The sequence below is a fragment of the Actinocrispum sp. NPDC049592 genome, from assembly GCF_040675465.1.
Taxonomy (GTDB): domain Bacteria; phylum Actinomycetota; class Actinomycetes; order Mycobacteriales; family Pseudonocardiaceae; genus Kibdelosporangium.
The window spans coordinates 342,198-398,662 of record NZ_JBFAPA010000007.1; the positions used below are offsets into that span (position 1 = coordinate 342,198).

The window sequence follows — 56,465 nt, forward strand, 5'->3', positions numbered from 1 at the left end:
CCGCGCGATTCCTGGAACTTTGTGCTGCTCAGCACGTCCGTACTCCGAGCCGCAGGAAGACCGTCCTCTGTGCACATATGTCTTCGAGTCGGGAAGGAAATGTGGCGGTGCGATATATGCGAGCGCACTGTCCTTTGTGGCTGACCACTGTGGATTGCAGGCTCAGAGAACACGTTCTATGCGCTGCAGTCAAGACGATGTCCTTGAACTTCAACGACTCTGTTCGGCTCGTTTGACGCTGGCTGATGTGGTCACAGTGGACAACCGCTAGTCGCCCCGTAGTGCACCGGTCCTCATGCTGATCACAGTAGTTGCCAGCCGCATCAACAACACCGACACCACGCTGTTGTCGACTCTCATTGCGGCCGCATACGGTTCACGCAAGCGATGAAAACCGAGCTTCCCAGGAGCATGACGAAGTGGCTGCTGCTTGCCCCTTTTCTGATCGGCCACGGATTCCTGGCCGAGATGCTCACCGCGTGGCTCGTCGCCCCGCGTTCTTCGCCGCGTATCTCGCGGACAGCGAAGCTGCGCCGCGCCGCAAGCGTTCGACCTGACAGTGGCGGCAGGCAAGCTTGTCGGCGACTTGTGGCTGCAGGCCTCGCAGCGACCACCACGATGAGCTGACGAGGACACACACAACCGCCATCTGGAACCGGCGCTGCGAGCTGCCCTCCATGGCGAGAGAGATAAAAACCTTGATCGGCACGAGTGGGTTCAGCGGACGCGGTCCCGCTCCATCCGAAGACCCAGGCCTCCGCGCGGGGTGAGGCAAACTCCGGTTGGGTTCGAAGGTGGTCTCGGCGGTGTGTCCGAGAACCGCGCGACGTAGGGCATAGGACCTGACACTTGCTGCTCACAGTAAACGAGTAGGCACTCTGCGGATACACTTGTGGGTGAACCTGTCGGTCCACGCGATGGTCTCAGCGTGTTCCCAGTAACTTCCCAGGTTTTTCGTCGACGCTGGTCAGGTGGACCAGCGTGGCTCGGAAGCAAGCGTTCTCGTGGTTGATGACGAACCGAACATCCTGGAACTGCTGTCGGCGGCGCTCCGGCTCAGCGGTTTCGTCGTGCACGCGGCGGACTGCGGGGCCGAAGCACTGGCCACAGCGCGCCGTGTCCGGCCGGACATCGTGGTGCTCGACGTGATGCTGCCCGACTGCGACGGCTTCACGCTGGCCCGGAGTCTTCGTGCCACACACGAACGGCTGCCGGTGCTGTTCCTGACCGCCAGGGACGCCGTGGAGGACCGGATCGCGGGCCTGACGGCAGGTGGCGACGACTACGTCACCAAGCCGTTCAGCTTGGAGGAGGTCGTACTGCGGCTGCGTGCCATCCTCCGCCGGACCAACGGCAGCGTCGGGGAACCCGCCCGCGACGACGGCACGTTCCGGTATGCCGACCTCGTCCTCGATGAGGACGCCCATGAGGTCTACCGCGCGGGCCGGCTGATCCAGCTGTCCCCGACCGAGTTCAACCTGCTGCGGTATCTGATGGTCAATGCCGAGCGCGTGGTCAGCAAACCGCAGATTCTCGACCGGGTGTGGAACTACGACTTCGGCGGCGACGGCCGGATCGTCGAGTCGTACATCAGCTACCTGCGCCGCAAGATCGACTCGGTCGAGCCCGCGCTCATCCACACCATCCGCGGTGTTGGGTACTCGCTCCGGTTGCCCCGTGACGAGCGGACCGGCTGATGGTGCCGCCCGCCTCCGCGAAGCGCCGCCGCCCGTGGACGCTGCGGACGCGCATCGTCGTCGCCCTGCTGTTGCTCGCCACCACCGGACTCGCGGTGTTCGGCGTGGCCAGCGTGCTGCTGATCCGGCAGTCGATGATCGCCCGGGTCGACCAGCAACTCGACGAGCAGAGCCGCCGGATCGGTCCACGTATCTTCAGGGGACAGTTGCCGCCACCGCCCCGCCTGGGCGGCCGCAACGGCCAGGACCTGCCGACGGATTTCGCGATCCAGGAATTCTACCCGGACGGCGAACCGAACCCCGATCACAGTGCCAACATCAGCGCCACCGTCGGGCCGATTCTGCCGCCGGTGAACGAGGAGACGTTTTCGCAGCTGCCTCAACACGCCTTCACCGTGGACGACAAGGAAGGCAAAGCGTCGTGGCGCGTGCGGGTGATCCAGCGCCAGTCGTCGCAGGCTGACGGCCAGGTCGTGCTCGTCGCCGTTGCCCAGTCGCTGGAGACGGTCCAGGAGACCGTTTCACGTCTGGTGTGGATTGAGGTGCTGGTCGGTGTCGCGGCGTTGGCGGCGCTCGGTGCCATCGGGTTCTGGGTGGTACGGCTGGGCCTCCGGCCGCTCACCAGGATCGAGCACACCGCGGGAGGGATCGCGAGCGGCCACCTGGACCTGCGGATCGAGGCCGACCCCCGGACCGAGGTGGGCCGGCTCGGCGGCGTCCTGAACACCATGGTCGGCCGTCTTTCCTCGGCGCTGCGGCAACGTCAGCAGTCCGAGGCGCGCCTCCGCCGTTTCGTCGCCGACGCGTCCCACGAGCTGCGTACCCCGTTGACCTCGATTCGCGGTTTCGCTGAACTCCACCGCCGCGGCGGAGCGCCCGAACGGGAGGATGTCGACAAGCTGATGTCCCGCATCGAGGACGAGGCGATCCGGATGGGCCTGCTCGTCGAGGACATGCTCCTGCTGGCGCGCCTGGACCAGGAACGCGCACTGGACCTCGCCGACCTGGACCTGCGGTTGCTCGTCGAGGACGCGGTGCACGACGCCCGTGTCCGCGACCCAGACCGTCCGGTCGAACTGCGAAAACCCGAAACCCAGGTACGCGTGACCGTCGACGAGCACCGGATGCGCCAGGTGATCACCAACCTGATCAACAACGCCATGATCCACACGCCGCCGGACAGCCCCGTCCACGTGGTCGTCGGTGGCCCAGCCCGACTGGACGGACCTCCGGTCGCCGTGGCGGGCGTAATCGACTCCTACGCCCGCGTCGTTCTCGAAGTCATCGACGAAGGCCCAGGCGTGCCCCTGGAGGCCGCACCCAACATCTTCGACCGGTTCTACCGCGTGGACTCGGCCCGATCCCGCCGCCGCGGCGGAACAGGCCTCGGCCTCGCAATTACCGCTGCGATCCTCGAAGCCCACGGCGGTCGCGTTGAACTTCGGACCGAGCCCGGACAAGGCGCCCGTTTCACCGTGTTCCTGCCATGACTGCGGTAAACGCCTGAGGAAACCGAATGTCCGTCCCCCAACCGGACCTTGACCAGCACGGCGTACCCGCCCAGAAAACGCTTCTCGATCCAGCCTGTTGCAGACACAGCTACGCCAGCCTCGGCGCGGATCGTGCCGTCCACAGCCCGTGCTCGACTTGCCCGGCCACCTGTAGGTGGTGGGCGCGCATCAGTGCACGCTGCGGACGTGGTGAGTCGAGTTCACAGTTTCAGCTCGGGCGCGTGGCCATCAGCCCGGCTCGGGCCGCACGACGAACACACTCGCCATGCGGCCCGACCAGTTCGGTCCCGGCCTGAAAGGGCCCGGTCAGGTTCGAACTGGCCCCCGAAGAAGCCCGGGGCTCGTTCAATCCGGCCCGCCACGGCCAACCGCTAACCCCAGATCGTCTCCCCAGATTCACGCCAGTTCACGAACAGTCCGGAACAGCCTGCGGTCCTGCGGATCGGCCGGACATTCAGGTCGCCGGATCAGGCAGGGCTGAAGCGGGCGGCGGCGATCGGCCGTTGCGCGACCGTGTAGGTGTTCGCCGACGAGGAGTTCACACTCCAGCGATAGCGTGAAAAGACCCCAGTGGATGTCGACGCGTAGAACATCATGTGCCCGAATCCGACGCCTTCGCGGTCGTTGACGCCGTCGATCAGCCGGATGTCGGGGTACACGTAGTAGTTGCCGACGCCGAGCACGCCATGCGGATCGGATGTGCAGTCGATGATCTCGATGGCGTACTGGATCTCGCCGGGGAAGTTCAGCGTGGGACTCGGCGCGACGTACGTGCCCTTGATGCGCCGCACCATGACGATGTGCCCGGTCTGCGTTGGCTGGTTGTTCTGGTAGTCGATCGCGATGAGGTCACCGGCCCGCAGATCGGTGACTTTCGTGATCGGCGTCCAATGCGGAACGGCCGGACCGGCGAACACCCGGCGATAGTCGCGCGCGTTCGGACTGACCGAGCCGAAGTACGTTCGGTAGTACTCCTCGGTCGCCACGGCCGGGTAGGTGTGGCGCAGGAGTCCGGTGAGGAACGATGCGCACTGACTCTGGTTGAACCAGGTCGACGGCTGGCCCGGAGTGCCCCACGTAAGGATGTTCGGCGTGCCGTCGTCCTTGTAGTTGTTGTTGGTACGTGGGCATTCCGGCAGGTTCAGGTAATTCGCGAACTGCTCCGCCTCGATCACGTGCGGGGCTGTGGGCAGATACGGATCGGGGCTGAGTTCGTCCGCCGACGCCTCGCCGCCGCTCAACGCGGTGACACCGAATGCGGTGCCCGCGCCGAGCAGCGTCCTGCGGGATAAGGAAAAAGCCATACCCCGATCCAACCAGCCGACGTCAGTGCTTACCCAGGATTCCGTCGCGCCGCCGTGTGATCCCCAACGGGTTGGCGTCCTGCAGCTCCGGTGGCAGCAGGGCGTCCGGCCACGTCTGGTAGGCGACCGGAGCGAGCCAACGGTAGATCCCCGGCACACCGATCGACGTGTGGATCGTGTTCGTGGTCGCCGGCCACGGACCGCCGTGCTGCATCGCCCAGGCCAACGCGATCCCGGTCGGCCAGCCGTTGTAGATCAACCGTCCGGCGATCTTGCGGAGTTCCGCGGCCACTCGCCCGGCGAGCTCGTGCTCGGAATCCGAGGCGTGCACAGTGCCGGTCAACGTTCCAGGCAAACGGTGAAGCAGCGCCAGCAAGGTTTCCGGGTCGTCGTACGTCACGACCAGACCGGCCGGACCGAAGTTCTCCTCGGTCAGCTTTTCCAGATTCGCCACGAAAACGTCCAGCGACACCTTGAACAGGCTCGGTGTCCCCGCCCACGCCTCGTCCGGCGCAGTCCCCGTCGCCACGACCTGTACCAGGTCGCTGTTGGCCATGGCCTCCACAGTGGACCGGTACGAGTGGCACATGCGCTCGTTCAGCATCGCCCCGCCGGTCGAGTCGGCGACGGCGGCGGCCAGTGGCTCGACGATCGACTCCGGCGCGAAGACAAGCCCGGGATTGGTGCAGAACTGCCCGACACCCATGGTCACCGACTGGGCGAAGCCCTTCGCGATCTCCTCCGGCCGGTCCGCCGCGGCGGCCGGCAGGATCACGGTCGGGTTGATGCTGCCGAGTTCGCCGTAGAACGGGATCGGGTCCGGCCGCGAGTTCGCGAGGTCGTACAGCGCCCGCCCGCCACCGACGGAACCGGTGAACCCGGCGGCCTTGACGTGTGGGTGCTGAACGAGCCGGACACCGGACTGCGTGCCGTAGATGACGGAGAACAACCCGTCCGGCGCGCCGCCTTCCTTCAACGCGGCGGTGACGACCCGGCCGGTCTCACGCGAAGTGTTCGGGTGCGCCGAGTGCGCCTTCACCACGACCGCGCATCCCGCGGCGAGCGCGGACGCGGTGTCCGAGCCGACCGTGGACAGCGCGAACGGGAAGTTGCTCGCGGAGTACACCGCGATGACGCCCATCGGCCGCAGCACGCGCCGCAGATCCGGCCGCGGCGGGATGATGTCCGGGTTCGGCGAGTCCAGCATCGCCTCGACGTAGCTGCCCTCACGCAGGACTTCAGCGAAAAGCCGAAGCTGGTTCGTGGTGCGCTTGAGCTCGGTGGTCAGCCGCGGAAGGCCGAGCGCGGTCTCGCTGTCGGCGGTGCTGATGAGCAGTTCGGACTCGTCGTCCAGCCGGTCGGCGACCAGGTCCAGAACGGTCGCGCGGTCGGCCGCGGTCCATTCGGACCAGATCTGAAATGCCCCCGCCGCCGCTTCGCAGAGCCGGTCCACCTCGCCGTCCGAGGTCGCCTCGACCGGTTCGCCGAACGGCTCGCCCGTCCTCGGGTTGTAGCCCTGCACACTCACCGACCTGCCTCCTTCGCTTCCTTGATGGCCGTGTCGAAGTCCGGCCCGACCCAGACGCCACCGAGGTAGCTCTGGGCCAGTGAACTGGGATCGGGTTCGCCGTGCGCGGCGATCACCTCGTCCGCGTAGACCTCCGAGTCGTCCTTCGACTCGTACCCGAGCTTGCGGGCCTCATCCAGGGAGAACCACCGCCGGGTGTTGTCCGAGATTCCCCACACGACGCGGAATCCCGGCGCAGGCGTGGTCAGGCACGCCTCGAACAGCCGGGCGCCGTCGTCGGGGGACAGCCACGTTGAGAGCATCCGCGTGTCCTTGGGCCGTTCGAAGCACGAGCCGATCCGCACACAGATGACGTCCATGCCGTACCGGTCGGCGAACAGGCTGCCCAGCGCCTCGACCGCCACCTTGCTCACGCCGTAGTTCGTGTCCGGCCGCGGGAACAGGTAGTCGCCCGCCTCACCCTCGGCCTTCTGGAAGAACCCGACCGCGTGGTTGGAGCTGGCCAGCACCACGCGTTTGATCCCTTGCCGGCGGGCGGCCTCCAGCACGGTGTACGTGCCGTTGATGTTCACCTCGAGGATCTGCGACCAGACCTGTTCCAGGCTGTGCCCGCCCAGGTGGACCACCGCCGAGACGCCCTCACACGCCTGCTCCATGGCGGCCATGTCGGTGATCGACGTCTGGACGATCTCCACCCGTTCCCCGTCGCCTGCCGCCGGCAACTCGGCGATGTCCAGCAGCCTCAGGATCCGATCGTCGGCGGCCAGCCGCGGCCGCATCAGCGTCCCGACTCCCCCCGCCGCTCCGGTGATCAGGATGCGTTCGGTCACTTTCGTGTTCCCCTTCGGTTCGTGCTCGAGCGGGAATGCTCGTCGGGAGCGGCGGCGCGCCCAACGGCGGTGTTTCTGGCGTTCCGGTGCAGGTCGGACGTGGTTTCGGGCTGAACGTGAACTGGGTGTCAGCGGCCGAACTGCCGGAGCAGCTCGGTGATCGTCTTGGCGCCTTCGAGCAGCGCGGTGACGACCTGGTTCTCGTGGTCGGCGTCGAGCCGGCCCAGCGGGACGGAACAACTGATCGCGTCGATCACCGGGTTGCGGTACGGCAGCGCGACGGCGAAACACCCGAGACCGGGCGTGTTCTCCTCGCGTTCGTTCGCGTAGCCGGCGACCCGGAAGCGGGCCAGCTGTTCGTGCAGCGCGGCCCGGTCGACCACGGTGTTCGGGGTCAACGGGACCAGCTTTTCTGGCAAGATGGACTCGACCTCCGCCGCCGGTCGTTCCGCCAGCAACGCCTTGCCGAGGGAGGTGGAGTGCGCCGGCAGCCTCCTGCCCACGCGGGAGACCACCCGGAGGTGGTGTTCGGACTCCCGGCTGGCCAGGTACACGACGTCAGCCCCATCGAGGCGGGCCAGGTGGACCGTCTCGTTCACCTCGCGGCGGACGTGCTCCATCACCCTGATCGCCACCTGGACCACCGGGTCGTGGTCCAAATAGGACGTACCGACGAGCAGGGCCCGCACACCGATGCCGTACGTGCCGCTGGCCGGCTCGACCTCGACCCAGCCGCGGGCCACGAGCGTCTGCAGCAGCATGTACAGGCTCGACTTCGGATAGCTCAGCGTGTGGTGCAGCTCGGTCAGGGTCAGCCTGCGTTCCGAGGACGCCAACGCCTCCAGCAGTTCCACGGTCCGGTCGGCCGATTTCACGGCCGTGGGCCGGGCTTGTTCCACCGCCACGTGCGTCCTCCTTTGGCAACAACCCCGTCACGCGTCCTTGACAGTAGTCCTGCCGATTCTTACAGTCCGGCTGCAGGTTCACAAGTACGACCCAACTTCGCATATGTGAAATGTTGCCACCACCAGTAGCTGGAGTGGTCCCATGCCGGACACCGCAGTCTCGCGCTTATCTCGCAGGTCAATCACGTCCTTGCTGTCCGTCGCCACGCTCGCCGTGGCCACGTTGACCGGATGTGGAACCTCGACGTCCTCCTCCGCGCCACAGGGCGACCCGAACGCCCCGCTCGAGGTCTGGACCCGCAGCACGGAGGCCTCTGCAAAGGTTTACACCAGGATCTTCGCCGAGTTCACCAAGCAGACCGGGATCAAGATCGACTACAAGCCGGTCTTCAACGACTTCGACAAGCAGATCCAGCAGCGCGCGTCCGCGAAGGACCTGCCCGACGCCGTCGTGACCGATACCGGTTCGCTCGGCGTGTTCACCCAGCAAGGCCTGGTCCCCGAGGTGGACCGCAACTCGCTCGCCGGTGCCGGCGACGTCACCGACCGCGCCTGGGGCAACGCCAAGACCGCGGACGGCAAGTACCACGCCATCCCGTGGTCGACCCAGGCCATGGTCACGCTGATCCGCAAGGACTGGCGGGAGAAGCTGGGCAAGCCCGTGCCGACCACCTGGGAGGAACTGGCCGACCTGGCCAAGGCCTTCACCACCCAGGACCCGGACGGCAACGGCAAGGCCGACACCTACGGCATGCTCGCCCCGGCGACGACCGACCGCGGGTACACGCTGTGGTGGGCGACGAGTTACCTGTGGCAGGGCGGCGGCGACGTCCTGACCGACGCCGGAAACGGCAAGTTCAACGTGGCGATCGACTCGCCGGACAGCGTCTCGTCCGTCGAGTGGCTGCGTGGCCTGTTCTGCGACAGCAAGGTGATGAACCCGAACGCGCTCACGCTGAGCACTAACGACGCACACCCGCTGTTCGAGACCGGCAAGGCCGGCATCTACCTGACCGGCCCGTACCTGTTCAGCCGGTTCGACAAGAACCTGGGCAAGGACAAGTACGAAGTCATTCCGTCTCCCAAGGGCCCCAAGGGCGACACCGTCCTGGGTGAGGGCGACGACCTGTACCTGATGGCCGGCTCGCCGAACCCGGCCGGTCAGAAGAAGCTGGCGGAGTTCATGCTGACCGCGAACGTCCAGAAGATGGGCATGACGGTGCAGTCCGGCGAGACCCCCGTGGTCCGCCTGCCGGTGAACAAGACGGTGAACGTCAAGGACGTCCTCAAGGACGACCGCTGGGAGACCACCGCGAAGGTCTACGAGACCAGCGGCCGGCCGTTCCCGGGCGTGCCGAACTTCCAGCCGTTCCGCCAGAAGACCTCGGAGTCGCTGAGCAAGATCCTCACCTGCGGCACCGACACCAAGACCGAGCTGACCCGGCTGGCTGGTGATCTGAAGAAGGAACTCGGAACTCAGGGCATCGCGCAGTGACAGCTGCCCGTGAAGCCACCGCCGTCCCGGGTGTGACACACACCGCCCGGGATGGCGGTGTGTCAACGGCGGGGCGGCGCAAGCCCCGCCGGTGGACGCGTTCCGCGATCCCATGGCTGTTCCTTGCGCCCGCGCTGTTGTTCTTCCTCTACTTCAAGTTCATCCCGATGGCGGAGGGAATCCGGCTGAGCCTGTACAAGGTGCAGCCGTTCCTCGGCGACTTGTTCGTCGGGATGGACAACTACACATCAGTGCTCGACGACTCGGCGTTCCAGGACGCGGCCGTGCACACGGCGGTCCTGGCGGCGGGGACGACGTTCGGCTCGATGATCGTCGGTTTCTGCCTGGCACTGTTGCTCGAGGGCCAGGCGAAGTCGTTGTGGTTCGTGCGGTCCGCGGTGTTCCTGCCCGTGGTGGCCGCGACCGCCGTGATCGGTGAGATCTGGCGCGTCCTGCTGTTCCCGGCGCCCAACGGTTTCGCCAACGAGGTGCTGTCGTGGATCGGCGTGGGTCCCTCGACGTTCCTGGACCACCCGGACACCGCGCTGTGGTCGGTCATGCTCGTCGGGATCTGGAAACACGCGCCCTACGACATGGTCCTGATCCTCGCGGGCCTGGCCGGAATCGACCGCGAGCAGTACGAGGCGGCCGCGATCGACGGTACGAACGTGTTCCAACGGCTGTGGTACGTGACGCTTCCGGCGCTGCGGCCGGTTGTGACGATCCTGCTGACCCTGGCGGCGATCCGTGGTCTTCGTGTTTTCACCGAAGTCTACGTGCTGACCGGCGGAGGCCCGGCCGGTGCGACCTCCGTGTGGATGACCACGGTGTTCTCGCGAGGCTTCGAGAAGAACGACATTGGCGTGGCCGCGGCCGCTTCGGTCATGCTGTTCCTGGTCACATTCGTGCTGACGGTGATAGTGCAGGTGTGGCGCCGGGCGAGGGAGGCGAGATGAGTCGCGCTGCCAAGGTGTCGACCAGGCTGGACACCGCGCTCGGCTGGTCGACCGACCGCAACGCGTGGCTGAGCCGCGGTGTTCGCATCCTGTTGTGCGTGCTGGCGGTCCTATTGTTCACCGGTCCGCTGATCACCGTGTTCTCGGGCGCCTTCGACGTCAACCGCGACCCAACCCAGTTCTCGGTGATCCCGCACCACCCCACGACGATCAACTTCGAGGAGGGCAGCCACAAGAACATCTGGGGCTACTTCGCCAACTCGCTGTTCATCGCCGGCGGGGCGTTGCTGCTGCAGCTGCTCGTGAGCGTGTTCGCCGCGTATGCGATGGCACGCAAGAAGTTCCGTGGTCAGGCGATCATCCTGCTGCTGATCCTGACCACCATGATGCTCCCGGAAGAGGTCATCGCGATCCCGCTGTCGCTGATCGTCGGCGATCTTCCGGTGGTGCACTGGAACCTCCGGGGGACCCTACTGGGAGTGATCCTTCCTTTGGGCGCCTGGGGTTTCTCCATCTTCGTGATGACCGAGTTCATGCGTGAGATCCCGGTGGAGCTGGAGGAGGCGGCCAAGGTGGACGGTGCTGGGGAGCTGCGCATCTTCGCGCGGATCATCCTGCCGCTCTGCCGACCCGCGCTCGCCGTGATCGCGGTGTTCGGGTTCAACATGATCTGGGACCAGTACCTGCTACCCCGGATCGTGGCCAACGACCCGTCCGACTACACGCTGACCGTCGCTCTGGCGGATCTACGGTCGGATTTCGAGGTGGGGCCGGGCATCGTGCTGGCGGGGGCTTTGCTCGCACTGCTGCCCAGCCTGCTCGTGTACCTGTCACTGCAGAAGTCGTTCCTGCGTGGGATAACCACAGGCGCGGTCAAGGGTTGATCGCCGGTCAAGATTGAGGTCAGGTATGCAACTGGATGGAGTGCTGTTCTTCCCGGTGACTCCCTTCGACTCCGTCGGCGCGGTGGCCGAGGATGTGCTCGCCGAGCACATCAAGCACGGCGTGGCCGCCGGGCCGGGCGGGGTCTTCGTGGCGTGCGGTACCGGAGAGTTCAACGCGCTCGACGTCGACGAGTTCGAGCGCGTCGTCAGGGTGAGCGTCGAGGCGACCGCCGGCCGCGTGCCCGTTTTCGCGGGTGCCGGTGGAGCGCTGCCGGTCACCAAGCGGTTCGCCGAGGCCGCCGAACGCGCCGGTGCCGACGGTCTGCTTCTGCTGCCGCCATATCTGGTCTCCTCACCGGGATCCGGCCTGGTGCGGTTCGTCGAGGAGGTGACCGCGGCGACTGACCTGCCGGTGATCGTCTACCAGCGCAACAACGCGGTGCTCACCCCCGACTCGGCGATCCAGATCGCCCAGCTGCCCAAGGTGATCGGCCTAAAGGACGGCCTGGGCGACATCGACCAGATGCAGCGCATCGTGCTGGCGATCCGGTCCAAAGTGGACAAGCCGTTCCAGTTCTTCAACGGTCTCCCGACCGCGGAGCTGACCGTCCCGGCCTACCGCGGCATCGGCGTCGAACTCTACTCCTCGGCGGTGTTCTGCTTCGCCCCGGACATCTCCCTCGGGTTCTACAACGCGGTGCAGGCCAACGACACGGCACTGGTCAACCGGCTGCTCACGGACTTCTACCTGCCGCTGGTCGAACTGCGCGACAAGGTCCCCGGCTACGCGGTCTCGCTGGTCAAGGCGGCCGTCGTCCGATCCGGCCTCGACGTCGGCGGAGTCCGCCCGCCGCTCATCGACCCAACCCCCGAGCACCTGGCCGAGCTGGACCGGATCATCGCGGCCGGCCGTGCCGCCCTGGAGGCCTGATTGTGAAGACTCCTGGACTGAAGATCATTGACATCGTCCTGACCCCCATCGCCTTCCGCGACCCGCCTCTGCTGAACTCGGCCGGGGTCCACGAACCCTGGGCGCTGCGCACGATCGTCGAGGTGCACACCGAGGACGGCATCTCCGGCCTCGGCGAGACCTACGGCGACATCGGCCACCTCGAACGGTTGCGCAGCGTCGCCCCGGCTCTGATCGGCCTGGACGCCTTTGCCACCGGCCCCATGCATCAGCGCGTGGCGGCAGCCCTCGGTGGCCAATCCGGCGACGACAAGCACGGCCTCACGGGAAAGATCTCCGCACCCGGCACCATCGACCGCGTGTACTCCCCATTCGAGGTCGCCTGCCTTGACATTCAAGGAAAGGCCACCGGCCGTCCTGTGGTCGACCTCCTCGGGGGAGCCGTCCGCGACACCGTGCCCTACAGCGCCTACCTCTTCTACAAGTGGGCCGGCCACCCTGGCGCGGAGCCGGACCAGTGGGGCGAGGCGATCGATCCGGACGGCGTCGTCGCACAGGCACGGATGCTGATCAACGAGTACGGCTTCGGTTCGATCAAGCTCAAGGGGGGTGTTTTCCCGCCCAAGCAAGAGATCGAGGCGATCCGCGCACTCCGCGAAGCCTTCCCCGACACCCCGCTGCGCCTCGACCCCAACGCGGCGTGGACGGTCGAAACGTCCCTTGAGGTCGCCGAGGCCCTCGACGGCATCGTGGAGTACCTGGAGGACCCCACCCCCGAGATCGCCGGGATGTCCCAGGTCGCAGCCAAGGCCCCGATGCCGTTGGCCACCAACATGTGCGTGGTCTCCTTCGAGCACCTCGCCCCGTCGGTCGCGGTGAACGCCGTGCAGGTCATCCTCTCCGACCACCACTACTGGGGTGGTCTCCGAAGGTCAGCCAACCTCGCGGCAATCTGCGAGACCTTCGGCATCGGCCTGTCCATGCACTCCAACTCGCACCTGGGCATCAGCCTCGCTGCGATGACGCATCTGGCCGCTGCCACACCGAACCTCACCTACGCCTGTGACACCCACTACCCCTGGAACGCCGCAGACGACGTCGTGGCGCCTGGCGTCTTGTCCTTCGTGGACGGTTCGATCGCGGTCCCGACCGGACCTGGCCTGGGCATCGAACTCGACCGCGACGTCCTGGCCCGGTTGGCTGAGAACTACCGGACTTGCGGCATCGTTCAGCGCGACGACACCGGCTACATGAAGAAGTTCGACCCGACCTACGAGAGGAAGCGTCCGCGGTGGTGAACACGGTCGCCCACGTCTATCCGTGGGATGTCGTCGGAGATCCGGACGCGGCAGCACGCATCGCAGGACTTGGCGTGGACGCAGTCGCCTTGGCGGCCTCGTACCACACAGTCCGTGCCGCCACGCCTTCTCATCCCGGCCACCGGCTGATCGACGCCCGCCATGCGGCGTTCTACCTTCCCGTCCGCGAAGAAACCTGGCAGGGCAAGCGGTTGCGGCCCGCCGAGCCATCATGGGTCGACGAGTCGTCCTACCTGACCGCCCGTGACGCGCTTCGTGACGCCGGACTCCCGGTGTACGCGTGGACTGTCCTCACTCACTCGAGCCGGTTGGGAGATGAACACCCCGACCTTGCAGTGATGAACGCATTCGGCGACCGCTACCCGTATGCCCTCTGCCCGTCCAATGCGGACGTTGTGGAGTACTGCAAGACGCTCGTCGAGGAGATCGTCGAGCTCGGCCAGCCGGACGGTGTCGTGCTGGAGGCGTGCGGGCCGCTCGGTTTCGTGCATGGCGGGCACCACGAGAAGACTGACGGCAGCGACTGGGATGTGGTCCGCCAGAAACTCCTTTCGCTCTGCTTCTGTGCTGGATGTGTTGGACAGTATCCAGATGCGGCCGAGCTTCGCTCCCGCGTTCGGGCCGCGGTCGACGAGTCGGAGCCAGTCGATGTCGAGTCGGTTCTGGGACCGCTGGCCGATGCGGTTTTCGCAGTGCGCACTGGCATCGCGGGTAACCTGCGCAGGCTGCTGGTCGGCCGGATCCGTGAACTGGCGCCCGAAACCAGGGTGATAGTGCACGCGACCTCCGACCCGTGGGGGACCGGTCCCTTCGCCACGGTGGCACCCGAAGTTGGCGCGGACGTGGACGCGCTGGTTGCTATGTGCTGGCCTGGAGCGGAAGCGAGCACGCCGAACATCCGGGCACTGCGGAAGCTCGCGCCGGAAACCAGGATCGCCGGGTATGTGTTGGCGCTGCCTCCCAAGCCGGTGGACGGTGCGGCCATGCTCGCGGAGATGCGTGCTCTCGCTGAGGAGGGCGTGGAGGAGTTCCACCTCTACCACGCGGGTTTGGCCTCCCCGGCCCGGCTCGAGGCGATTCGCCAAGCAGTAGCAGGCTTGCGCCAGGGCTGATGCGGCTCGGAGCGTCCCCCGTCAATCCTGTATTGGCGGGGGAGAGCCTGCTGGTTGCCGGCTCAGTACGGAGGTACATTGCGCTGCTCCGGAATCGTGGCGAAGGCTGGCGAATCAGTGGCAGCCGAACCGGCCAGGTTTGCCGCGGACGCTTCCGCGCTGATGCCAGAACTTACCGCTTTGTGGAACCGGCATAGCCTCCGTTCTGGGTGAACTGTCCCTGGAGCAATGGCACCACCCGGCGAGGGAAGCCTGGAATCCTCGACAGGAGCAGTGCATCCCGTCAGACGACACCGGCCGTTCGATCCGCCGACGTGGTTCGCCAGGGTGGGGGAGGGATACCGGCGTGGGCTTGTCTCCAGGATCAGTCCAGTGGGGTCGGTGATCACCCTGCGCCAGGTCGCGTTCCTTGCAAGCTCCCGGGCGTGGTCCGCGGTGATCGGGCCATATCCGGAGATCTCACCGGGGTGATCGTTCAACCCCATCAACGTCGTCATCGGCACGGTCACGTGGACCTGAACGTCGACCCGCTCGCTGTCCTGCCCCATGATCAGGTCCATCAGCACGTCCGCGCGGCACTCGGCCATCGTCTTGTCGGGAGTCTTCGCCCGCTGCGCGAGCAAGGTGATGCGCTGATGGGCGGCGGCGCACTCCTCGGCTGTGAGCCGAGCGGTCAGCCGGCTGATGCTGTCGTTGCCCGGAGCCGAGGTCACACCACGGTTCAGGCGTGCTTCCGCACGTCGGCGTTCCGCGCCCTCGGGGTCGGCCTTCAGCACCTGGTACCTGACGGCATCGCGGAACTTGGTGGGGTTGGGCCGTCTGCCGCCGGCCAGGACCCGCTGCTCAACCTCCTGGGCATCCTCATTGGACAACACATCGGTCAGGTCGTTCATGGACATGGCGCGCTTGTAGTCGATTTTTCCGTCGGACAGGGCTGTTATCGTTGCCGGTAGCCTTGTGACGAGGCTGCGGGCCTGAAGGATTTTCGCCGCTGCCGTATGTGGCGAGACGCCGAGTTCCATGGCCACCTCGTCCCTGGCACCCTCGGCGAGTTCCGAACCGCGCTGAGTGGGCTGGCGCAACTCGGCGAACCGGGCCAGCGCCTGCGCTTCTCGAGCGTCGTAGTGGGACTTCACCTCCTGGGCATGGGTGATCACCTCCAGACACTGTGTCGCGGTCATCTCGGGTATGGGAATGGCCGCATGGGGATCGGGCCGATGGGGTTTCGCGGTATCGAACATGAGTTCACTTTATCGATGTTCTGCCTGGTTGGGCAGGTGTTTCACCCGTCCGGGTACCTCTGTTTCGCGCACATCAAGGTCGAGAACTTGTTTTGCCGACGGTGCATGCAACCTCAGGGCGGACTGCTCCCGTCTCTGCTACATGAGACGCCTAGCCGCCCTTGGAGCCGGGGTCCTTCTCGCGTTGAGCGCCGTCGCGTGTGGTGCCACCGCCGATCCCGGCTCGGGATCGAACCCACCGGAAATCTCCACCGCTGACCCGAGTTCGGAGCCGCAGACGCCAGGCGAGGCGCCTGCCGGGGCCAAACTCGTGGCGAAAGTCGATGCTTCTCAGCTTCCCGAGGGGTACCCGCGGAAGGTGTGGACCGAGGGTGATGGCTCCAGAATCGGGCTGGTCGCCCAGGAAGGCGGCTGTAGCAAGGCAAGCGTGGAAATCGCCGAGCAGAACGAGCAGCACGTCGTGCTGAACATGGTCGAGACCAGCCCGGCCAAGGAACAGATGTGCACGATGGACATCCGGTACCCCTCGTTCACGGTGACACTCAATGCGCCGCTTGCCGACCGCCCGGTCGCATTGGTCTACCAGAAACGCACCGTCTAAGAGCGCGCCCGGCCGGTCTGCCCCGCCGGTCGGGCTTCCCACTTCGGCGCAACTGCTTTCTACGTTGAGATTCCGCCTCGGCGTCCACACGTTCGGGTGAAGGACGCGCGACAGTTGCCGACGTTCGGTCGGGCCGGTGCCAAGCTGAACCTGTGAGCAGTCGCTTGTGTCTTCCTTCTGTTGTGCACGAGCCTGGTTGGTGTCTGGACATCGGCGGGGAGGCCTTGGTGGGCGCTGGAAGCGTGGTGCTACCGATCAGGTACGAGACAGAAGGGTGTGGGCGATCGCGGTCTGCTCCGGTGGGAGGGCAGGCTCATGGTCGGTAATGACCCACAAGCAGTTCTGCAGGACTCGTCCGAGTGTCCAGCCGGTTGCTCGTTGCCGGTCCAGGCCGAGGATCTCCGTCATCGCGTCGAATCGGCGAAGGATGCCACGGCGAACGTCGCCGGATGCCACGACGTCGTCCCATCGGTTGACGAGTGCGGGCAGGAGTTCGAACGCTGGGTCGCCTGCTAGAGGCTTCGGGTCGATGGCGAGCCATGGTTCACGGTCGCCCGTGAGAATGTTGTCGTAGTGCAGATCCCAGTGCAGCAACCGATCGCCTGCTTCGGGGAGTAGTTCGCGAACAGCTGCCGCACAGGTGTGAAGAAGGCGGCGATCGTCGGGATCAGGCAGCGCTGATGCAACCCGGGGTGTCCGTTCGACCATGGCTTCGGCGATGTCCGCCAGGCGGCGCATGCCTTCTGGGGCTTGTTGAGTGACGAGTCTGGCCATGAGTTCGGAAAGAATCCGGACCGCGGCTATCTCATCTCGCATCGTCGAAAGTGAACGATCGGCGCGCAGCCGTTCCAACAGCATCGTCCCGGTCTCGGGATCGTGTTCAAGAAGAAGGACGGCGCCGTTGCCGTTCCACTGGCGGAGAGCTACAGGCTCGTCGATTGTCTCGGCCGACACCGGCTGCAGCTTCAGGGCAGCGCGCTGACCGTCCGATTTGGTCACCGGCAGAACAAGCGCCACCACCCCGTGCGCTGGCTCTCCGTCCAACCGGAGATGCCAGCGCTCGAGGTAAGTGTTCGCTAACGTGGGTAACGCTTCGAGCCACGCTGTGCTGATCTCAGGTTCGTACTTGCGCAGAGATGCCGACAGCGCTTCAGGTATCCGGATCAGCTGCGTCTACCTACGGAACGAGATCTGCAAGGTGGGCGCCGATGTCTCGGCGAAGAAGTCGTTGCCCTTGTCGTCGACCACGATGAAAGCGGGGAAGTCCTCGACCTCGATCTTCCACACGGCCTCCATGCCGAGCTCTGGGTACTCCAGAACATCGACCTTCCGGATGCAGTCCTGAGCCAGGCGGGCAGCCGGACCACCGATCGAGCCGAGATAGAAGCCGCCGTGTGTCTGGCAGGCGTCCGTGACCTGGCGGGACCTGTTTCCCTTGGCGAGCATGACAAGTGAGCCGCCGGCGGCCTGGAACTGTTCCACATAGGAGTCCATCCGGCCGGCTGTGGTGGGGCCGAACGAACCGGACGCATATCCCTCCGGCGTCTTGGCGGGGCCTGCGTAGTACACCGGGTGGTCGCGGAGGTACTGGGGCATGGGCTCGCCGGCGTCGAGGCGTTCCTTGATTTTTGCGTGCGCGATGTCCCGGGCGACCACGAGCGGGCCGGTCAGTGACAGGCGGGTTTTCACCGGCAACGCGGAAAGTGTCGAACGGATCTCGGCCATCGGGCGGGTCAGGTCGATCCGGACGACCTCTTCGGACAGATCCTCACCCTGCACATCAGGCAGGAAGTGCGCGGGGTCGCGTTCCAGCTGCTCGATGAAGACACCGTCCGCGGTGATCTTGGCTTTGGCCTGGCGGTCGGCTGAGCAAGACACAGCGACACCGACTGGGCAGGAGGCGCCGTGGCGTGGCAGGCGAATGACCCGGACGTCGTGGCAGAAGTACTTTCCACCGAACTGGGCACCGATGCCGAACTGACGGGTCATCTCCAGAACCTGCTGCTCGAGGTCGACATCCCGGAAGCCATGTCCGAGCGCGGATCCCTCCAGCGGCAAGTGGTCCAGGTAGCGGGCCGAGGCGAGCTTGGCGACCTTGAGGTTGTGTTCGGCAGACAGGCCACCGACGACGATCGCGAGGTGATAGGGCGGGCAGGCAGCGGTGCCGAGGCTGCGCAGCTTCTCGTCGAGGAACTTGGCCAGGCGGCTGGGGTTCAGGACCGCTTTGGTCTCCTGGTACAGGAAGGTCTTGTTGGCGCTGCCGCCGCCCTTGGCCATGAAAAGGAAGTCGTAGCGAGGGTCTGTGCCCGGCGCGTTGTAGAGTTCGATCTGCGCGGGCAGGTTTGTACCCGTGTTGCGTTCGTCCCAGAACGTCACGGGCGCCATCTGCGAGTAGCGCAGGTTGAGCTGCTGGTACGCCTCGAAGATGCCGAGTGACAGGGCTTCCTCGTCCGTGCCGCCGGTCAGCACGCCCTCGGTGCGCTTGCCGATCACAATGGCGGTTCCGGTGTCCTGGCACATCGGCAATACGCCACCGGCCGAGATGCACGCGTTGCGCAGGAGGTCCATCGCGACGAACCGGTCGTTCGCGGAAGCCTCCGGGTCGTCGACGATCGCTCGCAACTGGGCCAGGTGCGACGGCCGGAGCAGGTGCTGGATGTCCTTGATCGCCTCCCGGGCGAGCAGGGTCAGCACTGCCGGGTCGACTTCGAGGAACCGGCGGCCGGCTGCCTCGATCACGCGCGTGCCGTCCGGAGTGACCAACCGGTACTCGGTCTGGTTGTCCGGGGCGAGGGGGAGCACGTCGGTGTGCTGGAAAGCGGTGGTGGTCACGCGGGCTCCTTTGCGCGCGGTCGGGAACATCCGTGACGTTACCGAACACGCTGGGAACCGTCAGATGCGGCGCCGCGTTGAGTGGGTCACAGGAGCGATTCAGGGCGCCGCTGTCTGCAGACCTCACTGGCGTCCTGTGAGCGCGAAGGGGCGTCGAACAGTGGTTCGTACGGACGTCGCGGGCTGTGGTTGCGCGGTTGAAGACCTGGGTGCATAAGCAGTCTGAAGATGGGCTGGTCTGGTGTTGCCGCAGGGCATTGTTTGTCGCTTGCGCCGACCAAAGAACCTGATGGCTCAGGTCGAATTCGTGATGAACGTGAAGGCCGCTAGCGGGAGATGTGCGTCGGACGAAAGACCGCGCCAAGCGAGTTCAGTCGCAATGCGAACAACGTTCTCGAGGCTCACACGCGGGTGTGTGAGCCGACGCGTAGCTGGGAAGACATCCGCATGCGTGGACTAAGGCTCTCATGCGGGGTTCGGCAAACCTGTGCAAGACAGGCGGTTGACCGCGATGACGAGTAGGGGCGCCGTGGGTGCGCCGCCGTGCGCCTGGGTTTCCCGTGCGGTGCCGAGCGACTATCCGTGTGTCCCCCACATCCGCAACTTGTGCAGAAGTTGGACCGCCCGTCACGGGGTGATGGGAATCGCACCCCTGTGATCCCATCACCCGTGACGTGCGGAGTATTGCGGAAGGCCGCGCCAGCCCCCGACCGCCGCGACCTCCCGAGGAGTGCGACTACACACCGTCCTCGACTGTGCGCGCCGCGTAGGTTCCGTTGCGCCTCCAGAATTGTGACCGGCGTCACGACTGGGGGTGACTATGTGGCTTGTGTCACGGTTCTAACTGGCGTAGGCGCGGAGCTTCTCGGCCCGCTCGCCCTGCCGCAGCTTGGACATGACCTCGCGCTCGATCTGCCGCACGCGTTCACGGGACAGGCCGAACCGCTTGCCGATCTGGTCCAGCGTGCGCGGCTGACCGTCGTCGATTCCGTAGCGCAACCGGATCACGTGCTGTTCACGCTCATCCAGCGTCGCCAGGACCCGACGGAGGTCGTCCTGCAGCAGGCCGGAAATCACCGCACCCTCGGCGTCGGTCGCCTCGGAGTCCTCGATGAAGTCGCCCAGCGGGGCGTCCTCCTCGGCCCCCACCGGCATGTCCAGGCTGACCGGGTCACGGGCGTGGTCGAGCAGGTCGGCGACCTTGTTCGCGCTCAGTCCGGACTCCTTGGCGAGCTCGTCCGTCGTGGCCTCGCGCCCGAGCTGCTGGTGCAGGTCCCGCTTGATCCGGGCCAGCTTGTTCACCTGCTCGACCAGGTGAACGGGCAGCCGGATGGTGCGGCCCTGGTCGGCCATCCCCCGCGTGATGGCCTGGCGGATCCACCACGTCGCGTACGTGGAGAACTTGAAGCCCTTGGTGTAGTCGAACTTCTCCACCGCGCGGATCAACCCCAGGTTGCCCTCCTGGATCAGGTCGAGCAACGGCATCCCGCGGCCGGTGTAGCGCTTGGCCAATGACACGACCAGGCGCAGGTTCGCCTCCAGCAGGTGGTTCTTGGCCACGTGCCCGTCGGCGATGAGTGACTTCAGTTCGAGCTTGCGCTGCGGCGCGAGCTGAGGGCTCGTGTCCAGCATGTGCTGGGCGAACACCCCGGCCTCGATCCGCTTGGCGAGCTCGACCTCCTCAGCGGCCGTCAGCAGTGCCGTCTTGCCGATTCCGTTGAGGTAGACGCGGACCAGGTCCGCCGCCGGCCCCTGTGCGTCCAGATCCAGTTCCATGGTGACTTCAGGGACCTCGTGGTCCACAGCCTGCGGGACGGTCATCGGACTCCCTCCCCCTGTCTCGGGCTGGCAGTAGTCGCGTCGCACCCACGCGACCCACGGTCCCGCTGGGACCTCGTAGCCCGTTGGTTGGACACTTGGGAAAACGTGTCCGAGTCGAGATTCGTTCCCGCTTTCCCAACTTGATGACGTCACAACTCGAGACACGGTTGCGTGCCCAAGCCTGAGGTTTTCCTGAGAGACCGGGATGTCCGGTCACGCACTGTCCACAGTGTCCGCAGCTGAGAAGGTCCTCAGATTTCGACGAGCACCGTGAACGGGCCGTCATTGACGCTCGCGACTGACATCATCGCGCCGAATTCCCCGGTTTCCACATGTGCGCCGCGGCTGCGCAGGGCCGCTACGACGGCCTCGACGAGGGGCTCGGCCTGTTCCGGGCGAGCGGCGTGGATCCAAGAAGGGCGCCGACCCTTACGGGTTTCCCCGTAGAGGGTGAACTGGCTCACCACAAGCAGAGGCGCCCCGGCAGTCGCACACGACTCCTCATCCCTCAGAATCCGGAGTTCGTACAGTTTCCGTGCCATCAGATCCGCCTTTTCGGGCGTATCAGTTGTGTGAATACCGAGTAATACCAACAGCCCCGGTTCTTTGATCGCGCCGGTGACGCGACCGTCCACAGTCACACTCGCGCCAGTGACACGGGCGACTACTGCTCTCATACGGGTTCCAGCATGCCGTGGCGGACCAATTGGTCGACCAACGGCAGTGCGGCGACCACGAGCGCGTCGGTGGGAACACCATGAGCCGCGGCGAGCAAGTCCAACAGGTCGCCCAATGGGAGCAGACCGCGACATCCGGCGAGCAGAGCCCGGACAAGCTCGTCCACCTCGTGCTGCCAACCCGGCCCGTCCGTCCGGTGCAGGCGCCGCACGATGGGCTCCCACCCTTCGTCGCCCGGTCCGGAAACCTCCTCCAGCACAATGGAATCGGCCACTTTCAGCCGGGCGCTCAGCAAGGCGTCCGGAGACGAATGTGCGCGCAGCCAGTCGATCCGGTCCAGCCAGCCGGCCGCCTCCGGCCCAAGCGGATCGTCGAACGCGTGCCGCAGGTCCTCGCACACGATCCGGGGTTCGCCGTCGGTGCGCCGGATCGTGACGAACCCGAATCCGACGCCCAGCACCTTGTTCTCCGCGAACCAGTCCAGCCACGCGGACGCGCGCGCGGACCCCTCAGCGGAGCGCGGGTCGATGCCGGCGTCTTTCAGCCACGTCCCCACGTAGAGGTCCGGTTCGGCGATGTCACGTTGCACGAACCAGGCGTCCACGCCTCCGGGCAGCCACGAGGAAACTCGCTCGGTCCAGTCCTGTCCCGGAAGATGCAGCCACGACGCCAGCAATTGGCCCACGCCGCCGGGAGTCAGGTATTCCGGAAGCGCACCGACGACCAGAGCGCTCGCGTCGTCCCCGGCAAGTCCGGAATCGCGATAAACGTAGTCAACGCGCGACGGGCCGACCACGAACGGCGGGTTGCACACCACCTGGTCGAACCGGCGTCCGGCCACGGGGTCGAACCACGAACCGCGCACGGTCTCCACGTCGAGCCGGTTGATGTTGAACGTGGCCGAGGCGAGCGCGAGCGCACGAGCCGAAAGGTCGGTCGCGGTGATGTGCGAGGCGTGCCGGCTCGCGTGCAGCGCCTGCACGCCCGAGCCGGTTCCGAGGTCGAGGAGCTTTTCGGCCGGACGCCGAATTGTGGCCCTGGCCAGGCTCAACGAGGCGTGCCCGATGCCCAGGACGTGGTCCGCGGGCACCTCACTGCCGAGGTGGTCCGAGTCCAGATCGGCGAACACCCACCATGAGCCCTGGTCGTCTGCGTACGGCCGGACGTCCAGGCCCGCTCGCACCCGGTCGCCGTCGGAGTGGACCAGTCCGGTCGCGACGGACTGCGGCCACGGGAGGGCCATTCGCACTTCCCGTTCGGGCAGTTCGTCTCCGGTCAGGAACAGCCGGACGAGGGTGCCCAACGGGCCGCTGTCCCGTGCGGCGCGGCGCGCGGGTTCCGGTTCGCCACGGCCCAGCGCCGCGTGCGCTGATTCGCCTAGCAGGCGCAGCACGCCGTCGGCGTCGTAGCCGGCGCGCTCGAAGGCGTCCCTGAGTTCGGCGCAGAAATCCGGCGAGAGATCATCGGCCACGGCCGAATACTTCCATGGTCAGGGCATGCTGTCCTCTCGGGTTCGGCGTGAGAGGATGGACGAGTGGAGGTGGTTTCGTGAAGCGCCCGGAACAAGCAGGGCACGAGCGAGACGAAACCCCGGTTCTCATCACCGAGGCGGCGCCGTCGTTCGAAGAACAGCACGCGGCACGTAAGCGCAAGTACATCACCATGATGGCGATGCGCTTCCCGTGCATCGCGCTGGCACTGGTCTTTCACGACACGTGGTGGCTGGCACTGGGTTTCCTAGTGCTGTCAGTGCCGCTGCCGTGGGTGGCGGTCCTGATCGCCAACGACCGCCCGCCGCGGAAGGCCGAGAGGGTCAACCGGTACCGCACGCGGCAGGGCGAACCGTCGGCTCAGTTGATCGAACGGGCCAACCAGCAGGTCATCGAGGGGTAGCACCGACCGCGCTGACTGCTGTGGTGGCGGCGTTGATACCCGCACGCAACGCCGCGGCGGGCGGCTCGCCGTTGAGCCACGCCGTCAGCAGTCCGGCGTTGAACGCGTCGCCCGCGCCAGTTGAGTCCACGCAGGAAACTTGTTGCGCTGGTACGGAAATGTTCGTGTTCCGACTGAACCATGTTGCACCACTTGCTCCTGCGGTCGCCGCGATGGCTCCGACGTGATCCAACGGGTCGGCTGTGCTTTTCAGCACAGCGAGTTCGTCCGCGTTCGGCAGCAACAGGTCTACGCCCTGAACCCAGTCCAGGAACGCGGCAGGGTCCGTGATCAGACCGGCGGACTGCGGGTCCACGGAGGTCGTCAGACCCGCGTCCCTGGCAGCTGCCAATACGGCCAGACCGGTGTCGCGGCAGGCCGGGTTGAGCAGCACATAGCCGGAAAGGTGCAGGTGACGGGCATTTCGGAGCAGATCCGAAGTCAGGTCATCGGGGTGGAGGAACGCGCCCGCGCCGTGGTCGGGCAGCATCGTCCGTTCCCCTTCGGCGTCGACTATGACCACAACACAACAGGTCGGTGCGACTGGATCGACGGCCAACTCGCAACGCACACCCGCGGCCGTCAGCTCGTCGCGCACCTGACGGCCAGCTGAGTCGTCACCGATGCGCCCGACAAGAACCACGTCTGCGCCGAGTTTCGCGAGCCAGGTCGCGGTGTTCGCGCCCGCACCGCCCGTCGTGATCCTGATTCGCGACCTGGTGTCCCCGCCGTGCACGATCTGCCCTTCGGGCACGGCGATCACGTCGACGCCGGCATCCCCGACAACCAGGATGGTCATGTCTTCACCAGTTCGACGGCCACCTGAGCGGCCAGAGTGACGTTCGACACCACCAGTTCCTCGTTGGCGTCGAGGCTCAGCCCTTCGCTAGCGGTGTGGAAGTGCTCGAGCAGCACGGGTGTCACATCCCGGCCCTGTACGCCGCGCTCGCTCAACAGCCGCAAACCGTCGGCCAGCAGACGGTCGTGGATCTCGCGATCCATTTCGTGCTCAGCCGGAATCGGGTTCGTCAGCAGGACCCCGGAACGCCCGGGCAGGGCGCGGTGCGCGGCGACCACCGCGGCGGCCTGTTCGGGCGTATCGACCCGCCACGGCACCGAGAAGGCCGACTCACGGAGGTAGAACGACGGGAACGAGTCGGTGCGGTATCCCAGCACGGGGACCGAACGGGTCTCCAGGAGTTCCAGCGTCGCCTCGATGTCCAACACCGATTTCACGCCGGAACACACCACGACGACCGGTGTGGTCGCGAGCGCCTCCATGTCCGCCGACACGTCCCAGGACATCGACCGGCCGGGCAACGGCAGGTGCACGCCACCAAGACCGCCTGTGCCGAACACGCCGATACCCGCGACGTCAGCCAACGCCGACGTACTGGCAACAGTGGTGGCGCCGCTCTGGCCCATGGCGATCGCGGGGCCGAGATCACGGCGGGACAGTTTCACCAGCTCCGCGGCGGGATCACACACGCGGTCCAACTGGTCGGCGTTGAGCCCGACATGTGGCTGTCCGTCCAAGACGGCGATCGTGGCCGGCACCGCACCCGCGTCCCGCACGACCGCCTCAAGCCGGGCGGCGACCTTGCGGTTGCGTCCGGGTGGCAATCCATGCGAAAGCAGTGTGCTCTCAAGGGCCACGACGGCCTTGCCTTCGGCGACTGCTGTTCTTACTTCGTCAGCTACGGCGATGTCGGTCACGAACGGCCATCGTGCCAGGTCCACCGGGTCGGCGAGCCGCTGAAGTCGTCCTCAGTGAGCCCGAACACCCATCGAGGGGTGATCTCGAGGGTCGCGTTGGCTGCCGGATCGACGAGTTCCGGGCCGTAGCTCGTCTCGTACTTGGCGTTCACTGCATCGAGAAACCGCAGCAAGGAGGCGTTTTCAGTCTCGATCCGAACAGTGCCTTCGAGCACGACCGGGTTTAGCGCGTCCTCGGCGGCCACGGACACATCCGAGCCCGCCTGGATGTTGCGGACCTTCCGGGACTTCAGTCCGCTGGAGAACCAGAGAGTCCCCGGCGGCGTGTGGCCGGCCTCGCCCGTGGACTCGCCGTCGCGGTCTTGCCATACCGCCCACACGGGCATCAGGTGTGGCCGCCCGTCCGGCCATACCGAGGTCAGCCAGTAATTCCGCGAATTTCGCAAACGCTCCAGTGCCCAGGACCACGGCAGCAGCCCGCTGCCCTTGTCCGCGGGCAGCAGTCCATATCCGGGCATGTGCGGACGCCGCGCGGTCGGCTCGGGTCCGGCTGCCTGACTTGGTCCGGGGGAGTTCATGATTCAGTCGAAAATCGCCCTGGGCCTGGCCACTTCCCGCAGCCAGCCCTCGATCTGCTGCTCCCAGTTCGTCGCGCCCATCCGCGCGTATTCGAGCGGGAACGCGCCGATGAACGGCCGGCCCTGGGCGCCGCCGAGACCGCTGCCCTTGGCCACCCGCACACGCTTGTCCACGTCGAGGACCACCTGCATCCGCGACGAGCCCGCCAGGAACGTGACCGCCAGCTCGTTGAACACCGGCGCGAACGCCTGGCTCGGGCCGAACCGGATCTCCTGGTAGAAGGGCAGCTGCTGGTCCAGGCCGATGATCTTGTTCTTCTCCAGGCCGGCGCTGCGGAAGGTGAAACCGAGCCGGCTCAGCGCGTCGAGAATCCGGTGCTGTGCAGGCAACGGCTCGATCGACACCGCGTCGATGTCCTGCGGGTCCACCACGGATCCGGAGAGGTCCAGGTTGGTCTGCAGGCCGATCGCCATCCCGGTCAGGTGCTTGCCCAGGACCGTGGTGACCGGCGTTTCCCAGGGCAGCTGGATCTCGAACGGCACCGTGAGTTGCTGGCCGGCCTGTACGACGGCGTTGCTCGCCAGGTTCACGTTCTGGAACGGCATGTCCACCAGTTCGACCGTGCCCTGCTCGTCCGCCTGTTCGACACGGGACAGCAGGGTGATTCCCAGGCCGTCGACCTCTTGGTCGACCTGGCCACCGGCGAGCTGGACCTGACCGCGCAACGGGCCGCCTGGCCGGACGCTGCGGTCCAGCAATGTGGCGTCGACCTTGGCCCCACCCTGGCCGAAGCTGGCCAGCACCTTCTGGAACATGCGCCGCATCCTGCCAGGCGACCGTGGGATTCGGGCGGCTTTGATGCATCATTGGTGCCGTGAGTACGTCCACCCAGACTCTGCCTGACGTAGACACCAGGGACTCGACCGGCGAGGACACGCCGAAGATGTTCCACTACGTCCGGAAGGACAAGATCGCCGAGAGCGCCGTGATGGGCAACTTCGTTGTCGCCCTGTGCGGTGAGGTGTTCCCGGTGACCCGTGCGCCCAAACCGGGCTCTCCGGTCTGCCCGGAGTGCGAGCGGATCTTCAAGAACCTTCCTCCTCCCGGCAACTGACCGTCTCGACCTGTCGTTCGACGCTTGTGTGGAGAGGCGCCAACCTCTCCACACAGCTCGGACGGCTTCGCGTTCAGCCCGGAAATCTGCGCTGATCTGCGGATGAGTGCATTAGGACGGCGTGTCCGGCTTGGAAGCACCCTCAACGTCCGCCAAACCGACTGGGGCACGACGCGCGAAACCGGTTTGTTCGGATCCGCCCCGGAATCGGTCGTGACCTGGTGAGACTCGGATGTGACGAGCGGGTCGGCTGGACGGCACTGTGTCGGGTCGGATGGTCTGGCGTTGGCAAAGACTGCGGACCTGGCGCGTACTTGGGTGGGCGATCTAGCCTTCGACTCGGCCCGAGGCCGGGCTTCCGCCTTTTCGGGTTTCGCCCGGAATGACGCCGGGCTGTGGCGATGCGTGCTGCTGGGCCGCGTTGTGTTCGGACGCCGTCACGTCGGTGGTCAGATCCGGGCCCGTCGCGGTGGGCGCGCCCTTGTTCGTCCGGATCTGTTCGGCGACGCGCTCCATCTCCAGACGGCGCCAGCGGCGGCGTTGCCGGCGGGTCATCCGGGCAGGCCAGATCTCCTGGATCGCGGCGTTGAAGTGCGCACCGAGGACGATCGCGAACCCGATGAAGAACGTGAACAGCAGCAGCGCGATCGGCGTCGCGAGCGCGCCGTACGTGTAACCCGTCGTCGTGATCCACGAGATGTACAGGCGCAGCAGGCTGCTCGCGAGCATGAACACGACGACCGCCAGCACAGCGCCCGGGACGCCGCGATGCCACGGCAGTTTGCGGGGGAGCGCGAGCTTGTACAACGTCGTTACCGCGAGCAGCGCGAGGACGCCCAAGGTCGGGTAGTAGAGCAGGTTCACGTACATCGTGACCTGGCCCCGCCACGATCCCGGGAAGAAGTTCGGCAGGATGTCCGGGCCGAGCGCGAGCAGTGGCAGGCCGATGATCAGGCCGATCAGGCTGACGACGTACAGCAGCAGCGCGAAGATCCGCTGCCAGACCGGATTCCGCACGCTGTACTGGTCGTGTGCGGCCGTGATGGCATCCACGAACGAGGACATCGCCGACGAACCCGCCCACAGCGAGATCAGGAAGCCGATCGACACGACCTCGCCGCGTCCCGTGCGCAGGATGTCGTTCACGGTCGGCGAGATGATGTCCTTGACGACGTTGTCGCTGAAGATCGTGTGCGAGAAGCTGACGATCCGGTCGTGGACGGCGTCCAGGATCGCCGCGCCGAACCAGCCGGACACGTAGCCGAGGCTGCCCAGCAGTCCGAGCAGCAGCGGCGGCAGCGACAGGGTCTGCCAGAACGCCGCCTCGGCCGCCTCGGAGAAGATGCTGCCATCCCACGCTTTCTGGAGCGTGCGGGTGACGAGCCGCCGGGGTCGGCGGCGCGCTTGTGGCCCGTCAGCGGCGGGATGCTGGTCGCTCATATCACTGCCAAGCATGGTCCATGCGACGTGATATGGCTGACTCGACCCGCCCGGGCAACGCCGTCGGCGCCGCGCGCCGCCGCCGCGGACGGTAGGCTGCAGAGCGCCCTCACCGAGTGGATCCGCATCCAGCGGGCACACACCATGAGGGCATTCGTGTGCGAAAGGAGCCGAGAGTTTCGTGGTAGCGCCCGACTACGCACCCCCGGCTCAACCTGCCCCAAGTCCCAGCCAGCGGCCTCTGCGCGCGTGGCAGCGCCGGGCCATCACGAAGTACCTCGCGTCCGCGCCGAAAGACTTCCTGGCGGTGGCGACCCCGGGCGCCGGGAAAACGGTGTTCGGTCTCCGGCTGGCGGCCGAACTGCTGGCCGACCGCACGGTCGAGGCGGTCACCATCGTGACCCCGACCGAGCACCTCAAGCATCAGTGGGCGGCTTCGGCGAACTCGTTCGGAATCCCGATCGATCCCGAATTCCGCAACACCACCGGTTCGACCTCGAAGGACTACCGCGGCGTCGCCGTGACCTACGCACAGGTCGCCGCCCACCCGACGCTGCACCGGGTGCGGACGGAGAACCGCAAGACCCTGGTGCTCCTCGACGAGATCCACCACGGTGGTGACGCCAAAGCGTGGGGTGACGCGATCCGCGAGGCGTTCACCCCGGCCGTGCGGCGGATCATGCTCACCGGCACCCCGTTCCGCAGTGACGACTCGCCGATCCCGTTCGTCAGCTACGAGCCCGACGGCGGTGGTGCGATGCGCAGCGTCGCCGACCACACCTACGGGTACTCGGACGCGTTGCGCGATGGCGTGGTCCGACCGGTGATCTTCCTGGCGTACTCCGGTGAGGCGTCGTGGCGGACGAGCGCCGGGGAGGAGTTCACCGCCCGGCTGGGTGAGCCGCTGACCCAGGAACAGACCGCGCGCGCCTGGCGAACCGCCCTGGACCCGTCCGGCGAGTGGATGCCGTCCGTGCTCAGCGCCGCCGACATCCGGCTTCGCCAATTGCGTGAAAACGGTGTGCCGGACGCCGGTGGCCTGGTGATCGCGTCCGACCAGACCAGCGCCCGCGAGTACGCCAGGATCCTGCACAAGGTCTCCGGCGAGGAACCGACCCTCGTCCTGTCCGACGACCCGAAGGCGTCCGGGAATATCGCGAAATACTCGGAGTCCAACGACCGCTGGCTGGTCGCGGTCCGGATGGTGAGTGAAGGCGTCGACGTTCCGCGGCTCGCCGTCGGCGTGTACGCCACGAGCGCGTCGACCCCGTTGTTCTTCGCTCAGGCCGTCGGACGGTTCGTGCGTGCGCGGCGCGCAGGTGAGACCGCGAGCGTGTTCCTGCCGAGCGTGCCGGTTCTGCTCGAACTCGCCAGCCAGATGGAGGCGCAGCGCGACCACGTCCTGGGCAAGCCGCACAGGGAGAAGGACGGCTGGGACGACGAGCTGCTCGCGGCGGCCAACCGGACCGAGGACGAACCCGGCGAGGAGGAGAAGGCGTTCACCTCGCTCGGGGCGTCCGCCGAACTCGACCAGGTCATCTACGAGGGGTCCTCGTTCGGTACCGCGGCCGGCGTCGGGTCCGAGGAGGAACAGGAATACCTCGGCCTGCCTGGACTGCTCGAACCTGAGCAAGTCCGCACGCTCCTGCAGCAACGCCAGGAACGCCAGCTCGCGTCCCGCAGTGCCCGCCGGGCCGAGAAGCAGGAGCGCCCGCAGGCCGAGGCTCGCCCGTTGACGGTTCAGGAGCGGCTCAACGGTCTGCGCAAGGAGCTGAACACGCTGGTCGCGATGTTTCACCACCGCACCGGCAAGCCCCACGGCGTGATCCACGGCGACCTTCGGCGCCAGTGCGGAGGCCCGCCGACCGCGATGGCCTCGGCCGAACAGCTCGAGGAACGGATCGCCACCCTCCGCTCCTGGTGAGCGGCGAAATATCCTCGCCCGGGAGCCGGGAGCCGGGAGCCGGGAGCCGGGAGCCGGGAGCCGGGAGCCGGGAGCCGGGAGCCGGGAGCCGGGAGCCGGGAGCCGGGAGCCGGGAGCCGGGAGCCGCGAGCCGCGAGCCGCGAGCCGCGAGCCGCGAGCCGCGAGCCGCGAGCCGCGAGGTGGGCGGTGGGCGGTGGGCGGTGGCGGATCGGCGCCATGATCGGGTCAAAGTCGTGATGCGACGCGGGTTCACGCTCAGCGTGAACCCGCTGTTCAGGGCGTGTATTGCGATTGTGGCCGCCTCATGCGGGGGGACTGCGACGTGTGCGGGGCTCGTGGGGAGTACGAGCGAGGCTCGGAGTGCGGGCAAGCAGGGCGCGCTTATGGTCTTGAGGCTGGGGATCCGGGCTGAGGGCGAACTCAGGGTTCTGCGGGCGGGAGCCAGCGGCTGGAATTTGTTGACGGTGGCGGTCCAGCGGGCGGTCTGAACGTCGCGGTTTGGTCGCGGCAGCTCCTCCTGGGCGCTGTTACCCCTGGTCAGGGCATGTCGATAGTTTGTTGCGGCGTGGCACAACAAACCCGGGTGATCATCGGGCGGGTTGGCCGGAACTCAGTACCTACGTTCGGTTTGTTGGAGCCTGACCAGGCGTTTCGGTAGTTTGGGGCCGAGGAACGGGGGTCGGCAACAAATTCGTCACCCGTGCGGTCCAACGGGATCGCGGAATGCCGGTTGGACCGTCCCGTTCCCTCACCGCTCGTGACCAGGTCATCACTGTTCGATGAGTAGAAGCCCTTCGGTTACGCGGCCGTTGCCACTTCGTATCCCACCAAAGCGTCTGAATCGAATCAGTGTGCTTCCGGTCACTGGGGTGCCGGGCATATGTTGTGGCGCACAACTTTTTCGAGTCCCACTGGAAGGACGACGAATGCGTAGCAAGACCCTTGCCCTCGCCGCCGTGGGTGCGGGTGTCGCCCTCGCCCTCACGGCTTGCGGGGCCAACTCAGCGAACCCGCCGGCATCATCTGGCACTAGCAGCGCCTCGACTGGCGGGAGTAGCGCCGGTGGCGGCACCAAGGTTGGCGTCATCCTGCCGGAGACCGCCACCTCGGCCCGGTGGGAGGGCTTCGACAAGCCGATGATCCAGGAGGCCATGAAGGCCCAAGGACTCGACGCCGATGTGCAGAACGCCCAGGGTGACGTCACCAAGTTCACCACCCTCGCCGACGGCATGATCACCCAGGGCGTCAAGGTCCTGGTCATCGCCTCGATCAACAGCGAGGTCGGCAAGACGGTCGCCACCAAGGCCGCCGCCGCCGGTATCCCGACGATCGACTACGACCGCCTCAACCTCGGCGGCAGCTCCAAGTACTACGTCTCCTTCGACAACACGAAGGTCGGCGAGCTGCAGGGCCAGGCCTTGGCCGACGCGCTGAAGGGCAAGCAGGGCGCCCAGGTCATCGAGATCGAGGGTGCGCCGACGGACAACAACGCGACGCTGTTCTACAACGGCCAGCAGAAGATCCTGAAGCCGCTGTACGACGCCGGCACGCTGAAGCTGGTCAAGTCGCAGGCGATCGACGGCTGGGACAACCAGAAGGGTGGCAACACCTTCGAGCAGTTCCTGACCCAGAACGGCGGCAAGGTCGACGGCGTCGTGGCCGCCAACGACGGTCTGGCCGGTGCGGTCATCACCGTGCTGAAGAAGAACGGCCTGAAGGTCCCGGTCACCGGCCAGGACGCCACTGCGGCGGGCCTGCAGGCGGTGCTGCGCGGCGACCAGTACATGACTGTCTTCAAGCCGATCAAGCAGGAGGCCGAGGCGGCCGCCAAGCTGGCCGCGGCGCTGGCCAAGGGCGACACCGCGGGTGCCGACAAGATCGCCACCCAGAAGGAGAAGGACCCGACCGGCAACCGTGATGTCCCGTCGGTCCTGCTGACCCCGCAGTCCATCACCAAGGACAACGTCAAGGTGGTCATCGACCAGAAGTACGTGACCGCGGCCGAGGTCTGCACCGGTGACGTGGCGCCGCTCTGCCAGGCAGCCGGTATCTCCTAGTTCCCCCATCTCCGGGGTGGGTGCCTGCCCCCGACTGGCACCCGCCCCGGTTCCATCACGGAGTACAGACATGAGTGATCCGATCCTCGAGATCAAGGGTCTCAACAAGAGCTTCGGCCCGGTCCACGTCCTGCACGACGTGGATTTCACTGTGCGTGCGGGCGAGGTCACCGCGCTCGTCGGTGACAACGGCGCCGGAAAGTCCACTTTGGTCAAGTGCGTCGCCGGGATCTACGGTCACGACTCGGGAACCGTCACGTTCCAGGGCCAGGAAGTGCACATCCGGGGCCCGAAGGACGCCGCCGCGCTGGGTATCGAGGTCGTCTACCAGGACCTCGCGCTGGCGGACAACCTGGACATCGTGCAGAACATGTTCCTCGGCCGGGAGCGCGGCTCGCAGTGGCTGCTGGACGAGGCGAGCATGGAGAAGGCGGCGCGCGAAACCCTGGCCTCCCTTTCCGTCCGCACCGTGAAGTCGGTGCGCACGCCGGTCGCCTCGCTGTCCGGTGGGCAGCGGCAGACCGTCGCCATCGCCAAGGCCGTGCTGTGGAACAGCAAGGTCGTGCTGCTCGACGAGCCGACCGCCGCGCTGGGCGTCGCGCAGACCCGCCAGGTGCTCGACCTGGTCCGCCGGCTGGCCGAGCAGGGCCTGGGGGTCGTGCTGATCAGCCACAACATGGCGGACGTCTTCGAGGTCGCCGACCGGATCGCCACGCTCTACCTGGGGCGCATGGTGGCCCAGGTGCCGACCAAGGAAGTGACCAACACCCAGGTGGTCGAGCTGATCACCGCCGGACGGTCCGGTGAGCTGGGCCTCGCCCGTCCCGACACCGTGACCATCTGACGACCACCTGAGACATGGACTGGACCTCGCATGACTGAAAAGCCTTCCGCCACCGGAACGCACGCAGCGCCGGAGGAGGCCAAGCGCGCCGGTGCGATCTCGGACTTCGGCATCGACACCACCTCGAAGACCACCGGCGAAGCCATCAGCGACTACTTCGCCCGGGTGCGCGGCGGTGAGCTCGGCTCCCTGCCCGCCCTCGCCGGCCTGATCGTGCTGGTGATCTACTTCGCGACGCAGTCGGATGTGTTCCTCTCGCTGCGCAACATCTCCAACCTGTTCGCGCAGGGCGCGGGCGTCGTGATCATCGCGATGGGCCTGGTTTTCGTCCTGCTGCTCGGTGAGATCGACCTGTCGGCCGGTACCGCCTCCGGTGTGACCGCGGCCGTGATGGCCCTGCATCTGGTCAAGCACGGGAACCTGCTCGGTGGAATGCCGGGCTCGCTGTTCTACGTGTTCTGCGGGCTGCTCGTGGTCGCCGCCGCGCTGGCCGCGCTGATGCGGATCTGGATTGGTACCGCCCTCTCGCTCGTGGCATTGATCATCGCGCTGTCCGGAGCGGGCGCGAACCCGTGGCTGGAGATGCTGCTGGCGCTGTGTGTGGGTACCGCGATCGGGTCGCTCACCGGCTTCCTCGTCGCCAAGATCGGGATGCCTTCGTTCGTCGTGACCCTGGCGCTGTTCATCACCTGGCAGGGCGTCATCCTCAAGCTCATCGGCCAGGGCGGCACGCTGCCCATCAGCTCCGAGTCGCCGGTGCTCAACGACGTCGCGAACGGCAACCTCACCGTCGTCGGCAGCTGGATCATGTGCGTGATAGTCGTCGGCGGGTACGCGGCCGTCACGCTGGGCCAGCACTTCAGCCGGCTCAACCGCGGCCTGGTGACCCAGCCGACCCCGATCGTGCTGGTCAAGGCGCTGGCCATCGCGGTGCTCGGCATCGTCGGCACCTACTTGCTGACCATCAACCGGGCAGCCACGAATGTCATCGTCATCCAGGGCATCCCGTTCGTCGTGCCGATCGTCCTCGGCCTGATGGTCATCGGGATGTACGTGCTCAACCGCACTCGCTATGGGCGCCACATCTACGCGGTCGGCGGCAACGCCGAAGCCGCCCGCCGTGCCGGTATCAACGTGCCGAAGATCCGGGCCAGCGTGTTCGTGGTCTCCTCGTCGATGGCGGCGCTGGGCGCGATCGTGTACTCATCCAAGGTCGGTTCGGTCGACCCGCAGGCCGGTGGCCTGAACACGCTGCTGTTCGCGGTGGGTTCGGCGGTCATCGGTGGCACGTCGCTGTTCGGTGGCAAGGGCAAGATCACCGACGCGGTGATCGGTGGCACCGTGATCGCGGTCGTGCAGAACGGCCTCGGCCTGCTCAACTACGGTGCCGCCGAGGTCAACATCATCACCGGCATCGTGCTCCTGATCGCGGCCTCGGTGGACGCGTTGTCGCGCCGTCGGGCGGCGGCCGCCAAGTCCTGATCGCCGTGACGACTTCGCCGATCGCGGGGGCCCGGCCCGACGAGGTTCGCAGGCACAACCGAACCGCACTGCTGCGGCGCCTGCACATCGACGGGCCGTGCACCCGCGCGGCGCTCACCACGGAGCTGGGGCTCAACCGCAGCACGATCAAGGCACTGGTGGACGGCCTGGCCGAGGCCGGTGTCGTCGAGGAACGGGTGCCGCTGCAGCGCAGCGGCGCCGGCCGTCCCTCCCTGCTGGTCCTTCCGCAGCCACACGCGGCGGTGGTGCTCGCGATCGACATCCGTGTCGAAGGCGTCGCCATCGCCCTGGTGGGGCTCGGCGGGCAGATTCTTGGCCGCAACAGCTGGAACCTCTACGGCCGCAGCAGCCAGCCGGACGAGGTGGTCACCCACGTCGTGGAGTCCACGCGGTGGCTGGTCGGCGAGCTCTCGGTCGAGACCGCCGCGGTCGGGGTCTCCGTGCCGGGTGTCGTTCGCCGTTCGGACGGACTTGTCCATGAAGCGCCCAACCTGCACTGGACCGACGTGCCGCTGGGGGAGTGGCTGTCCACCGGGCTGGGGATGCCGGTGCGACTCGGCAATGACGCCGAACTCGGCGCTCTAGCCGAACACGTACGAGGTGCGGCACGAGGTGCGGCGGACGCGGTTTACGTGTCCGCCGACGTCGGTGTGGGTGGCGGTGTGATCTCGTCGAGTTCGCTGCTGCGCGGCACGAGCGGGTATTTCGGCGAAATCGGGCACATGGTCGTCAAGCCAGGCGGGCGGCCTTGCTACTGCGGCAGCCACGGCTGCTGGGAGACCGAGATCGGTGAGGCGGCACTCTGCCGTTCGCTCGAACTGCCCGAGGGGTCGCCGCGTGGCGCGATAGTGGCGGCTCTGAAGGAACTGGCCGCGCATTCCTCGCTGGCTCGCGAGCAGCTCGCCGAGTTCGTGGACTGGCTGGCACTGGGGCTCGTGAACGTGGTGAACATGCTGGGGCCGGAACTCGTGGTCCTGGGCGATCTGTTCACGTCGCTGCCCGCCGCGCTGATCGCGGATGTCGGCCGTGAGGTCCGGACCCGGAGCCTGGTCAGCCGCGCTGTCGGCGGAACCCGGATCGTGCCGTCCGTGCTCGGCGGTGACGCCAAGCTCATCGGTGCCGCCGAACTCGCCTTTGAACCCGTCCTCGGCACCATGTGAGTGCCTCAGACCTTGTTCACACTCAACCTGAAACCGTCGATGACCTGCGCAAACTAAGATCGTCATTGTCTGAGCGCGGAATCGAGGGCGTGATCTGAGAGTCTCTGGTATGTGCGTGCCGGAACGATGTTCGGATCGGCCACCCCAGCGGGAGATCCAGGCCGCCTGCACAGACCCGAACGGTGACTCAGACGCGTTGCCACCGCGTTGCCCGCGCGGTGCGCCGCAACCGGTCCGAACTCGGGGCGGGATGTGTTCGAGCACCTGAGCCGAGTCCGGAGCTGTCCGTCCGCAAACCACACGGGGTGGCGCTGTGGTCTCATGCTCGACCGGCTGAGGCTGTATGTGGAGATCGGGTGGTTCGGTTCTCGCCTGGACGGCGTCTGCGGCGCAGAAAGTCGACATGTGTGGCGGAACTTTCTGACACCGGTGTGCAGGACTCTCAGCAATGTGACTATACGGACAATTCGCGTATCCGTATTCGGCATGAACGCGAATCGGCTTGAGATGATGGCTTTGTGGGCGACAGTTGGGTCGCACTTGGACGTTGGCGGCCTTGATGGCGCGGTACGGCTGGTTCGGGGCCAGTTGGACCCGGATACAGCAGGGGCGGGAACTCCTTGCGAAGTCCCCGCCCGCAGAACGTATGGCTGGTGATCTCAGCCCTTCTGCAGCTCTGCCTCCAACTCCTTCAGGCGCGCCTCGTGCTCGCGCGCGTGGTGACCGCAGAACAGCAGTTCTCCTCCTGAGGGCAGGATCGCGCGGACCTGTGCGGCTGCCCCGCAGCGGTCACAGCGATCGGCGGCTGTCAGTTCGGGGCGGGTGAGCGTGGTGTTCATGGTAAATCTCCCTCCGTCCCGGCACCGGAATCGGTGCCCTCGTCAGGCTGCGATCACTTGGTAGCCGCAGAGACTGCCCGGCGGTTACCCGATGTTCGCTCCCTCTACTCTTGCAGACGTTTCGGCGATCGTCAGTGTTCCCGCGCCCGAGAGAGACACCCGTAACAATTGTTTAGCCCGGTTGCCGTAGTGACCGTCTCGCTATGCAAGATCTTGTGGCGCTTTGCTTGGGCGCCATGGTAAGGCCACGCAACGTGCTCGCCCTGCTCCTCTTCGTGATGGGCGGCCTGTCGATGTGCCTCGGCGCGGCGCTGGCAGTGGTTCTCTTCACCCAGCTCAGCCCGGTATCGGTGGCATGGCTCCGGATCTAGGGCGCTGCGGTGGTTCTGGTCGCCTGGCGACGGGCCTTGCCGGGTGCCGTCGCGGGCCGCCGGACGGTGTTGCTCGCCGGAACCTTCGAGTGGGCGACCAGTGTGACGAACATCGCCTTTTATGAGGCGATTGCACATTGCCGCTGGGTACGGCCGTTGCATTTGAGTTCGTCGGCCCGATCGTCGTCGCAGTGGTCGGCTCGCGGACACGACGGGACGTGTTCGCGTCGCTCCTGGCCGTGTCCGATGTCGGGTTCATCGCCGATGTGCGCTGGATGGGCAGTCCTGCGGGAGCAGTGTTCGCGCGCTCGCGGCGGCCGCATGTTGGGCGGGCACATCTTGCTGGGGTTGCGCGTCGCGACGCACGCGGCGGCATCGACGGCCTGACCGTTGGGTTCGTGGTCGCGGCAGTTGCGCTCTCACCGTTCGCGTTGGACACGAGACCGGCTTGGCGGTCACCCGGGCGACTCGCGCTCGCGGCCGGTATCGGCGTGTTCGCGACGGTCGTGCCTTACGTGCTGAACCAGATCGTGTTTGCGGCGGGATTGGCCATGCACGGTTCGCGTTGCTGCTCGCTCTACTGCCGGTCAGCGCCGCGTTGATGGCTTCGCGGTACTGCACCAGGGCCCGCGGTCGTCGAAGCCCTCGCATTCTCGCTCTGGTCGGTGGGCTCACGATCCGTGGCCGTGAACCCACCGAACCACCTGCTTAGCGTTTTTGGTGAACTGACCAGTCAGCGCACGCCGAGCAAGTCGACCACGAAGATGAGCGTCTCGTTCGGCTTGATCGCCGCACCGGCGCCGCGCGAACCGTAACCGAGGTGCGGCGGGATGGTCAGCTTTCGCCGGCCGCCGACCTTCATCCCGGCGACGCCCTCGTCCCAGCCGCGGATGACCCGGCCCGCACCGAGCGGGAACTCGAACGTGTCGCCCCGGTCCCACGACGCGTCGAACTGCTTGCCAGTCGAGAAGGACACACCGACGTAGTGGACGGTGACCGCTTGGCCCGGCACGGCCTCCGGACCGTCGCCGACGGTGATGTCCTCGATCTGAAGGTCCGCCGGTGGTGCCCCGTCGATCGGGCCGATCTCGGGCTTCTGCGTCGCCACTGAAAGTCCTCCCACTGAAGAGTCAGGCTCGTGAGTACTCCGAACAACGTACTCACGCGGCCTGACCAGCGCCGAACGGGAGGTCGGCGCCGTTCATGCACGGCGCGAAAAGTCGCCGTGAGCAGGGAGACCTTGCCATGCGTCGACGATCGGCGGCCGTGCATACCAATGTAGGGAAGGAGGCGTGGTCGTTGGGTCGTCGTGGTTCTCGGCCACCCATCTCCACAGGGGGCTGCACGATGAGTCCGGCTTGAACGCGAACTCTGCTCCGCTTGGGCCCGTGACGCTGAGGCGCACAAGGAGCGGGTCAGGTGGCGGACGGAACGGCGGTCCGCGTCAGCCGACCGGAACGAAGGGGGTGCGGTCGGGGGTGTGTGGAGCATTTCGGGCTGAGCATGAAACTGCCCCTGACCAGCGAGTATGCCGGTCAGGGGCAGGTCGGGATTCGGGTCTCACTCGAGGTAGTCGCGCAGGACCTGCGAGCGGGACGGGTGACGCAGCTTCGACATGGTCTTGGACTCGATCTGCCGGATGCGTTCGCGGGTCACGCCGTAGACCTGGCCGATCTCGTCCAGGGTGCGCGGTTGACCGTCGGTGAGGCCGAACCGCAGTCGCACGACGCCGGCCTCGCGCTCGGACAGGGTGGCGAGCACGGACTGCAGCTGGTCCTGCAGCAGTGTGAACGACACCGCGTCCACCGCGACCACGGCCTCGGAGTCCTCGATGAAGTCACCGAGCTGGCTGTCGCCCTCGTCACCGATGGTCTGGTCGAGCGAGATGGGCTCCCGGGCGTACTGCTGGATCTCCAGCACCTTCTCCGGGGTGATGTCCATTTCCTTCGCCAGCTCCTCCGGCGTCGGCTCGCGGCCGAGGTCCTGGAGCAGCTCACGCTGGATCCGGCCCAGCTTGTTGATCACCTCGACCATGTGCACCGGGATACGGATGGTGCGGGCCTGGTCGGCCATGGCGCGGGTGATGGCCTGGCGGATCCACCACGTGGCGTAGGTGGAGAACTTGTAGCCCTTGGTGTAGTCGAACTTCTCCACGGCACGAATCAGGCCGAGGTTGCCTTCCTGGATCAGGTCCAGGAACGCCATGCCGCGGCCGGTGTAGCGCTTGGCCAGCGAGACGACCAGCCGCAGGTTGGCCTCCAGCAGGTGGTTCTTGGCGCGCTCGCCGTCGCGCACGATCCAGCGCAGGTCGCGCCGCATCTGCGGGGTGAGTTTCTCGCTCTCCTCCTCGGCCTTGCGCACCCGCTCGGCCGCGTAGAGGCCGGCCTCGATCCGCTTGGCGAGCTCGACCTCCTCCTCGGCGTTGAGCAGGGCGACCTTGCCGATCTGCTTGAGGTAGGCACGGACCGAGTCGGCGGAGGCGGTGAGCTCGGCGTCCTTGCGGGCCTGCCGCAGCGCCTCGGACTCCTCCTCGTCCCAGACGAAGTCGCTGCCGCCGCTCTCGGCCTTGCCGTCCTTGGCGAGCTCCTTCTCGTCCTCTTCGGGCTCGTCGACGACCGGTTCGTCAACCAGGTCGGTCTCGTCGGCCTCCAGGTCCTCGAGGTCCTCGAGCTGCACGTCCTCGAGGTCGCCCGGCTCGTCCGGGTCGCCATCGGCCGCCTTCTTCGCGGTGGCCGGGGCCGCCTTGCCCGCGGCCGGCTTGGCAGCGGTCTTCTTGGCTGCGCGAGGTTTGGCGGCGGCTGCGGGCTTGCGACCCGCTGACGACTTCGCCGCCGGCGTGGCTCCCGCCGCCGCGAGTTCCTCGGCGTCGGCCTTCTTGACCGAGGCGGTCTTGGTCGTCTTCGCCGCGCTCGCGGTGCTCGGGGAGCGTCGGGTTGCGGTCTCTGCGGCTGCCACGTACGCCCTTTCGAAACGGTCGACAACGGCAACACGGCGGGGGTCGAGTTGCCGGGAGTTCGGGGAGGTCCTCCGGGCTTCTCGCCGAAGGCACCGTTCCATTGTAACGACGCCCAGCGAGTGCGGTGACACAACAAGCCGATCAGCGGGTTCCTACGCCGGGGAAAGAACCGCGCAGGTCAGTGCTGCACGCCGATATCCGCCGCGACAGCGGCACCGACAATCCCCGCGTCGTTGCGCAATTCGGCCGCGACGACCTTTGTCCGCACATCGAGCAACGGCAGCCACTTGTCCGCCTTCTTGCTCACGCCGCCACCCGCGATGATCAGGTCCGGCCAGACCAGATCCTCGAGTCTGCGCAGGTAGCGGCTTACCCGCTTGGCCCACTCCTCCCAGGTCAGGTCCTGGTCGTCCTTCACCGAAGCGGCCGCTCGCGTCTCCGCGTCGTGCCCGTCGACCTCCAGGTGACCGAATTCCGTGTTCGGGACCAGTTCGCCGTCCAGGAACACGGCGCTGCCGATCCCGGTGCCGAAAGTCAGCAGAACCACGACGCCCGATCGGTCGATATCCGATCCGTAACGAATTTCTGCCATGCCCGCGGCGTCGGCGTCGTTGAGCACGACGACCTCGCCGGGCTTGCGGCCGAGCCGTTCGGTGAACAGGGCGTGCGCGTCCGTGCCGATCCACTTCTTGTCGATGTTCGCGGCCGACAGAGCCTTGCCGTGTTTCACCACGGTCGGCAGGGTCACCCCGACGGGGCCGTCCCAGCCGAACTGCTCCACCGTCTTGACCACGATGTCGGCCACGGAGTCCGGGTCCGACGGCTGCGGGGTGACCGTCCGCAGGCGTTCCCCGAGCAGATGACCAGCCTCGAGATCGACCACGCAGCCCTTGATCCCGGAACCGCCGATGTCCACCCCGAAGCCGCGGGTTCCAGCCATCCCGGTGGTCCTTTCCTTCACGATTCAGTTCCTGGTGACCAGGACGATATCTGATGTGGTCCGATGTACCCATGGTCCATCTGCGGGACAAGTTGCTCGAAGTCGCCGTCCGGGTGGCCGCCGAGGCGGCCGAACTGGTGGAGTCCACCCGGCGTTCAGCGGTACGGGATGTCGCGACCAAGTCGAGCGCGACTGACCCGGTCACCGCCGGGGACCGTGCCGCGGAGCGTCTCGTCCGGGAACGGCTGGCCGAGTTGCGGCCGGGTGAGGCGGTACTCGGCGAGGAGGAAGGTGCGGACGGTAGCGGTGGTGATGGTGTGTGCTGGGTCGTGGACCCGATCGACGGCACCGTGAACTATCTCTACGGATTTCCCTGGTACTCGGTGTCCGTGGCGGTTCAGTTGGACGGTGCGACCGTTGCAGGGGCCGTGGTGGAGCCCTCGTCGGGGCGACAGTGGTCGGCGGCGCTCGGCCAGGGGGCGACGTTGGACGGCGTGCCGCTGCGGGCGTCCACGACGGACCGGACCGAGCTGGCGCTCCTGGCGACCGGTTTCGGGTACCGGGCCGAACGGCGTACACGACAGGCGGAGTTCGTGGCGCGGTTGCTCGGGCGCGTCCGGGACGTGCGGCGCACCGGTTCGGCTGCTTTGGACCTCTGCATGGTCGCCGCGGGGTGGGTGGACGGCTATGTCGAGCATGGACTGAACCGGTGGGACTGGGCGGCCGGCTCGCTCATCGCCGCTGAGGCCGGCGCGGTCGTGTCGCTGCCGGACTCCGGTGAGCTGGGTGGCGCGATTTTCGCTGCCGCGCCTGGAGTCGCCGATGAGCTGCGGAAAGTGCTTCTCGAGTGTGGGGTGGCCGACGTCCTCTAGCGCCGGTTTTGTCGGTGGCCGTCGGTATGGTCCATCGCACGGTGTCGAGAAGTCTTGTTCGGACCGAGCGTGAACTGGTGGGGACCGGTTCGTGCTCCTGCGTTTTGCTTCGCTGGGAGGGATTCGAGGGCTCTGTGGGGCCGCGCTGGTGGCCGTTGCGATCGAGGTTGGCCGGGCTTGTCCATTTCGGACGAGGCCGTGACGTGGGCTGGCTGGGCTCCGTGATGGGCATCGTGTCCGGTGCGCCAGGAACTTCGGCGGCGTGTTGGGCTGCCCAGCGGCCGGTAGGGCTGGGCGGTAGGTGGATCTTGGGCGTGCCGCTCGGTTCGGCTTGTCCAGAATCGGAATGTGTCGAGTCTGGGGCGATGGCGGAATCCGGCGTGCGGACGGACCTCCGGGCGTAATGCTGACGCCGCCTCTATAGGCAGACGTTCAGGGACACCCGTGCACAGCCGCGGCCGGTTTGGCGTCGCGCTTCGTGTGATGTCCTGGATTCGAGCCCGCTCGATGGGGCTGGCCCGAGTTCGCGGTCAACGCGAAAAGTGGCCCGGACGTGGGTGGTGGCGTCCACATCAGGGCCACTTGGGAGCGTCAGGTGGCTAACAGGTCGGCTTGCGGATCGTCTCGAGCAACGCCGGGTCGATCGGTGCGCCCTGGCCCTGGACCGACTGGAGACCGCCGGACTCGGCCGGATGCTGGGCCGTCCAGTCCAGCACCTGCTTGAGCGCCTGGCGGGTTTCGGGCCGCACCTGAAGGTCGTCGAACTTCCGGCCGAGCACGAAGTCCACGGTCGCGTCCTGGCGGTTGTCCTTGACCAGTTCGGCGCACGGCTCGATCAGGCTCAACGTCCGGGCGGCGGCCGCGCCCTGCGGACCGAACCGGATCTGCCCGCGGCACGCCAGAGTGCCGTGCGGGTAGATGTTGTCGTCATCAGGTTTGCCGATTTGGCTGAACCCCAGCTGACGCAGACTCTCCGTGATCAAGGCGGCTTCGCCGCGCTGCCCGCTGGCGTTCAGGACGCGAATCTGCGACTGGTCCGGCGACGCCGCCCCGGTCTGGTCGAGACCCGCCTGGTCCACATGCTGACCCAAGGTGGGCGCGGGCGGTGGCGGCGGCTTTCCGGATTCCGCGGTCACCGGCGGCGGCGGGTCACAGTGCACCCCGGCCTGGTTGTCCTGCTTCTTGTCGATGACCTGCAGCCAGACGATGCCCGCCCCAAGGCCGAGTAAGACCAGCATGATCAGCGCGGGAATCGGCCGCCGCTTGCGGTATTTCAGGGCCCGCTCACCCCCACCCGAACTCCCCGCAGTCACGTGCCCACCCTCCGTCGCCGGCCAGTTCCTACCTCTACCCGTCGCTGCTGATCAGCCTAGGCGTTTCAGCCGAACCAGGGGCACCGGGGCAACGCTCCGTGTCGGACGTAGCCCGGCGCGACTCAATGATCGCGGACAGTGAGACATCGCAGGTATCCGACCACGTGCGGGCCCTTCCGGCAAGGGTGTTCCGCTCGACGGCACCGGTTCGGATTGGATGTCGCCCGATCGGGAACACACCCGAAGGGGTGATGCGTTGACTGAACGGGCGCGGGATGGGCTACCCTCTGCGCGCTCCGGTCGCCGAAGAGCGAGGGCCGAATCGATTCGGTTGGCCAAGACTCCCACCGCGACCAGGGGAGACGCCCGTCACTCAAATGGCGGGCACAAAACGCGTCCCTGGAACGTTGACCAGCGGCACGAGAGCATCCTAGAGATTTGACCGCAGGGGTGAAAACAAGATGGCGACCGACTACGACGCTCCTCGCCGCAGCGAGGCCGACGACCTCGCCGAGGACTCCCTTGAGGAGTTGAAGGCGCGCCGAAACGAGACGCAGTCCGGTGTTGTCGACGTCGACGAGTCGGATACCGCTGAGAACTTCGAGCTCCCCGGTGCCGACCTGTCCGGCCTCTCCGGCGAGGACCTGACCGTGAAGGTGATTCCCAAGCAGGCGGACGAGTTCACTTGTTCGCACTGCTTCCTGGTGCATCACCGGAGCAGGCTCGCCGAGGAGCGCGACGGCTTGTACGTCTGCCGCGACTGCGCCTGACGAGACCGCACGACGGAGAACAACAGAACAAGTCCGATTCCCGGGTACCTGGCCGTTGGTCAGGTACCCGGCGTTGTTTCCGGGGCCTTCTGGCGCAGCAGCTCGGCCACCCGCTCGGGGTGACGGGTGCTGAACAGCCAGTACGGCGTGGGGTCGTCCGGGTCGGTGAGCTGAACTCGGACGGCTGTGGGTATCCAGCCCTTGTGCAGCACGTAGGCGGCTGGATCGAGGTCCCGGCCCAGCGCCGGACGCTTCTCGTGCCCGGTGAGCACGTCGACCTCACCGGCGAACTTCAACGGCAGGTGCGCTTCACCGACCCACAGCTCGTCATCGGTGATCCGGACCCGCGCACGCCCGGCCAGGAACATCACGAGACCCGTCAACGGCAGCAGCACGACATACGGCAGCCAGGCCCGCACTCCGGGGTAGCCCATGTGGATTTCGGCGGCCAGCAACCCGGCGGCGACGAGCGGGAGCGGCCATCCCCACCAGGCGACGGAGAGCCGCTCGGAGTGGGCGTTCGAGGTGTCGGGCACAGCTCCAGGGTAGTCTCGCCGCTCGTGCCCAGCGTGCAGGTCCTGATTTCCCGGCTCGACCCCGGTGTACCGCTCCCGTCCTACGCCCGGCCCGGCGACGCCGGCGCCGATCTGGTGACCACCTCGGACGTCGTCATAGCGCCTGGAGAGCGCGCGACGATCGGCACCGGTGTCGCCATCGCGCTGCCCGACGGCTACGCGGCGTTCGTTCATCCTCGTTCCGGACTGGCGGCTAGAGCCGGCCTGAGCGTCGTCAACACCCCAGGCACGATCGACTCGGGCTACCGCGGCGAGATCAAGGTCTGCCTGATCAACCACGACCTGCGCGAGCCGATCCGGCTGCGGCGCGGCGACCGGATCGCTCAACTGGTCGTGCAGAAGGTCGAACATGCGGTATTTCAAGAAGTGGAAGAGCTGGCGGACTCACCCAGGGGGGCGGGCGGATACGGCTCGACCGGTGGGCACGCGGTACTCGCGGCCTCAGCACGCGACACGGAGGAATAGGTGGCACTTTTCGGGCGACGCCGACGGGACCGGCCCGCCGACGAGCACGTCGAGCCGGACTTCGACGACTACGACGAGGCCGGTGCGGACGACGACGAGTTCGAGCCCAGTCAGGGTGACCTCGAGTCACTGTCCGGGCCGTTCGACGCGGAGGACGTGCCCGACGACGGCATCGCGCGGCTGAACCTGGGGTCCATCCTGCTGCCGGTGCCGGACGGCGCCCAACTGCAGGTGGAGATGGCCGAACCGGGGGTGGTGAAGGCCGTGCATGTCGCGACCCCGAGCGGGCAGATGACCGTGCACGCCTACGCGGCGCCGCGGTCCGGCGGTCTCTGGGAAGAGGTCTGCGGGGAACTGGCCGAGGAGCTCAAGGCCGGTGGCGCGGCCGTGCGGAGCGCGGCCGGCGAGTGGGGCCAGGAGCTGATGGCCTCGCAGGGTGACCTCGCGGTGCGGTTCATCGGGGTGGACGGTCCGCGGTGGATGCTGCGCGCCGTCGTCGCAGGCCCACAGGACCAGGCCGCTCAGGCCGCCCACGGGTTGCGGACGCTAGTCCGCGGCACGGTCGTCGTTCGCGGTACGCAGCCATGGCCGGTCCGTGATCCGTTGCCGATCGAGCTGCCACCCGAGATCGCTCAGCACATCGCCGAGCAAGGCGGCTGACTCCAGCAGTCCACCTGACAAATAACGCCGACTCAAACGATCGCCGACGTCTTCGAGTACCCGCCATATGGCGGCGCTGCGTCCTGATTGACCTCCGGACGCTTCAGCCGGGGTTGTGTGCTCGAAGGCGTCGGCTTGTTCGTCGATCTTCGGAATGTCGTGTGCGGCTCTTGTGAGGATCGAGAGGCCGTGTTCGCCGTCGTCTGCAGTCGGTTCGTGGAACCGCAGCGAGGCCGTTCGGGCCGGATGTGAACTCATGATGTCGTGCCAGCACGCTCAGTTCGGCCTAGACGGCTTGCAGGATCGATGGAGCGTTGCCTGACCAGGTTCGCGAGCCGGTTGGTGGAAGATCCCGGAACCAAGATCCCGGAAACGGCATGGGAGCGGACTCAGTTCGCGTTCTGAGTGAACTCGGCCGTGACGAACTGGCCGCTGTATCCGGACCGGCCGTAGCTGACCTCCTTGTGGATCTCCGGAGCCCAGCCATGGCCCACGAGCCAGGCGACGAAGTCCTGGTCGGAGTCGCTTTTCCACATTTCGGTGAAGTCGTGCATGGACGGCATCGCGCTGGCGCGTGTGCGCAGCTGGTCGGCTTGTGAGTGTTCGAAGGCCAGCTTGCAGCCCGGTGACAACTTTTCGGTGATCGCCTGAAGGAGGTTCGTGGCCTCCGTCGCCGCGAGGTAGATCAGCAGGCCCTCCGCAAGCCATGCAGTCGGTGTCGTGGGTGAGAACCCGGCTGCGATCAGACGCGTCGGCCAGTCCGTGCGTAGATCTGCGGGAACCGTGATCCGTACGCAGCGGGGTTCGTGGTGGGCCAGGACCGGTTCCTTGAACGCGAGGACGTCTGGCACGTCCAGTTCGAACAGATGCACCCCGGCCGGCCAGTCCAGACGGAATGCGCGGGTGTCCAGGCCCGCGGCCAGGAGCACGACTTGGCGGCACCCGGCGCCCAGCAGGAAGTCGTCGAAGAACCTCGTTCGGATGGCGCCGTGGGCGGCGAACATCGCGCCGAGCGATTTCGTGTCGGACGTGAAGTACTGGTCGAAGGCGCCAGGCATGGCGTCAAGGAACAGCTGTGCCTGCGGATCGTCGAAGAGTCGATCCGCGCGCTTGCTCTCCATCGCCCGCACTGCGGCCATACCTAGCGCGGTCATGCCGAGCCTATCCATATCTCCGACGATACATCTGCAACGATAGTTCTGCGAAGATGTATCGTTCTAGATATGGATGGCGGGCAGCTGTACCGGCTTGGCCGGCGACTGATCGAGATCTCCCGGACCGCGACCGGACAGGACTACGACCCAGCGCTCACCGCCGGGCAGGTGGCTGTGCTGGAGGATGTGATCAAGAATCCGGACAGCTCGGTCAACGAGATTCGCGATCGGACCGGATTCGTGCAGAGCCACGTGTCCGTGTCGATCGCGAAACTCAAGGAGCGCGGCATCGTCCAGACCGCCCCCGACCCGCTTGACGGCCGCCGGATCCGGGTTCAGGTCGAACCCGAAGCGATGGATGCCATCACGCGCCGCGCGAACCGCGACATCAACGAGGCGATCGCCGGGGCCATCGAGGATCCCGAACGAACGCAGTGGGTGGTCGACCTGCTCGAAGAGTTGGCGGTACTTCTCGCGAAGCGCTAGCGCCATCCCCAAGGATCCTTGACGAACGCGAACGTCGGCCGGGCGGGATGAGTTCGGGGTTCGACAGGGCGTCGGGCGCGAAGGCGGCTGCGCTGCTGCTTGGGTTCAGGCCGATGGCGGTAACCGGACGGTCCCGAGATCGGAGTCCTGTGTGTACCGCGTTTCGCCGATCTGATGAATCGCTGATCTTGTGGGAGATTGGCCACGAGTGAGTCCCGTCGCCGGCCGCAGACCGGTAGCTTGCGGGGATGCCCGATTCCGCGGAATGGCTCGTGTTTCTTGGGACGGCCACGCTCTTCGCGATCATGCCTGGCCCCGGGATCTTCTACGTCCTGGCGCGCAGTTTGCGCGGTGGGCGCTCGGAGGGCATCCGATCCGTGGTGGGCAATGGGATCGGCGCGTGTGTGCACGTTGTCGCGGCTGCGTTCGGGTTGTCCGCGTTGTTGGCCACGTCGGCGACTGCGTTCACGGTGGTGAAGCTGGCTGGCGCGGCTTACCTGGTCTACCTCGGGCTGAAGACGTTGTTCGGTAAGGACGACGCGGAGACGGCCGTGCTTGCCGACGATGTGGCGGGCCGCGAGGGCAAGCGGCGGTCGGTGGTCCTGCAGGGGGTGCTGTCGGAGGTGCTGAACCCCAAGACCGCTCTGTACTTCCTCGCGTTGCTTCCGCACTTCGTGCATCCGGAGCGGGATCCGGCGCCGCTCGTGTTCATGGTGCTCGGACTGATCGCGGTGGGAATGGCGGTGACGGTCGACCTGCTGGTCGCGATCTTCGCCGGGTATGTGGGCGGGAAGTTGCGGCAGAACCCGCAGTGGCGTATCCGGCAGCGAATCGGTACTGGTCTCACCATGGTCGGGCTGGGTGGGCTCCTCGCTTTCGCTGAACAGAGCTGACTGACCGCATCGTTCGGTCGGCACGCCTTGTTGGTCGCGCTGAGCGCGAGCTGCGTTCGTGCTCAGCACGAAAACTGGCTCTGTGCTGGGTATCCGCGGTACGAAGTTGATCATCGGTTGCGGACTGTCGCGGCGACTGCGGCTCCCGCGCCCAACACCAGGATCAACGTGGTCAGCGCCCAGCGGCGTTTTTTCGCGGTGTCCGGAGGCGCTTCGGCCGCGACTGGTTTGGGCGGTGAGGGCGGAGGTTTGTGGGTGGTTCGCGGTGGTGGTGGCGGTGGCGGACTTGGTGGCGGTGCGGGTGGTTGCTGGCGGACGGGTTGGGGTCGGGGAGTTGTGGTGGTGACTGGAGTTCGCGGTGGGGACGAAATCCGTGGTGGAGGTGGGATCGGGGCGGGCGGAGGCGGCGGTGGGAGAGGTATGGACCGGGGTGGTGCCGGAGGTTCGATGACCGGGGGCGGCGTCAGGCAGCCTGCGGCGTCAGTGGTGTCAGCAGCGGGGAACGACGCGACCTGTGTTGCGGTTTCGGGTGCGGACAACGGGATGCGGTAGAGGCGGCTGGAGCCGCCCGTCCGGTTGTTGATCGCGTAGAGGACTCGTCCTGGTGCCATCAGGATCGCGCCATATGTGCCGTGCGGCAGGATCTTCGGCCGGGCGATGGTCTTCACCGTGCCATGCAGCGGGTCGATGCTGACCACGGTTCCGTTGCTCGTGACGCCGTACAGTTTGGCGTCCGGGCCGAAGTCGAAATCGTCGACATCGGCGAACCAGGACAGCCACTTCACGTGCGTGATCGTCAGATACGTGGGGCTGGCCGGGTTGATGTCCAACGACAGCAGGCGAGAGCCGTCGCGCAGGAACAACGTCGAGCCGGAGATCGCGCCCGCGGTGGCGTCGCCGACGTCGTGAACCTTTCCGCGGTCGACCACCGCGCCGCCAGGGTCGAGTGTGACCACATGTGAACGCGTTGAGATCCCGTACAGCAGGTTCTGGCCCGGCGCGTACCCGATGGCGTTCAGTTCGTTTCCGAACGTCCGCAGTTCCCTGGCGGACCCCTCGGGCAGGGCGAGGCGGACCATTGTGGACGATGAATCGTGTTTCGGTGTGTAGACCTCGAAAGCGTCACACGCGCCATCGGCGGCAGCGGCGGGTGCCGCCCCGGCGAGCCCGGATGCCATCAGGATCGCGGCGGCGAGAGTGATGTGGGGGAGCCGGTTCAACTCAGCCGGTCCAGCACGGCCGTGAACGCGTCCGGACCGACCGCGGCACCGCCGCTGAACGGGTTCTGCAGCTGGTCAATCGCGAACAGCAGCAACGTGATCGCGGCTGCCAACGTCCCGGAGATCAACGCGAGCGGGATCATCCGCGGGCCGCCGTGCAGGTAGACCAGGCCCATCGACATCACGCTGCCCAGCACCAGCGCGAACCACACCACTGTGCTCACACCATTGCTTGCCGCTGCGTCGAGACGTGCCTGCCGGTTCTGGTAGGCCTCCCACAGCTGATCGGTCGCGGTCTGCTTGCGGCTCGCCTGCCAGTCGTCGTTGTCCGCCGTCTGGGTGTTGGCGATCGTGTCGCGCAGTTCGTTGAGTTTGTCCCAGCCTTCGGAGGCGTCGACCTTGCCCGTGTCGCGCATCTGCGGCCATTCCTTGTTCACCACGATGGTGGTGTAGGCCGACGCGAGCTCGCTTACCTTCGTGTGCGCGGGTTCGGGGAGGGAGTCGGCCGCCCAGGTGACGGCGACGAGGTTGTTCGCTTCGTTCGTGGAATCGCTGCGGGCGGCGCTCACCGCGTCGAATAAGGAGATCAGCACGAAGGCCAGCAGCACGGCATGCAGTCCCGCGACGATCGTGAACACCTGACCGGCCACGTCGTTGTTGCTGCTGCGGTTGGAGCTCGAGCTGATCCGGTGGATCAGCAAGGCGATCAAGGCGGCCGCCACGGCCGCGCCCAGGACCCAGAACAGGCCGGTCACATAAATGCTCACGCCGCGAGACGGTTACGCAACGCAAGGATACGAACAAGAGCCGCGACGCGATCCCACTCTTAGACCGCATCGGTTTCGCCGGTTCGGAGCAACGCCGATTCCGGCTATTGCTCCAAATGTGTGATGCGAGTGGACCTGAGCCACGCCAACACCGCAGCTCGTCCCAGGGACTCACGGTCTGTGCCTAGATCACTCAGCGTCGTTGTGACCAACTCGGCTCCGGGGATCATGGCGGCCCAGCGTTCGGCGACCGCGTGTGGGTGCACCGGGTCGTCCGAACAGGCCGCGATCCCGGTCGGGACCGCGATTCGCGCCAGATCCGAAATCTCCGGCGCCGGCCGGGTGGCCGCGATGTCCAGACTGTCCGCCAGGTCGTCTCCGGTCCGGCGCCAGGACCGCTCCAGTTCCGCAGCGAGCCATGGCTCGGCGTCGACCGCGGCGAGGGTCGCGTCCAGTCCTTGCGACCGGACGGCGGACGCGCTGACTCGCGCCGACATGGCGGCGGGCGCGTCGTCCGGTGCGCCGTTCCATGCCGGCAGCGCAAGCAGCAGCCCCGCGCAGCGGTCTGGATGCGCCAGCGCCCACTCGACGGCCAGATGAGCCCCGAGAGAGACCCCGCCGGCCAGGACCGGGCCGTCCGCCGAGCATTCCGTGAGAATCGCGAAATGGGCGTCGACCAGGGCGGATGGCGTCTGCGGGGCGGGTGCGACCAACTGGATCCCAACCGCGCGAAGCGGGCCTTCGAAGACTGAACGGACAAAGATCTCATCCGAGGCGGTACCGGGCAAAAGAACCGCTCGGCGAACCCCGGTCGAACGGGAACGGCCAACCTTCACCGGACGTTCCTGGAGTGACACGGTTCTGCCTCCTTTGCAACGGTTACGCTGATTGTGCACGGGTCGGAGTCGGGGCCGATCCCACCATCGAGGAGCGGGAATGGGTAGCGACAAGGGGGACGGATATTGGCGCCGTCTGGTTCGGAAACTGACCAGCGAGGTGGAGGACCTCGACGCTGACGACCTGTCCGAACAGGCCGAGGCCAGCGGGGCCCAGCGCGCCTGCGACTGCCGGTCCGGGCAGGAGGTCACCGTCCTCGGCCGGCTGCGCAGCGTCGAGCTCTCGCCCCGCGACGCGGCCGCCACGCTGGAGGCCGAGCTGTTCGACGGGACCGAGGGTGTGACATTAGTCTGGCTCGGTCGGCGCCGTATCCCGGGCATCGAGCCCGGCCGCACGGTGAAGGCGAAAGGCCGGATCGCGGTGCGGGACGGTCGCAAGGTCCTCTACAACCCCTACTACGAGCTGCAGACGACTACATGACTGATGCCAGCCAGCCCGAGCCGGTCGAGGGCAAGGCCGAAGAGACCACCGAGAAGCCGATGCCCACGCTGTGGGAGCAGATGGGTGGGATGGTCGGGTTCATCTCGGCGTCCATCCCCGTCGCGGTCTTCGTGATCGTCAACTGGGCGACCAGTATGGCCCCGGCGATCTGGAGCGCGATCGGCGTCGCCGTGGCGATCGCGATCTGGCGGATCGTGCGCAAGGAACAGTTGATGCCCGCGATCTCGGGCATCTTCGGCGTGGCCATTGCCGCGTTCATCGCCTACCGGGTGGGCGAGGCCAAGGGCTTCTTCCTGTACGGCATCTGGGTGAGCGGTGCGCTGGGCGCGATATTCCTGATCTCGATCCTGGTGCGCTGGCCCGCGGTCGGTGTCATCTGGGGCACGTTGAACGGCCACGGCCAAGGGTGGCGGTCGGACAAGAAGTCCCGCCTCGACTACGACATCGCCACCGCCGCTTGGACGCTTGTCTTCATCGCGCGCGTCGTTGTCCAGCAGTGGCTGTACAACGTAGACCAGACGACTCTGCTCGGCATCGCCCGGATCGGCATGGGCTACCCGCTCACCGCGATCGCCCTCCTCATCGCGGTATGGGCCGTGCGTCGGTCCGACAGACGGCAGAAGGCGCTTGAGGAAGCCGAGCAGGCCGAGACCGAGGAAGCCGAGAAGGCACTTCGCGCCAAATACGAAACGCCTGCTCAGGAACCGTCCTAGCCCGGTCCTTCGCTCAGACGCTGAACATGTGAGCCCGCCGACGCTGTGTGCGTCGGCGGGCTTGGCGTACTCGCGGATTTGGCTGCGTGTGCGGCCATTCCGGGATGCGGCCGAACTCGCGGAACGCCGCAGGCTCGGCCACGTGCGTTCTATGTTGGCCGGTCTTGAGCCAGCGGATTACGGGGTCCGGGTGAACAGGGCGCGGTGGTCTTCGGCCCAGGTCTTGAACGTGCGCGGAGGGCGGCCCAGGGCTCGTTCGACGTCGGCGGTGACGATGGCGTTGCCACCTTTCCGGACGAACTCGTAGCCCTGCACGATCATGTCGATTGCGTCCTGTGGCATGCCCTGCGCTTGCAGGTGGACGCGGATCTGGTCTGGTGAGGTGTCGACGGTTCGGATGGGGCGGCCGAGGGCTTCGCTGAGATGGGCCACTTGGTCGGGCAGCGTCAGGAGTTCGGGACCGGTCAGCGTGTAGGTCTGGCCGTTGTGGTCGTCGGACAGCAGGGCTTCGACGGCGACTTCCGCGATGTCGCGCGGGTCCACGACGCCGTTCGTGCCGGATCCGAAATGGTTCGGGATGGGGTCGCCCGCGTCGATCTGCGCGGCCCAGGCCAGGGAGTTCGAGGCGAACATGGACGGGCGCAAGATCGTCCACCCCAGGCCGCTCGCGCGGAGCGCTTCCTCGCCGGCGAGGTGCCAGCCGCTCGATGTCTCGAACCCCGGATCGCCGGTTCCGATCGCGGACAGCTTGACGACCTTCTTGACGCCCGTTCCGGCCGCGGCCGCGATCAGCGCGAGGTCATGGTCGGCGATCTTCGGACCCGGCGACGAGACCAGGTAGACGGCGCTGACACCATCGAGCGCGGCGCGCAGCGACGCCGGGTTTTCGAAGTCGCCCTCAACCGCCTCGACGCCGGTGGGCATCCGGTCCGGGGTACGGCTCATTCCCCGAGCTCGGGCGCCCTTTTCAGCCAGGATCCGAAGGACGATGCTGCCCGTCGTGCCGGTGGCACCGGTTACCAGAATCATGGATGTCAGCCTGTCCGGCCCGAGCGCCGTGACCCTAGGAAGAATCGGCACAGTCGGCGGTGATTCGCTGCTCGCCGGGCCTTTCCGCGGTTAGCGTGGAATCGTGAAGCTCTGGGACATCCGGGTGACGACCGGTCTGCACGGCCAGGACCGCACCCAGACGCGGATACCGGACGGCGCCACATCCCTCATCTTCTGCGTCCTGCCCGGCGAGGAAAGCTGCCTTGTCGTTCTCGGTCCTCGCGCGCAGGCGGCGTACTTCCCGGGCAAGGACGTCCCGCTCACGGTCAACGTCCGGTTCCGGCCTGGACGCGGACGTGTGCTGACCGGTGTCTCGATGAGCGAGCTCGTGGGCCGGACCGTGCCGCTTGGCGAACTATGGGGTCCGCCGGGGTTTCGGCTTCACCGCGAACTGGTCGCCGACCCGGGACACGCGGTCGAACGGATCGAGCGAGCGCTGCTGGATCGGGTCGCCGTCCGCCCGAACGCTGAGATGTCCGCGGGGGAACTCGTCTTCGCGGCGACCCGGATGCTGACGCGCGAGCGCGTTCGGGACACCGCGCGAAACCTGAATGTCAGCGAACGCCACCTGCGCAATCTGTTCACCGACACGGTGGGGATGTCACCGAAACAGCTCGCGCGCGTGAACCGTGTCCGGACCGTCCTCGCCCGCGCTCATCGCCAACGCGGAGCACGGCTCGCCGCCGACAGCGGCTACTACGACCAGTCGCACATGGCCGCGGAATTCCGGGCCGCCATGGGAGTCTCGCTGGGCTCGTACATCGCGGGCGATCTGCCGCCCGCTCAGGTCTGCTGAGCGGCGGTCCATTCGGTCGCGAGGATCGCGTAGACCAGCTCGCTCACCCACTCGCCCTTGACGAACTCGTTCTCCCGGAAGTGCGCCTCCTGCCGCATTCCGAGTTTTTCCAGAACACGCCCGGACGCACCGTTGCGCGCGTCCAGCCGGCCGATCACCCGGTGGGCGCCGAGGTCCTGGAACGCGATCCGCAGCAGACTCCGGGCGGCCTCGGTCGCGAACCCCTGCCCGTGGTGTTCCGGGCTGAACACGTAACCGATCTCCACCTGCTGGTGCTCATCGGCCCAGACCAGGGTCACGTCCCCGATGAACTCGCCGGTGTCGTTGCGGACGACCGCCAGGATCACCGAGTCGCCGGGCTGGGTCAGCTTCGAGTACTTGGCGATCCGCTCGTCGAGCTTGGCCTGGACCTCCTCGCGGGTCATCGCTTCGGAGTACAGGTACGTGTTCACCTCGGGCAGGCGCCGGATCTCGTACAGCGCGTCGATGTCCTCGGGAACGTGCACCCGCAGCGTCAGGCGTTCGGTCTGAACAGGGAATGACGGTGCGTACACGTCCCGGACACTAACGGATCAGGCGCCCAGGGCCGTCCGAATTTCGTGCTCCACGTCCGCGGCCGCGACGAACAACAGCTCGTCGCCCGGTTCGAGGGCGTCCTCCGGCTGCGGCACGATCACCCGGCCGCCGCGCAGGATCGTCACCAGGGCGGCGTCGCGCGGCAGGGTGACGTCCCGGACGGGTTTGCCGGCCAGCGGCGTGTCCTCGGGCAGCGTCATCTCCACCAGGTTCGCCTGCCCCTGGCGCAACGTCAGCAGCTGCACGAGCCCACCGACGCTGACGGCCTCCTCGACCATCGCCGCCAGGATCCGTGGCGTCGACACCGCGACATCCACGCCCCAGGCCTCGGTGAACAGCCACTCGTTGGCCGGGTCGTTCACCCGGGCGACCACGCGGCGGACCGCGAACTCGGTCTTGGCCAGCAGCGAAACCACCAGGTTGACCTTGTCGTCACCGGTCGCGGCGATCACCACGTCGCACAGCTGCAGCCCGGCGTCCTCCAGCGACGACAGCTCACACGCGTCGGCCAGCACCCATTCGGCCTGCTCGACGGTGTGCGGCTCGAACTGGGCGGCCTGCCGCTCGATGAGCATCACCTGGTGCCCGCCGGCGACGAGTTCGGCGGCGATGGACCGGCCGACGGCGCCCGCGCCCGCGATCGCGACCCGCATCAGTGGTCCTTTCCTGCGTAACTGCCGTAGTTGCCCATCAGTGGTCGTCCTCCGGCGGCTGGGCGGCGGCGTTGGTCACGTCGCCGACCGTCCCAGAGAGCGCGGCCACGTAGATCACGTCATCAGCTTGCACGACGGTCTTGGCCTCCGGCAGTACCCCGGTGCCGAACCGCATGATGAACGCCACCCGCGCGCCGACGGCCTCCTCCAGGGCGCTCACCCGTTTGCCCGCCCACAGCTCGTGCACCGGCAGCTGGATCACCGCGACCTTCCCGGACGGTTCGCGCCACGCGGACGCGACCCCGTCGGGCAGCAAGGTGCGCAGGAACCGGTCGGTCGTCCACGGCACGGTCGCCACGGTCGGGATGCCCAGGCGCTCGTACACGGCGGCGCGCTTGTGGTCGTAGATCCGGGCCACGACGTGCTCGACGCCGAATGTCTCCCGGGCCACGCGCGCGGAGATGATGTTCGAGTTGTCCCCGCTGGACACCGCGGCGAACGCGCCCGCCCGCTCGATCCCGGCCTTGATCAGCACGGTCCGGTCGAACCCGACGCCGACCACCTGCGATCCGTGGAAGTCCTGGCCGAGCCGCCGGAACGCCTGCACGTCCTTGTCGATCACGGCGACCGTGTGGCCGAGCCGTTCCAGCGCGGCGGCGAGTGACGACCCGACCCGGCCGCACCCCATGATCACCACGTGCACGACCTGCCTCCTCGCCCGTCACTCCAGCCGTACGCGAAGAACCTACCGGTCTCTGCTCCACCTGGGTGACAGCAGGACGTCCACAAGTGCGATATCCGAGATCCACGCGACCCCCGACTGCGCATACGCTGTGGTCTCGTGTCGAAGTTCTCAACCGCCGCGAAGCGGCTCCTGGTGGGGCGCCCGTTTCGGAGCGACAGCCTGGGCCATACGCTGCTCCCCAAACGCGTCGCCTTGCCCGTGTTCGCCTCGGACGCGCTGTCCAGCGTCGCGTACGCGCCCGAAGAGATCTTCCTGACCCTGAGCGTCGCCGGTATCGCCGGGTTCGTGTACGCGCCCTGGGTCGGTGCCGTCGTCGTGATCGTGCTGCTCGCCGTGGTCGCCAGCTACCGGCAGAACGTGCACGCATATCCCAGCGGCGGTGGCGACTACGAGGTCGCCACGACGAACATAGGGCCCAAT

General features: G+C 66.9%; 56 protein-coding genes and 2 pseudogenes (2 of these 58 cut by a window edge). 29 read left to right on the top strand and 29 right to left on the bottom strand.

The window, feature by feature from the left end:
• The 3 genes and pseudogenes from AB0J95_RS20525 to AB0J95_RS20535 all read left to right on the top strand — a co-directional run.
• Positions 1-2 (top strand): annotated as a pseudogene (locus AB0J95_RS20525) (glycosyltransferase family 2 protein) (its annotated part extends 124 nt beyond the left edge of the window); the annotation flags it as partial.
• A 969-nt stretch (positions 3-971) separates the two neighbouring features.
• Positions 972-1,697 (top strand): response regulator transcription factor, encoded by a 726-nt coding sequence (locus tag AB0J95_RS20530; RefSeq protein ID WP_364759706.1) that lies wholly within the window; start codon positions 972-974, stop codon positions 1,695-1,697.
• Positions 1,697-3,187, top strand: coding sequence for a HAMP domain-containing sensor histidine kinase (locus AB0J95_RS20535; RefSeq protein WP_364759709.1), 1,491 nt, complete (start codon positions 1,697-1,699; stop codon positions 3,185-3,187). Before AB0J95_RS20530 ends, AB0J95_RS20535 begins: the two co-directional genes overlap by 1 nt.
• 488 nt (positions 3,188-3,675) lie before the next feature.
• Here the strand turns inward: AB0J95_RS20535 and AB0J95_RS20540 are convergent, their stop codons facing one another.
• The 4 genes from AB0J95_RS20540 to AB0J95_RS20555 form a co-directional block, all read right to left on the bottom strand.
• Positions 3,676-4,512, bottom strand: a complete 837-nt coding sequence (locus AB0J95_RS20540; protein ID WP_364759712.1) for a hypothetical protein — start codon at positions 4,510-4,512, stop codon at positions 3,676-3,678.
• Between the two features lie 22 nt (positions 4,513-4,534).
• Positions 4,535-6,040 (bottom strand): aldehyde dehydrogenase (NADP(+)), encoded by a 1,506-nt coding sequence (locus tag AB0J95_RS20545; protein WP_364759714.1) that lies wholly within the window; start codon positions 6,038-6,040, stop codon positions 4,535-4,537.
• A complete protein-coding gene (locus tag AB0J95_RS20550; RefSeq protein ID WP_364759717.1) occupies positions 6,037-6,870 on the bottom strand; it encodes an NAD(P)-dependent oxidoreductase in 834 nt (277 codons plus the stop codon). The genes AB0J95_RS20545 and AB0J95_RS20550 overlap by 4 nt, the downstream gene beginning before the upstream one ends.
• 128 nt (positions 6,871-6,998) lie before the next feature.
• Positions 6,999-7,775 carry an IclR family transcriptional regulator gene (locus AB0J95_RS20555; protein WP_364759720.1) on the bottom strand — a complete coding sequence of 259 codons (777 nt, stop codon included), beginning with the start codon at positions 7,773-7,775 and terminating at the stop codon, positions 6,999-7,001.
• Positions 7,776-7,965: 190 nt separating this feature from the next.
• Between AB0J95_RS20555 and AB0J95_RS20560 the strand changes: the two genes are divergently transcribed.
• From AB0J95_RS20560 to AB0J95_RS20585, 6 genes are read left to right on the top strand one after another with little or no spacing between them, the layout of a single operon-like run.
• Positions 7,966-9,270, top strand: a complete 1,305-nt coding sequence (locus AB0J95_RS20560; RefSeq protein WP_364759722.1) for a sugar ABC transporter substrate-binding protein — start codon at positions 7,966-7,968, stop codon at positions 9,268-9,270.
• A gap of 59 nt (positions 9,271-9,329) precedes the next feature.
• Positions 9,330-10,226, top strand: coding sequence for a sugar ABC transporter permease (locus AB0J95_RS20565; protein WP_364759724.1), 897 nt, complete (start codon positions 9,330-9,332; stop codon positions 10,224-10,226).
• Positions 10,223-11,110 (top strand): carbohydrate ABC transporter permease, encoded by an 888-nt coding sequence (locus AB0J95_RS20570; RefSeq protein WP_364759727.1) that lies wholly within the window; start codon positions 10,223-10,225, stop codon positions 11,108-11,110. The genes AB0J95_RS20565 and AB0J95_RS20570 overlap by 4 nt, the downstream gene beginning before the upstream one ends.
• Positions 11,111-11,135: 25 nt before the next feature.
• On the top strand, positions 11,136-12,041 hold the full coding sequence (locus AB0J95_RS20575) for a 5-dehydro-4-deoxyglucarate dehydratase (RefSeq protein WP_364759730.1): 906 nt from the start codon (positions 11,136-11,138) through the stop codon (positions 12,039-12,041).
• Between the two features lie 17 nt (positions 12,042-12,058).
• Complete coding sequence (locus AB0J95_RS20580) at positions 12,059-13,318, top strand: glucarate dehydratase family protein (protein ID WP_364759997.1); 1,260 nt, start codon at positions 12,059-12,061, stop codon at positions 13,316-13,318.
• Complete coding sequence (locus AB0J95_RS20585; protein ID WP_364759733.1) at positions 13,315-14,451, top strand: hypothetical protein; 1,137 nt, start codon at positions 13,315-13,317, stop codon at positions 14,449-14,451. Before AB0J95_RS20580 ends, AB0J95_RS20585 begins: the two co-directional genes overlap by 4 nt.
• Positions 14,452-14,513: 62 nt before the next feature.
• Here AB0J95_RS20585 and AB0J95_RS20590 read toward each other — a convergent pair whose 3' ends face one another.
• The gene (locus AB0J95_RS20590) at positions 14,514-15,692 is read right to left on the bottom strand and encodes a DUF222 domain-containing protein (protein ID WP_364759736.1); all 1,179 of its coding nucleotides are present in this window, start codon (positions 15,690-15,692) and stop codon (positions 14,514-14,516) included.
• A gap of 358 nt (positions 15,693-16,050) precedes the next feature.
• On the opposite strand from AB0J95_RS20590, the gene AB0J95_RS20595 reads away from it, so the two are divergent.
• Positions 16,051-16,293, top strand: a complete 243-nt coding sequence (locus AB0J95_RS20595; RefSeq protein WP_364759738.1) for a hypothetical protein — start codon at positions 16,051-16,053, stop codon at positions 16,291-16,293.
• 255 nt (positions 16,294-16,548) lie between these two features.
• Here AB0J95_RS20595 and AB0J95_RS20600 read toward each other — a convergent pair whose 3' ends face one another.
• The 5 genes from AB0J95_RS20600 to AB0J95_RS20620 form a co-directional block, all read right to left on the bottom strand.
• Positions 16,549-17,460 carry an aminoglycoside phosphotransferase family protein gene (locus tag AB0J95_RS20600; protein WP_364760000.1) on the bottom strand — a complete coding sequence of 304 codons (912 nt, stop codon included), beginning with the start codon at positions 17,458-17,460 and terminating at the stop codon, positions 16,549-16,551.
• A gap of 6 nt (positions 17,461-17,466) precedes the next feature.
• Complete coding sequence (locus AB0J95_RS20605) at positions 17,467-19,155, bottom strand: fumarate hydratase (RefSeq protein ID WP_364759741.1); 1,689 nt, start codon at positions 19,153-19,155, stop codon at positions 17,467-17,469.
• Between the two features lie 810 nt (positions 19,156-19,965).
• Positions 19,966-20,946 carry a sigma-70 family RNA polymerase sigma factor gene (locus AB0J95_RS20610; protein ID WP_364759744.1) on the bottom strand — a complete coding sequence of 327 codons (981 nt, stop codon included), beginning with the start codon at positions 20,944-20,946 and terminating at the stop codon, positions 19,966-19,968.
• A 251-nt stretch (positions 20,947-21,197) separates the two neighbouring features.
• Positions 21,198-21,623 carry a D-aminoacyl-tRNA deacylase gene (dtd, locus tag AB0J95_RS20615; protein WP_364759747.1) on the bottom strand — a complete coding sequence of 142 codons (426 nt, stop codon included), beginning with the start codon at positions 21,621-21,623 and terminating at the stop codon, positions 21,198-21,200.
• Positions 21,620-23,095, bottom strand: a complete 1,476-nt coding sequence (locus AB0J95_RS20620; protein WP_364759750.1) for a methyltransferase — start codon at positions 23,093-23,095, stop codon at positions 21,620-21,622. The genes dtd and AB0J95_RS20620 overlap by 4 nt, the downstream gene beginning before the upstream one ends.
• Positions 23,096-23,172: 77 nt before the next feature.
• Here AB0J95_RS20620 and AB0J95_RS20625 point away from each other — a divergent pair, with 77 nt between their 5' ends.
• Positions 23,173-23,517 (top strand): DUF3099 domain-containing protein, encoded by a 345-nt coding sequence (locus tag AB0J95_RS20625; RefSeq protein ID WP_364759753.1) that lies wholly within the window; start codon positions 23,173-23,175, stop codon positions 23,515-23,517.
• Here AB0J95_RS20625 and AB0J95_RS20630 read toward each other — a convergent pair.
• The 4 genes from AB0J95_RS20630 to AB0J95_RS20645 all read right to left on the bottom strand — a co-directional run bounded on the left by AB0J95_RS20630 (position 23,504) and on the right by AB0J95_RS20645 (position 26,666).
• A complete protein-coding gene (locus tag AB0J95_RS20630) occupies positions 23,504-24,355 on the bottom strand; it encodes a sugar kinase (RefSeq protein ID WP_364759756.1) in 852 nt (283 codons plus the stop codon). The genes AB0J95_RS20625 and AB0J95_RS20630 overlap by 14 nt on opposite strands.
• A complete protein-coding gene (locus tag AB0J95_RS20635; protein ID WP_364759759.1) occupies positions 24,352-25,272 on the bottom strand; it encodes a pseudouridine-5'-phosphate glycosidase in 921 nt (306 codons plus the stop codon). The genes AB0J95_RS20630 and AB0J95_RS20635 overlap by 4 nt, the downstream gene beginning before the upstream one ends.
• The gene (locus tag AB0J95_RS20640) at positions 25,269-25,790 is read right to left on the bottom strand and encodes a pyridoxamine 5'-phosphate oxidase family protein (protein WP_364759761.1); all 522 of its coding nucleotides are present in this window, start codon (positions 25,788-25,790) and stop codon (positions 25,269-25,271) included. Before AB0J95_RS20640 ends, AB0J95_RS20635 begins: the two co-directional genes overlap by 4 nt.
• A gap of 63 nt (positions 25,791-25,853) precedes the next feature.
• Positions 25,854-26,666: a sporulation protein gene (locus tag AB0J95_RS20645; RefSeq protein WP_364759764.1), complete on the bottom strand. Its 813-nt coding sequence runs from the start codon at positions 26,664-26,666 to the stop codon at positions 25,854-25,856.
• A 59-nt stretch (positions 26,667-26,725) separates the two neighbouring features.
• Here AB0J95_RS20645 and AB0J95_RS20650 point away from each other — a divergent pair, with 59 nt between their 5' ends.
• Positions 26,726-26,965, top strand: a complete 240-nt coding sequence (locus AB0J95_RS20650) for a DUF3039 domain-containing protein (RefSeq protein ID WP_364759767.1) — start codon at positions 26,726-26,728, stop codon at positions 26,963-26,965.
• A 327-nt stretch (positions 26,966-27,292) separates the two neighbouring features.
• On the opposite strand, the gene AB0J95_RS20655 is transcribed toward AB0J95_RS20650, so the two are convergent.
• Positions 27,293-28,405, bottom strand: a complete 1,113-nt coding sequence (locus tag AB0J95_RS20655; RefSeq protein ID WP_364759770.1) for a YihY/virulence factor BrkB family protein — start codon at positions 28,403-28,405, stop codon at positions 27,293-27,295.
• Between the two features lie 181 nt (positions 28,406-28,586).
• Between AB0J95_RS20655 and AB0J95_RS20660 the strand changes: the two genes are divergently transcribed.
• The 5 genes from AB0J95_RS20660 (at position 28,587) to AB0J95_RS20680 (ending at position 35,893) form a co-directional block, all read left to right on the top strand.
• Positions 28,587-30,329, top strand: coding sequence for a DEAD/DEAH box helicase (locus tag AB0J95_RS20660; RefSeq protein ID WP_364759772.1), 1,743 nt, complete (start codon positions 28,587-28,589; stop codon positions 30,327-30,329).
• Positions 30,330-31,255: 926 nt separating this feature from the next.
• Entirely contained in the window at positions 31,256-32,386 is a 1,131-nt protein-coding gene (locus AB0J95_RS20665; RefSeq protein WP_364759775.1) for a substrate-binding domain-containing protein, read from the top strand.
• Positions 32,387-32,456: 70 nt separating this feature from the next.
• Positions 32,457-33,230, top strand: a complete 774-nt coding sequence (locus AB0J95_RS20670) for an ATP-binding cassette domain-containing protein (RefSeq protein WP_364759778.1) — start codon at positions 32,457-32,459, stop codon at positions 33,228-33,230.
• Between the two features lie 30 nt (positions 33,231-33,260).
• Positions 33,261-34,712 (top strand): ABC transporter permease, encoded by a 1,452-nt coding sequence (locus tag AB0J95_RS20675; RefSeq protein ID WP_364759781.1) that lies wholly within the window; start codon positions 33,261-33,263, stop codon positions 34,710-34,712.
• A gap of 5 nt (positions 34,713-34,717) precedes the next feature.
• Positions 34,718-35,893 carry an ROK family protein gene (locus tag AB0J95_RS20680; protein ID WP_364759784.1) on the top strand — a complete coding sequence of 392 codons (1,176 nt, stop codon included), beginning with the start codon at positions 34,718-34,720 and terminating at the stop codon, positions 35,891-35,893.
• A 659-nt stretch (positions 35,894-36,552) separates the two neighbouring features.
• Here the strand turns inward: AB0J95_RS20680 and AB0J95_RS20685 are convergent.
• Positions 36,553-36,732, bottom strand: a complete 180-nt coding sequence (locus AB0J95_RS20685; protein WP_033391384.1) for a hypothetical protein — start codon at positions 36,730-36,732, stop codon at positions 36,553-36,555.
• A gap of 236 nt (positions 36,733-36,968) precedes the next feature.
• On the opposite strand from AB0J95_RS20685, the gene AB0J95_RS20690 reads away from it, so the two are divergent.
• Together AB0J95_RS20690 and AB0J95_RS20695 are read left to right on the top strand one after the other, a co-directional pair.
• Complete coding sequence (locus AB0J95_RS20690; protein WP_364759788.1) at positions 36,969-37,103, top strand: hypothetical protein; 135 nt, start codon at positions 36,969-36,971, stop codon at positions 37,101-37,103.
• Between the two features lie 218 nt (positions 37,104-37,321).
• The gene (locus AB0J95_RS20695) at positions 37,322-37,705 is read left to right on the top strand and encodes a hypothetical protein (RefSeq protein ID WP_364759791.1); all 384 of its coding nucleotides are present in this window, start codon (positions 37,322-37,324) and stop codon (positions 37,703-37,705) included.
• Between the two features lie 131 nt (positions 37,706-37,836).
• On the opposite strand, the gene AB0J95_RS20700 is transcribed toward AB0J95_RS20695, so the two are convergent.
• The 3 genes and pseudogenes from AB0J95_RS20700 to ppgK form a co-directional block, all read right to left on the bottom strand.
• Complete coding sequence (locus AB0J95_RS20700; protein ID WP_364759794.1) at positions 37,837-38,211, bottom strand: FKBP-type peptidyl-prolyl cis-trans isomerase; 375 nt, start codon at positions 38,209-38,211, stop codon at positions 37,837-37,839.
• 452 nt (positions 38,212-38,663) lie between these two features.
• A pseudogene (locus AB0J95_RS20705) lies at positions 38,664-40,085 on the bottom strand (RNA polymerase sigma factor); the annotation flags it as partial.
• Between the two features lie 152 nt (positions 40,086-40,237).
• Positions 40,238-40,999: a polyphosphate--glucose phosphotransferase gene (gene ppgK, locus AB0J95_RS20710; RefSeq protein ID WP_364759797.1), complete on the bottom strand. Its 762-nt coding sequence runs from the start codon at positions 40,997-40,999 to the stop codon at positions 40,238-40,240.
• 71 nt (positions 41,000-41,070) lie between these two features.
• On the opposite strand from ppgK, the gene AB0J95_RS20715 reads away from it, so the two are divergent.
• Positions 41,071-41,871, top strand: coding sequence for an inositol monophosphatase family protein (locus tag AB0J95_RS20715; RefSeq protein ID WP_364759800.1), 801 nt, complete (start codon positions 41,071-41,073; stop codon positions 41,869-41,871).
• A 599-nt stretch (positions 41,872-42,470) separates the two neighbouring features.
• Here AB0J95_RS20715 and cei read toward each other — a convergent pair.
• The gene (gene cei, locus AB0J95_RS20720; RefSeq protein ID WP_364759803.1) at positions 42,471-43,184 is read right to left on the bottom strand and encodes an envelope integrity protein Cei; all 714 of its coding nucleotides are present in this window, start codon (positions 43,182-43,184) and stop codon (positions 42,471-42,473) included.
• Between the two features lie 461 nt (positions 43,185-43,645).
• Here cei and AB0J95_RS20725 point away from each other — a divergent pair, with 461 nt between their 5' ends.
• A complete protein-coding gene (locus AB0J95_RS20725) occupies positions 43,646-43,954 on the top strand; it encodes a DUF4193 domain-containing protein (protein ID WP_033391377.1) in 309 nt (102 codons plus the stop codon).
• Positions 43,955-44,013: 59 nt separating this feature from the next.
• Here AB0J95_RS20725 and AB0J95_RS20730 read toward each other — a convergent pair whose 3' ends face one another.
• The gene (locus tag AB0J95_RS20730) at positions 44,014-44,490 is read right to left on the bottom strand and encodes a DUF3093 domain-containing protein (RefSeq protein ID WP_364759806.1); all 477 of its coding nucleotides are present in this window, start codon (positions 44,488-44,490) and stop codon (positions 44,014-44,016) included.
• 24 nt (positions 44,491-44,514) lie between these two features.
• Between AB0J95_RS20730 and dut the strand changes: the two genes are divergently transcribed.
• Together dut and AB0J95_RS20740 are read left to right on the top strand one after the other, a co-directional pair.
• Positions 44,515-44,994, top strand: coding sequence for a dUTP diphosphatase (gene dut, locus AB0J95_RS20735; RefSeq protein ID WP_364759809.1), 480 nt, complete (start codon positions 44,515-44,517; stop codon positions 44,992-44,994).
• A complete protein-coding gene (locus AB0J95_RS20740; protein ID WP_364759812.1) occupies positions 44,995-45,654 on the top strand; it encodes a DUF3710 domain-containing protein in 660 nt (219 codons plus the stop codon).
• Positions 45,655-46,043: 389 nt separating this feature from the next.
• On the opposite strand, the gene AB0J95_RS20745 is transcribed toward AB0J95_RS20740, so the two are convergent.
• Positions 46,044-46,823 (bottom strand): SAM-dependent methyltransferase, encoded by a 780-nt coding sequence (locus AB0J95_RS20745; protein ID WP_364759815.1) that lies wholly within the window; start codon positions 46,821-46,823, stop codon positions 46,044-46,046.
• A 54-nt stretch (positions 46,824-46,877) separates the two neighbouring features.
• Between AB0J95_RS20745 and AB0J95_RS20750 the strand changes: the two genes are divergently transcribed.
• Both AB0J95_RS20750 and AB0J95_RS20755 read left to right on the top strand, forming a co-directional pair.
• The gene (locus AB0J95_RS20750) at positions 46,878-47,294 is read left to right on the top strand and encodes a MarR family transcriptional regulator (protein ID WP_364759818.1); all 417 of its coding nucleotides are present in this window, start codon (positions 46,878-46,880) and stop codon (positions 47,292-47,294) included.
• A 248-nt stretch (positions 47,295-47,542) separates the two neighbouring features.
• Complete coding sequence (locus tag AB0J95_RS20755) at positions 47,543-48,187, top strand: LysE family translocator (protein WP_364759821.1); 645 nt, start codon at positions 47,543-47,545, stop codon at positions 48,185-48,187.
• A 110-nt stretch (positions 48,188-48,297) separates the two neighbouring features.
• Here AB0J95_RS20755 and AB0J95_RS20760 read toward each other — a convergent pair whose 3' ends face one another.
• The 3 genes from AB0J95_RS20760 to AB0J95_RS20770 form a co-directional block, all read right to left on the bottom strand.
• Positions 48,298-49,407, bottom strand: coding sequence for a hypothetical protein (locus AB0J95_RS20760; protein ID WP_364759824.1), 1,110 nt, complete (start codon positions 49,405-49,407; stop codon positions 48,298-48,300).
• A complete protein-coding gene (locus tag AB0J95_RS20765; protein ID WP_364759827.1) occupies positions 49,404-50,174 on the bottom strand; it encodes a hypothetical protein in 771 nt (256 codons plus the stop codon). Before AB0J95_RS20765 ends, AB0J95_RS20760 begins: the two co-directional genes overlap by 4 nt.
• Positions 50,175-50,278: 104 nt before the next feature.
• The gene (locus AB0J95_RS20770) at positions 50,279-50,887 is read right to left on the bottom strand and encodes an alpha/beta hydrolase (RefSeq protein WP_364759830.1); all 609 of its coding nucleotides are present in this window, start codon (positions 50,885-50,887) and stop codon (positions 50,279-50,281) included.
• A 223-nt stretch (positions 50,888-51,110) separates the two neighbouring features.
• Between AB0J95_RS20770 and AB0J95_RS20775 the strand changes: the two genes are divergently transcribed.
• A complete protein-coding gene (locus tag AB0J95_RS20775) occupies positions 51,111-51,491 on the top strand; it encodes an OB-fold nucleic acid binding domain-containing protein (RefSeq protein WP_364759832.1) in 381 nt (126 codons plus the stop codon).
• Entirely contained in the window at positions 51,488-52,225 is a 738-nt protein-coding gene (locus AB0J95_RS20780; RefSeq protein ID WP_364759835.1) for a DUF3159 domain-containing protein, read from the top strand. The genes AB0J95_RS20775 and AB0J95_RS20780 overlap by 4 nt, the downstream gene beginning before the upstream one ends.
• 177 nt (positions 52,226-52,402) lie before the next feature.
• On the opposite strand, the gene AB0J95_RS20785 is transcribed toward AB0J95_RS20780, so the two are convergent.
• Complete coding sequence (locus tag AB0J95_RS20785) at positions 52,403-53,254, bottom strand: SDR family oxidoreductase (RefSeq protein WP_364759838.1); 852 nt, start codon at positions 53,252-53,254, stop codon at positions 52,403-52,405.
• Positions 53,255-53,357: 103 nt separating this feature from the next.
• On the opposite strand from AB0J95_RS20785, the gene AB0J95_RS20790 reads away from it, so the two are divergent.
• Positions 53,358-54,071, top strand: coding sequence for a helix-turn-helix domain-containing protein (locus AB0J95_RS20790; protein WP_364759841.1), 714 nt, complete (start codon positions 53,358-53,360; stop codon positions 54,069-54,071).
• Here AB0J95_RS20790 and AB0J95_RS20795 read toward each other — a convergent pair.
• Genes AB0J95_RS20795 through AB0J95_RS20805 form a run of 3 tightly spaced genes read right to left on the bottom strand, consistent with a single transcriptional unit; the run spans position 54,059 to position 56,003 of the window.
• Positions 54,059-54,625: a GNAT family protein gene (locus AB0J95_RS20795; RefSeq protein WP_364759844.1), complete on the bottom strand. Its 567-nt coding sequence runs from the start codon at positions 54,623-54,625 to the stop codon at positions 54,059-54,061. The two genes, AB0J95_RS20790 and AB0J95_RS20795, sit on opposite strands and share 13 nt — an antisense overlap.
• A gap of 18 nt (positions 54,626-54,643) precedes the next feature.
• Positions 54,644-55,300 (bottom strand): TrkA family potassium uptake protein, encoded by a 657-nt coding sequence (locus AB0J95_RS20800; RefSeq protein WP_364759847.1) that lies wholly within the window; start codon positions 55,298-55,300, stop codon positions 54,644-54,646.
• 37 nt (positions 55,301-55,337) lie between these two features.
• Positions 55,338-56,003 (bottom strand): TrkA family potassium uptake protein, encoded by a 666-nt coding sequence (locus AB0J95_RS20805; RefSeq protein WP_364759850.1) that lies wholly within the window; start codon positions 56,001-56,003, stop codon positions 55,338-55,340.
• Positions 56,004-56,141: 138 nt separating this feature from the next.
• Between AB0J95_RS20805 and AB0J95_RS20810 the strand changes: the two genes are divergently transcribed.
• Positions 56,142-56,465, top strand: partial view of an APC family permease gene (locus AB0J95_RS20810; RefSeq protein ID WP_364759853.1) — the 5' portion only. Its footprint extends 1,680 nt past the window's final position; only the first 324 of its 2,004 coding nucleotides appear in the window; it begins with the start codon at positions 56,142-56,144; its stop codon lies beyond the right edge, outside the window.

What these genes read in the sequence shown, in the direction of transcription:
- AB0J95_RS20755 (WP_364759821.1), top strand. Translation starts at nt 47,543, where the DNA reads ATGCCCGATTCCGCGGAATGGCTCGTGTTTCTTGGGACGGCCACGCTC.
- AB0J95_RS20685 (WP_033391384.1), bottom strand. Translation starts at nt 36,732, where the DNA reads ATGAACACCACGCTCACCCGCCCCGAACTGACAGCCGCCGATCGCTGT.
- AB0J95_RS20745 (WP_364759815.1), bottom strand. Translation starts at nt 46,823, where the DNA reads ATGGATAGGCTCGGCATGACCGCGCTAGGTATGGCCGCAGTGCGGGCG.
- AB0J95_RS20570 (WP_364759727.1), top strand. Translation starts at nt 10,223, where the DNA reads ATGAGTCGCGCTGCCAAGGTGTCGACCAGGCTGGACACCGCGCTCGGC.
- AB0J95_RS20640 (WP_364759761.1), bottom strand. Translation starts at nt 25,790, where the DNA reads ATGCCCGGATATGGACTGCTGCCCGCGGACAAGGGCAGCGGGCTGCTG.
- AB0J95_RS20605 (WP_364759741.1), bottom strand. Translation starts at nt 19,155, where the DNA reads ATGTTCCCGACCGCGCGCAAAGGAGCCCGCGTGACCACCACCGCTTTC.
- AB0J95_RS20575 (WP_364759730.1), top strand. Translation starts at nt 11,136, where the DNA reads ATGCAACTGGATGGAGTGCTGTTCTTCCCGGTGACTCCCTTCGACTCC.
- AB0J95_RS20535 (WP_364759709.1), top strand. Translation starts at nt 1,697, where the DNA reads ATGGTGCCGCCCGCCTCCGCGAAGCGCCGCCGCCCGTGGACGCTGCGG.
- AB0J95_RS20800 (WP_364759847.1), bottom strand. Translation starts at nt 55,300, where the DNA reads ATGCGGGTCGCGATCGCGGGCGCGGGCGCCGTCGGCCGGTCCATCGCC.
- AB0J95_RS20670 (WP_364759778.1), top strand. Translation starts at nt 32,457, where the DNA reads ATGAGTGATCCGATCCTCGAGATCAAGGGTCTCAACAAGAGCTTCGGC.
- AB0J95_RS20630 (WP_364759756.1), bottom strand. Translation starts at nt 24,355, where the DNA reads ATGACCATCCTGGTTGTCGGGGATGCCGGCGTCGACGTGATCGCCGTG.
- AB0J95_RS20775 (WP_364759832.1), top strand. Translation starts at nt 51,111, where the DNA reads ATGGGTAGCGACAAGGGGGACGGATATTGGCGCCGTCTGGTTCGGAAA.
- AB0J95_RS20690 (WP_364759788.1), top strand. Translation starts at nt 36,969, where the DNA reads ATGGTAAGGCCACGCAACGTGCTCGCCCTGCTCCTCTTCGTGATGGGC.
- AB0J95_RS20785 (WP_364759838.1), bottom strand. Translation starts at nt 53,254, where the DNA reads ATGATTCTGGTAACCGGTGCCACCGGCACGACGGGCAGCATCGTCCTT.
- AB0J95_RS20715 (WP_364759800.1), top strand. Translation starts at nt 41,071, where the DNA reads ATGGTCCATCTGCGGGACAAGTTGCTCGAAGTCGCCGTCCGGGTGGCC.
- AB0J95_RS20665 (WP_364759775.1), top strand. Translation starts at nt 31,256, where the DNA reads ATGCGTAGCAAGACCCTTGCCCTCGCCGCCGTGGGTGCGGGTGTCGCC.
- AB0J95_RS20780 (WP_364759835.1), top strand. Translation starts at nt 51,488, where the DNA reads ATGACTGATGCCAGCCAGCCCGAGCCGGTCGAGGGCAAGGCCGAAGAG.
- AB0J95_RS20540 (WP_364759712.1), bottom strand. Translation starts at nt 4,512, where the DNA reads ATGGCTTTTTCCTTATCCCGCAGGACGCTGCTCGGCGCGGGCACCGCA.
- ppgK (WP_364759797.1), bottom strand. Translation starts at nt 40,999, where the DNA reads ATGGCTGGAACCCGCGGCTTCGGGGTGGACATCGGCGGTTCCGGGATC.
- AB0J95_RS20610 (WP_364759744.1), bottom strand. Translation starts at nt 20,946, where the DNA reads ATGACCGTCCCGCAGGCTGTGGACCACGAGGTCCCTGAAGTCACCATG.
- AB0J95_RS20675 (WP_364759781.1), top strand. Translation starts at nt 33,261, where the DNA reads ATGACTGAAAAGCCTTCCGCCACCGGAACGCACGCAGCGCCGGAGGAG.
- AB0J95_RS20590 (WP_364759736.1), bottom strand. Translation starts at nt 15,692, where the DNA reads ATGTTCGATACCGCGAAACCCCATCGGCCCGATCCCCATGCGGCCATT.
- AB0J95_RS20655 (WP_364759770.1), bottom strand. Translation starts at nt 28,405, where the DNA reads ATGAGCGACCAGCATCCCGCCGCTGACGGGCCACAAGCGCGCCGCCGA.
- AB0J95_RS20645 (WP_364759764.1), bottom strand. Translation starts at nt 26,666, where the DNA reads ATGTTCCAGAAGGTGCTGGCCAGCTTCGGCCAGGGTGGGGCCAAGGTC.
- AB0J95_RS20725 (WP_033391377.1), top strand. Translation starts at nt 43,646, where the DNA reads ATGGCGACCGACTACGACGCTCCTCGCCGCAGCGAGGCCGACGACCTC.
- dtd (WP_364759747.1), bottom strand. Translation starts at nt 21,623, where the DNA reads ATGAGAGCAGTAGTCGCCCGTGTCACTGGCGCGAGTGTGACTGTGGAC.
- AB0J95_RS20750 (WP_364759818.1), top strand. Translation starts at nt 46,878, where the DNA reads ATGGATGGCGGGCAGCTGTACCGGCTTGGCCGGCGACTGATCGAGATC.